The sequence below is a fragment of the Wolbachia endosymbiont of Kerria lacca genome (assembly GCF_051602725.1).
Taxonomy (GTDB): Bacteria; Pseudomonadota; Alphaproteobacteria; order Rickettsiales; family Anaplasmataceae; genus Wolbachia.
In genome coordinates, this window is record NZ_CP192272.1 from 115,344 (window position 1) to 173,014 (window position 57,671).

General features: G+C 33.8%; 53 protein-coding genes, 1 other RNA gene and 8 pseudogenes (1 of these 62 only partly in view). 45 read left to right on the forward strand and 17 right to left on the reverse strand.

Annotated elements, in window-relative coordinates; genetic code table 11:
• From ACQ4M0_RS00530 to ACQ4M0_RS00630, 21 genes and pseudogenes are all read left to right on the forward strand, one after another.
• Positions 1 to 589 carry the 3' portion of an HAD family hydrolase gene (locus ACQ4M0_RS00530; RefSeq protein WP_010401658.1) on the forward strand. It extends 53 nt beyond the left edge of the window, so the window shows 589 of its 642 coding nt (coding positions 54-642); the start codon falls outside the window, past its left edge; its stop codon occupies positions 587 to 589.
• Positions 589 to 1,062, forward strand: coding sequence for an RDD family protein (locus ACQ4M0_RS00535; RefSeq protein WP_438456446.1), 474 nt, complete (start codon positions 589 to 591; stop codon positions 1,060 to 1,062). The genes ACQ4M0_RS00530 and ACQ4M0_RS00535 overlap by 1 nt, the downstream gene beginning before the upstream one ends.
• 53 nt (positions 1,063 to 1,115) lie before the next feature.
• Complete coding sequence (gene bfr, locus ACQ4M0_RS00540; protein ID WP_438456447.1) at positions 1,116 to 1,592, forward strand: bacterioferritin; 477 nt, start codon at positions 1,116 to 1,118, stop codon at positions 1,590 to 1,592.
• A gap of 1 nt (position 1,593) precedes the next feature.
• Entirely contained in the window at positions 1,594 to 2,205 is a 612-nt protein-coding gene (locus ACQ4M0_RS00545; RefSeq protein ID WP_052264983.1) for an SURF1 family protein, read from the forward strand.
• A 9-nt stretch (positions 2,206 to 2,214) separates the two neighbouring features.
• Positions 2,215 to 3,213 (forward strand): recombinase zinc beta ribbon domain-containing protein, encoded by a 999-nt coding sequence (locus ACQ4M0_RS00550; protein WP_438456448.1) that lies wholly within the window; start codon positions 2,215 to 2,217, stop codon positions 3,211 to 3,213.
• 142 nt (positions 3,214 to 3,355) lie between these two features.
• Positions 3,356 to 4,312: an IS5 family transposase gene (locus ACQ4M0_RS00555; protein WP_213863789.1), complete on the forward strand. Its 957-nt coding sequence runs from the start codon at positions 3,356 to 3,358 to the stop codon at positions 4,310 to 4,312.
• Between the two features lie 119 nt (positions 4,313 to 4,431).
• Positions 4,432 to 4,565 (forward strand): annotated as a pseudogene (locus ACQ4M0_RS00560) (WPE palindromic element domain-containing protein); the annotation flags it as partial.
• 66 nt (positions 4,566 to 4,631) lie between these two features.
• Positions 4,632 to 5,906 (forward strand): phosphopyruvate hydratase, encoded by a 1,275-nt coding sequence (gene eno, locus ACQ4M0_RS00565; protein WP_052264984.1) that lies wholly within the window; start codon positions 4,632 to 4,634, stop codon positions 5,904 to 5,906.
• Positions 5,894 to 6,907, forward strand: a complete 1,014-nt coding sequence (gene cgtA / locus ACQ4M0_RS00570) for an Obg family GTPase CgtA (RefSeq protein WP_213863730.1) — start codon at positions 5,894 to 5,896, stop codon at positions 6,905 to 6,907. Before eno ends, cgtA begins: the two co-directional genes overlap by 13 nt.
• 148 nt (positions 6,908 to 7,055) lie before the next feature.
• Positions 7,056 to 7,508 carry an ankyrin repeat domain-containing protein gene (locus ACQ4M0_RS00575; protein WP_438456449.1) on the forward strand — a complete coding sequence of 151 codons (453 nt, stop codon included), beginning with the start codon at positions 7,056 to 7,058 and terminating at the stop codon, positions 7,506 to 7,508.
• A gap of 481 nt (positions 7,509 to 7,989) precedes the next feature.
• Positions 7,990 to 8,321, forward strand: a transfer-messenger RNA (tmRNA) gene (ssrA, locus tag ACQ4M0_RS00580).
• Positions 8,322 to 8,337: 16 nt separating this feature from the next.
• The gene (locus tag ACQ4M0_RS00585) at positions 8,338 to 8,766 is read left to right on the forward strand and encodes a ClpXP protease specificity-enhancing factor SspB (RefSeq protein WP_213863728.1); all 429 of its coding nucleotides are present in this window, start codon (positions 8,338 to 8,340) and stop codon (positions 8,764 to 8,766) included.
• Positions 8,767 to 9,029: 263 nt separating this feature from the next.
• The gene (locus ACQ4M0_RS00590; protein WP_213863789.1) at positions 9,030 to 9,986 is read left to right on the forward strand and encodes an IS5 family transposase; all 957 of its coding nucleotides are present in this window, start codon (positions 9,030 to 9,032) and stop codon (positions 9,984 to 9,986) included.
• Between the two features lie 368 nt (positions 9,987 to 10,354).
• The gene (locus ACQ4M0_RS00595; protein ID WP_012481756.1) at positions 10,355 to 10,633 is read left to right on the forward strand and encodes a YggT family protein; all 279 of its coding nucleotides are present in this window, start codon (positions 10,355 to 10,357) and stop codon (positions 10,631 to 10,633) included.
• Positions 10,634 to 12,745: a DNA translocase FtsK gene (locus ACQ4M0_RS00600; RefSeq protein ID WP_012481755.1), complete on the forward strand. Its 2,112-nt coding sequence runs from the start codon at positions 10,634 to 10,636 to the stop codon at positions 12,743 to 12,745.
• Between the two features lie 181 nt (positions 12,746 to 12,926).
• On the forward strand, positions 12,927 to 13,484 hold the full coding sequence (locus ACQ4M0_RS00605) for a hypothetical protein (RefSeq protein WP_007302667.1): 558 nt from the start codon (positions 12,927 to 12,929) through the stop codon (positions 13,482 to 13,484).
• Positions 13,485 to 13,660: 176 nt separating this feature from the next.
• The gene (locus ACQ4M0_RS00610) at positions 13,661 to 14,290 is read left to right on the forward strand and encodes a TRP75-related protein (protein WP_012481754.1); all 630 of its coding nucleotides are present in this window, start codon (positions 13,661 to 13,663) and stop codon (positions 14,288 to 14,290) included.
• A 16-nt stretch (positions 14,291 to 14,306) separates the two neighbouring features.
• Positions 14,307 to 15,587, forward strand: a complete 1,281-nt coding sequence (ispG, locus tag ACQ4M0_RS00615; RefSeq protein ID WP_438456450.1) for a flavodoxin-dependent (E)-4-hydroxy-3-methylbut-2-enyl-diphosphate synthase — start codon at positions 14,307 to 14,309, stop codon at positions 15,585 to 15,587.
• Between the two features lie 359 nt (positions 15,588 to 15,946).
• Positions 15,947 to 16,522 (forward strand): DnaJ domain-containing protein, encoded by a 576-nt coding sequence (locus ACQ4M0_RS00620; RefSeq protein ID WP_438456659.1) that lies wholly within the window; start codon positions 15,947 to 15,949, stop codon positions 16,520 to 16,522.
• A gap of 7 nt (positions 16,523 to 16,529) precedes the next feature.
• The gene (locus tag ACQ4M0_RS00625; protein WP_438456451.1) at positions 16,530 to 17,090 is read left to right on the forward strand and encodes an ankyrin repeat domain-containing protein; all 561 of its coding nucleotides are present in this window, start codon (positions 16,530 to 16,532) and stop codon (positions 17,088 to 17,090) included.
• Positions 17,091 to 17,194: 104 nt separating this feature from the next.
• Positions 17,195 to 17,529, forward strand: a pseudogene (locus ACQ4M0_RS00630) (IS5-like element ISWpi1 family transposase); the annotation flags it as partial.
• Here the strand turns inward: ACQ4M0_RS00630 and ACQ4M0_RS00635 are convergent.
• Positions 17,519 to 17,896: a TraR/DksA family transcriptional regulator gene (locus ACQ4M0_RS00635; RefSeq protein WP_007302671.1), complete on the reverse strand. Its 378-nt coding sequence runs from the start codon at positions 17,894 to 17,896 to the stop codon at positions 17,519 to 17,521. The pseudogene ACQ4M0_RS00630 and the gene ACQ4M0_RS00635 sit on opposite strands and share 11 nt — an antisense overlap.
• A gap of 108 nt (positions 17,897 to 18,004) precedes the next feature.
• On the opposite strand from ACQ4M0_RS00635, the gene ACQ4M0_RS00640 reads away from it, so the two are divergent.
• The gene (locus ACQ4M0_RS00640) at positions 18,005 to 18,652 is read left to right on the forward strand and encodes a heme exporter protein CcmB (RefSeq protein WP_007302672.1); all 648 of its coding nucleotides are present in this window, start codon (positions 18,005 to 18,007) and stop codon (positions 18,650 to 18,652) included.
• Positions 18,653 to 18,730: 78 nt separating this feature from the next.
• A pseudogene (locus ACQ4M0_RS00645) lies at positions 18,731 to 19,559 on the forward strand (IS630 family transposase).
• 182 nt (positions 19,560 to 19,741) lie between these two features.
• Here the strand turns inward: ACQ4M0_RS00645 and ACQ4M0_RS00650 are convergent.
• Entirely contained in the window at positions 19,742 to 20,452 is a 711-nt protein-coding gene (locus ACQ4M0_RS00650) for a class II aldolase/adducin family protein (RefSeq protein WP_007302673.1), read from the reverse strand.
• Between the two features lie 235 nt (positions 20,453 to 20,687).
• On the opposite strand from ACQ4M0_RS00650, the gene ACQ4M0_RS00655 reads away from it, so the two are divergent.
• On the forward strand, positions 20,688 to 21,272 hold the full coding sequence (locus tag ACQ4M0_RS00655) for an AAA family ATPase (RefSeq protein ID WP_019236376.1): 585 nt from the start codon (positions 20,688 to 20,690) through the stop codon (positions 21,270 to 21,272).
• Here the strand turns inward: ACQ4M0_RS00655 and tsaB are convergent.
• The 3 genes from tsaB to ubiG form a co-directional block, all read right to left on the reverse strand.
• Positions 21,242 to 21,847 (reverse strand): tRNA (adenosine(37)-N6)-threonylcarbamoyltransferase complex dimerization subunit type 1 TsaB, encoded by a 606-nt coding sequence (tsaB, locus tag ACQ4M0_RS00660; RefSeq protein WP_007302675.1) that lies wholly within the window; start codon positions 21,845 to 21,847, stop codon positions 21,242 to 21,244. The genes ACQ4M0_RS00655 and tsaB overlap by 31 nt on opposite strands.
• Positions 21,847 to 22,977, reverse strand: a complete 1,131-nt coding sequence (locus tag ACQ4M0_RS00665; RefSeq protein ID WP_007302676.1) for a cation:dicarboxylate symporter family transporter — start codon at positions 22,975 to 22,977, stop codon at positions 21,847 to 21,849. Before ACQ4M0_RS00665 ends, tsaB begins: the two co-directional genes overlap by 1 nt.
• A gap of 107 nt (positions 22,978 to 23,084) precedes the next feature.
• Positions 23,085 to 24,251: a bifunctional 2-polyprenyl-6-hydroxyphenol methylase/3-demethylubiquinol 3-O-methyltransferase UbiG gene (gene ubiG / locus ACQ4M0_RS00670; RefSeq protein WP_438456452.1), complete on the reverse strand. Its 1,167-nt coding sequence runs from the start codon at positions 24,249 to 24,251 to the stop codon at positions 23,085 to 23,087.
• Positions 24,252 to 24,396: 145 nt separating this feature from the next.
• Here ubiG and dnaG point away from each other — a divergent pair, with 145 nt between their 5' ends.
• The 3 genes and pseudogenes from dnaG to ACQ4M0_RS00685 form a co-directional block, all read left to right on the forward strand.
• Entirely contained in the window at positions 24,397 to 26,130 is a 1,734-nt protein-coding gene (gene dnaG / locus ACQ4M0_RS00675; protein WP_438456453.1) for a DNA primase, read from the forward strand.
• 98 nt (positions 26,131 to 26,228) lie between these two features.
• Entirely contained in the window at positions 26,229 to 27,527 is a 1,299-nt protein-coding gene (locus ACQ4M0_RS00680; protein WP_007302679.1) for a Na+/H+ antiporter NhaC family protein, read from the forward strand.
• A gap of 143 nt (positions 27,528 to 27,670) precedes the next feature.
• A pseudogene (locus ACQ4M0_RS00685) lies at positions 27,671 to 27,952 on the forward strand (DnaJ domain-containing protein); the annotation flags it as partial.
• A gap of 199 nt (positions 27,953 to 28,151) precedes the next feature.
• On the opposite strand, the gene ACQ4M0_RS00690 reads toward ACQ4M0_RS00685, so the two are convergent.
• Positions 28,152 to 29,270, reverse strand: a complete 1,119-nt coding sequence (locus ACQ4M0_RS00690) for an IS481 family transposase (protein WP_438456454.1) — start codon at positions 29,268 to 29,270, stop codon at positions 28,152 to 28,154.
• A gap of 46 nt (positions 29,271 to 29,316) precedes the next feature.
• Here ACQ4M0_RS00690 and ACQ4M0_RS00695 point away from each other — a divergent pair, with 46 nt between their 5' ends.
• From ACQ4M0_RS00695 to ACQ4M0_RS00710, 4 genes are all read left to right on the forward strand, one after another.
• Positions 29,317 to 30,624, forward strand: coding sequence for a TomO hydrophobic C-terminal domain-containing protein (locus tag ACQ4M0_RS00695; protein ID WP_438456455.1), 1,308 nt, complete (start codon positions 29,317 to 29,319; stop codon positions 30,622 to 30,624).
• Between the two features lie 237 nt (positions 30,625 to 30,861).
• Entirely contained in the window at positions 30,862 to 31,209 is a 348-nt protein-coding gene (locus tag ACQ4M0_RS00700) for a ferredoxin family 2Fe-2S iron-sulfur cluster binding protein (protein WP_006013713.1), read from the forward strand.
• 7 nt (positions 31,210 to 31,216) lie between these two features.
• Complete coding sequence (locus ACQ4M0_RS00705) at positions 31,217 to 32,230, forward strand: hypothetical protein (protein ID WP_007302682.1); 1,014 nt, start codon at positions 31,217 to 31,219, stop codon at positions 32,228 to 32,230.
• Complete coding sequence (locus tag ACQ4M0_RS00710) at positions 32,214 to 32,615, forward strand: cytochrome c-type biogenesis protein (RefSeq protein WP_213863726.1); 402 nt, start codon at positions 32,214 to 32,216, stop codon at positions 32,613 to 32,615. Before ACQ4M0_RS00705 ends, ACQ4M0_RS00710 begins: the two co-directional genes overlap by 17 nt.
• Before the next feature lie 59 nt (positions 32,616 to 32,674).
• On the opposite strand, the gene ACQ4M0_RS00715 is transcribed toward ACQ4M0_RS00710, so the two are convergent.
• Entirely contained in the window at positions 32,675 to 35,944 is a 3,270-nt protein-coding gene (locus tag ACQ4M0_RS00715) for a UvrD-helicase domain-containing protein (protein WP_438456456.1), read from the reverse strand.
• A gap of 74 nt (positions 35,945 to 36,018) precedes the next feature.
• Between ACQ4M0_RS00715 and ACQ4M0_RS00720 the strand changes: the two genes are divergently transcribed.
• The 6 genes and pseudogenes from ACQ4M0_RS00720 (at position 36,019) to ACQ4M0_RS00745 (ending at position 40,439) form a co-directional block, all read left to right on the forward strand.
• Complete coding sequence (locus ACQ4M0_RS00720; RefSeq protein WP_007302685.1) at positions 36,019 to 36,885, forward strand: 4-(cytidine 5'-diphospho)-2-C-methyl-D-erythritol kinase; 867 nt, start codon at positions 36,019 to 36,021, stop codon at positions 36,883 to 36,885.
• Positions 36,886 to 36,888: 3 nt separating this feature from the next.
• On the forward strand, positions 36,889 to 37,236 hold the full coding sequence (locus tag ACQ4M0_RS00725) for an Mth938-like domain-containing protein (RefSeq protein ID WP_007302686.1): 348 nt from the start codon (positions 36,889 to 36,891) through the stop codon (positions 37,234 to 37,236).
• Entirely contained in the window at positions 37,230 to 38,039 is an 810-nt protein-coding gene (locus ACQ4M0_RS00730; RefSeq protein WP_015588476.1) for a metal ABC transporter permease, read from the forward strand. The genes ACQ4M0_RS00725 and ACQ4M0_RS00730 overlap by 7 nt, the downstream gene beginning before the upstream one ends.
• Before the next feature lie 114 nt (positions 38,040 to 38,153).
• Entirely contained in the window at positions 38,154 to 38,336 is a 183-nt protein-coding gene (locus ACQ4M0_RS00735; protein ID WP_007302688.1) for a hypothetical protein, read from the forward strand.
• A gap of 5 nt (positions 38,337 to 38,341) precedes the next feature.
• A complete protein-coding gene (gene holA / locus ACQ4M0_RS00740; RefSeq protein ID WP_438456457.1) occupies positions 38,342 to 39,361 on the forward strand; it encodes a DNA polymerase III subunit delta in 1,020 nt (339 codons plus the stop codon).
• Positions 39,362 to 39,503: 142 nt separating this feature from the next.
• Positions 39,504 to 40,439, forward strand: a pseudogene (locus ACQ4M0_RS00745) (IS5 family transposase).
• 170 nt (positions 40,440 to 40,609) lie between these two features.
• Here the strand turns inward: ACQ4M0_RS00745 and ACQ4M0_RS00750 are convergent.
• Positions 40,610 to 41,095, reverse strand: a pseudogene (locus ACQ4M0_RS00750) (transposase); the annotation flags it as partial.
• A gap of 100 nt (positions 41,096 to 41,195) precedes the next feature.
• On the opposite strand from ACQ4M0_RS00750, the gene ACQ4M0_RS00755 reads away from it, so the two are divergent.
• The gene (locus ACQ4M0_RS00755) at positions 41,196 to 41,945 is read left to right on the forward strand and encodes an IS5 family transposase (RefSeq protein WP_438456254.1); all 750 of its coding nucleotides are present in this window, start codon (positions 41,196 to 41,198) and stop codon (positions 41,943 to 41,945) included.
• Positions 41,946 to 41,963: 18 nt separating this feature from the next.
• Here ACQ4M0_RS00755 and ACQ4M0_RS00760 read toward each other — a convergent pair.
• The 3 genes and pseudogenes from ACQ4M0_RS00760 to gltX all read right to left on the reverse strand — a co-directional run.
• Positions 41,964 to 42,437 (reverse strand): annotated as a pseudogene (locus ACQ4M0_RS00760) (transposase); the annotation flags it as partial.
• A 16-nt stretch (positions 42,438 to 42,453) separates the two neighbouring features.
• Positions 42,454 to 42,603, reverse strand: a complete 150-nt coding sequence (locus tag ACQ4M0_RS00765; protein ID WP_438456458.1) for a hypothetical protein — start codon at positions 42,601 to 42,603, stop codon at positions 42,454 to 42,456.
• Positions 42,604 to 42,639: 36 nt separating this feature from the next.
• A complete protein-coding gene (gene gltX / locus ACQ4M0_RS00770; protein WP_438456459.1) occupies positions 42,640 to 43,974 on the reverse strand; it encodes a glutamate--tRNA ligase in 1,335 nt (444 codons plus the stop codon).
• 222 nt (positions 43,975 to 44,196) lie between these two features.
• On the opposite strand from gltX, the gene typA reads away from it, so the two are divergent.
• Positions 44,197 to 46,026, forward strand: a complete 1,830-nt coding sequence (gene typA, locus ACQ4M0_RS00775; protein WP_007302691.1) for a translational GTPase TypA — start codon at positions 44,197 to 44,199, stop codon at positions 46,024 to 46,026.
• Positions 46,027 to 46,359: 333 nt separating this feature from the next.
• On the forward strand, positions 46,360 to 47,586 hold the full coding sequence (locus ACQ4M0_RS00780) for a CCA tRNA nucleotidyltransferase (RefSeq protein WP_438456460.1): 1,227 nt from the start codon (positions 46,360 to 46,362) through the stop codon (positions 47,584 to 47,586).
• Here ACQ4M0_RS00780 and ACQ4M0_RS00785 read toward each other — a convergent pair.
• The 5 genes from ACQ4M0_RS00785 to ACQ4M0_RS00805 form a co-directional block, all read right to left on the reverse strand.
• The gene (locus ACQ4M0_RS00785; RefSeq protein ID WP_438456461.1) at positions 47,579 to 49,873 is read right to left on the reverse strand and encodes a hypothetical protein; all 2,295 of its coding nucleotides are present in this window, start codon (positions 49,871 to 49,873) and stop codon (positions 47,579 to 47,581) included. The two genes, ACQ4M0_RS00780 and ACQ4M0_RS00785, sit on opposite strands and share 8 nt — an antisense overlap.
• Positions 49,874 to 49,974: 101 nt before the next feature.
• Positions 49,975 to 50,508: an HK97 family phage prohead protease gene (locus ACQ4M0_RS00790; protein ID WP_438456462.1), complete on the reverse strand. Its 534-nt coding sequence runs from the start codon at positions 50,506 to 50,508 to the stop codon at positions 49,975 to 49,977.
• Positions 50,509 to 50,859: 351 nt separating this feature from the next.
• Positions 50,860 to 50,988 carry a hypothetical protein gene (locus ACQ4M0_RS00795; protein WP_019078577.1) on the reverse strand — a complete coding sequence of 43 codons (129 nt, stop codon included), beginning with the start codon at positions 50,986 to 50,988 and terminating at the stop codon, positions 50,860 to 50,862.
• A 264-nt stretch (positions 50,989 to 51,252) separates the two neighbouring features.
• Positions 51,253 to 52,122 carry a hypothetical protein gene (locus ACQ4M0_RS00800; RefSeq protein WP_438456463.1) on the reverse strand — a complete coding sequence of 290 codons (870 nt, stop codon included), beginning with the start codon at positions 52,120 to 52,122 and terminating at the stop codon, positions 51,253 to 51,255.
• A 251-nt stretch (positions 52,123 to 52,373) separates the two neighbouring features.
• Entirely contained in the window at positions 52,374 to 52,733 is a 360-nt protein-coding gene (locus tag ACQ4M0_RS00805) for a hypothetical protein (protein WP_019236364.1), read from the reverse strand.
• Between the two features lie 151 nt (positions 52,734 to 52,884).
• On the opposite strand from ACQ4M0_RS00805, the gene gap reads away from it, so the two are divergent.
• The 4 genes and pseudogenes from gap to ACQ4M0_RS00825 all read left to right on the forward strand — a co-directional run.
• A complete protein-coding gene (gene gap, locus ACQ4M0_RS00810) occupies positions 52,885 to 53,856 on the forward strand; it encodes a type I glyceraldehyde-3-phosphate dehydrogenase (protein ID WP_438456464.1) in 972 nt (323 codons plus the stop codon).
• A gap of 3 nt (positions 53,857 to 53,859) precedes the next feature.
• Positions 53,860 to 54,618 carry a twin-arginine translocase subunit TatC gene (gene tatC / locus ACQ4M0_RS00815; protein WP_007302699.1) on the forward strand — a complete coding sequence of 253 codons (759 nt, stop codon included), beginning with the start codon at positions 53,860 to 53,862 and terminating at the stop codon, positions 54,616 to 54,618.
• A 134-nt stretch (positions 54,619 to 54,752) separates the two neighbouring features.
• The gene (locus tag ACQ4M0_RS00820; protein ID WP_438456465.1) at positions 54,753 to 55,559 is read left to right on the forward strand and encodes an AAA family ATPase; all 807 of its coding nucleotides are present in this window, start codon (positions 54,753 to 54,755) and stop codon (positions 55,557 to 55,559) included.
• Positions 55,560 to 55,746: 187 nt separating this feature from the next.
• Positions 55,747 to 55,899: pseudogene (locus ACQ4M0_RS00825) on the forward strand (IS630-like element ISWpi11 family transposase); the annotation flags it as partial.
• Positions 55,900 to 56,085: 186 nt separating this feature from the next.
• Here the strand turns inward: ACQ4M0_RS00825 and ACQ4M0_RS00830 are convergent.
• Complete coding sequence (locus ACQ4M0_RS00830) at positions 56,086 to 56,226, reverse strand: hypothetical protein (protein ID WP_264336140.1); 141 nt, start codon at positions 56,224 to 56,226, stop codon at positions 56,086 to 56,088.
• A 235-nt stretch (positions 56,227 to 56,461) separates the two neighbouring features.
• Here ACQ4M0_RS00830 and ACQ4M0_RS00835 point away from each other — a divergent pair, with 235 nt between their 5' ends.
• Positions 56,462 to 57,646 (forward strand): hypothetical protein, encoded by a 1,185-nt coding sequence (locus ACQ4M0_RS00835; RefSeq protein ID WP_438456466.1) that lies wholly within the window; start codon positions 56,462 to 56,464, stop codon positions 57,644 to 57,646.
• Positions 57,647 to 57,671 lie beyond the last annotated feature (25 nt).

Sequence of the window (57,671 nt, forward strand, 5' to 3'; positions counted from 1 at the left end):
TACTCAAGATAATATTTCTAATGCCATTAAGCATACTTTAGATTTGATGGGATCTGGCAGTAAGGTTGTTGATAGAAATTCTCATGAATCAAGAAAGAGCTACATGGTCAATTTGTTTGGTGATCAGTGGAAAAAAGCGAATCAGATATATCAAAAATACCTAGATAATGCATTGTTACAAAATATTACTCTGAATGAAGGAGTAGAGAAAATGCTGCAGACACTGAAAAGCCACAATATTTACCTAGCGATAGTTAGCAATAAGAAAAATACTAATTTACGTCAAGAAGTTGCCTACTTTAAACTAGATTCTTACTTTGAAAGAATAGTTGGATCATGTGATACTGCAGAAGATAAACCATCTGCAACTCCACTGCTATTTGCACTAGAGGAGAGTACGCTACCTGTAAATAGAGAAAATGTGTTTTTTGTTGGTGACAGCATCACAGATATTCTATGTGCACAAAATGCAAATTGCTTACCTATTGTATACGGACAATCAATAAGAGGTTATGAAGATTTGTTATATTTTCAACATTTTAATAAACTTACAGAATTCATAGTAAAGTATTTGAAAGATAGGTGGTAATGACAGAGATCGCTAGTGTACACAGGCGCTTTTGCGCATATTTAATAGATGTAGCAATTTTATTAATTCCAACCTTACTAATTGTGTTGTCATTAGGGGATTTTCCATTAATGTTACACCTGTCATACATGTGTATAAATTGTGGATACTTTACATATTTTATATCTTCAACAGCTCAAGCAACTCCTGGTCAACAGTTAATGAATATATATACTATCACTTTAGATAGTTCTAAAATAGGTTTGAGCTTAGCATTTGATCGCACTATCTCTCAGTTTTTCCTTCCTATGCTAAATAATTCAATTATCACCTTTATCAAACTTTTTCAAACATCAGTAAATGCTTTAAGTATACTAGAAGTGATTATAGTGATGCTTACCTTCAGTTGGTATTTAGTTGCTTGCTTCTCTCAGAGGAAACAGGCATTTCATGATGTGCTATTTGATACGATTGTTGTGAGAAAAATGAATTGATGTTGCCTTGATTGTTATGTAGATTACATTGGTATATTAGCTAAAGAAAGGTTATGAATAAAGAAATAGTAGAACATTTAAATAAATTACTTACAAATGAGCTGACTTCTGTACGCCAGTATCTTTTGCATTCTGCGATTCTTAAAAATAGCGGAATTAATAAACTTGCAGAAAAGATGAAAAACGAGCTTAATGAAGAACTTGAGCATGCAAATAGGTTGGCAGAAAGAATTTTACTGCTTAAGGGCATGCCAAATTTTCAAGATACAAATAAAATCTCAAAGTATGAAGGAAAGTTCACAAAAGATACAATGCAGAAAATCTTAGAAGATAATTCTAACTTAGAAGAAGAAGGTATCAAGGGCATCAAAGAGGCAATTTCCGTTGCTGAAAAAGAAAAGGATTTCGTGAGTGTAATGTTATTAGAAGGACTACTGAAAAATGAGGAAGAGCACTTACATTGGATCAAAGAACAGATTGACCTTATTGAGCTTATGGGTACTGAAAATTACTTGAGAACACAAATATAGAGTGTTAAGAAAAACAGTATTTATTTTCATTATACCTTTTTTACTTCTTTTTTCACTCGGGTTATGGCAGTTATTTAGATTGAGCTGGAAGAATAATATTATCAAAAATATGGATCTTCCAGTTATTCATCTACTGCCTAGTGATAATCTTTCAAAGTTTAACTACAGAAACGTTAAAATCGACGGAATTTTAAGTGATATAGAACTATATGTTTTCGCAGGTCAACGTGGCTATCATGTGCTGTCTCCTATGTTGCTTATCAATGGACATTACATGTTAATAAATAAAGGAATAGTCAGAGAAAAAAAAGAAGAAAAAGCAAAAATTGAAAAAGTAGCTGCTGATGGCGTTTTGTATTGTGATGGTAGCAAAAATTGGTTTATCAAAAATGATATTGCTTCAAATACATGGTTTACCTTAAGTACAGAAGAAATCTCCAATGATCTAGGTATTAAGCTAGAGAAATGTATATTGTGGCAAGACAATTTTGGTGGCAAATTGACTATACAGCCAATAAAGCATCTTGAATACGCAATTACTTGGTTTGCACTTTCCTTGATTTGGCTCATTATGTGCGTATTTTACTATAGGCAAAATATATATAAGTCGTAGAGATACAGTGTGGAAAAAGAAAAGCTACAAATAGAAAAAATGCAACAAAGTGGAAGAAAATACTTATTACAAGGGTTAGTGATATGTCAGTGTTGCAAATCCGTTTATTATGGAATGAGTAATGCTAAGGGAGGAAGAAGTTACTATCGTTGTCCTGGAAAACATTTTGGTGAATGTAACAGCAAATCAATACGCGCAGATATACTAGAAGGGGTAGTATGGGAAGAAGTGAAGATGTTAAGAGGGCATATAACGAAGGAAAAGTGTGATTTATCAGAGGTAGATTGGGAGACTAAATTTAATATAATTAGAAAGTTAGTTCAGCGTATTGAAATTGATGATGATAATGTACATATGGTGTTTCGATTAAAAGAACTCGCTCTCGAAAGACAAAAAGAAGATATTCAACCTTGTACCAGAATTATAAAGAATGTAGTGCTATCAAATGCAATAGGAATGCATAAAGTTAGCAATGCCCTGGCTGCAATATCAGTTGCAGTGAAACTTGGAATTAGTGATGAAGAGATTAAAAAAGGTCTTTTGGAATTTAAAGGAGTAGCAAGGAGATTTTCTTTAATTGCCGATATTAAAGGTGTTAAGTTAATTGAGGACTATGCTCATCATCCAAATGAAATACAGGCAACCCTGTCAGCAGCACGTTTGACCACTAAAGGAAAGGTAACAGGAATTATCGAGCCGCTTCGTTTTGCTCGTATTCGTAATTTTTTTGATGAGTTCGTACGAATTTTCATGATGTTTGATTATGTAATTCTCACTCCTGTCCATCCTCCAGAAGATAAGCCTATTCCTGGCTGTGGAATTGATGATATACAAAAAACCTTGATCAGTAATGGGTTTAATGATGTGAAGATTATGAATGATGCTTTACTCATTTCACATTTTATTAGTAATTCGACAAGTTCAGGAGATGTAGTATTATTTATTGGTGCTGGTAGTAATATAGCTAAACTAGCGAAAGAAACTGCAAAGCTGCTGCTAGTAAAATAAACTTAAGCATTGGTGATTTATATGATAAAATTGTGTAGTAAAACTGGATCCCAGTGGGCTTTGTTGCACCACTCAAGGAAAGAACAGGCAGTTACTGATGGAATTTGTTATAAAATAGATATTTAGCCGACAAAGGAAAAATATGCCAATAAGAATGAAAGTCAGTAACTGCAATGAATATAACAAATTTCTTCAAGAAAGGGGAAATGTTTTTCATTATATCAACGATGCCATTGAAAATTGGTACGAAAATAGTCCAAAAGTAGCAGGTGGCAACAATGTCTACAGCGACAAAGTAGTGATTCTAATTCACATAATAACCTATCTATTCAGGATTGGTCTTAGGCAAACAGTGGGATTTATAGAGAAATATCTTGAGCAAATAGGGAAAATTTTGCAAATTATCAGCTATTCGCAGGCTTCAAGAAGGTTTAAAAAGCTTAATATCAAAATCAACGACTGCAGAGTTGATAAGAACGATATGGAAGATATTGAAATTGCTATAGATAGTACAGGTATCAGCATCTACAATAATATTCCAGGCCATAGTAAGGCAAATGGTACAGATAGAAAGTATCGCCGCTATGAGCAAACAAGAAAGCTACATGTAATGCTAGAGATAGGTAGTAAAAAAGTTATAGCTGCAAAATACAGTAGTGGAGTTTATTCCGACCACTATGGAGCCTGTGATCTTATTGAAAGAGTGGATACCAAGTATAACATAAGCACGATATATGCAGATAGGGCATATAATCGAAAGAAGTTATACAAACTGTGCGATGAGCTTGACATAAAGACAAGGATTCCTCCGCAAAATAATGCAGTAGAGCATCCAAAGTTGGATTATATGAATGAGAGAAATTCTACAATCAAGCTCATAAAGTCATATGATGAAGATGGTATGAAGAGGTGGAAAAAAGAGATAAATTATTGGAAGAGATCTTATATAGAAAGTTTTTTCTCGCGACTGAAGCAAATATTTGGATTTAGTTTTAGGAATAAATCTGAGATTAATCGTGAGAAGGAACTGCTACTCAAGTGTTATTTGCTTAACAAATTTACTGAAATAGGCATGGCTAAGTTTGATATAGCTTCATGAATTTATTATACATTACCCACTATCCGAAGAGCTGTGCAACAAAGCCATCCCAGTGTCTAGGCAAACAACTGTACAGACATTGCGATATGGGGATAGCTTCCATTAAGAATGGTGTCATCCCAGTGCCCAGACACTGGGATCCAGAAGACTTAACTTTAAATAAGTGGCTGTATAATCAAAACTGGATTCCAGTGTCAAGCACTGACCATCCGCTACTCAAATTACCTGTATATTGCAATGTTCGTACACTGAAATGTTACAGCGCTGGGGTGACATTTCCCGAACGTGAACACAATTGTGAATCTAGTGGAGGTTTAGCATGATGAAAAAGACGATCAGCAGTGTATTTGCAAGAGAAATTTTAGATAGCAGGGGTTACCCAACAATTGAGGTAGAAATAGAACTATGTGATGGAGCAACAGGTAGAGCCGCTGTCCCTTCTGGGGCTTCGACCGGTAAACTAGAAGCATTGGAGCTGAGAGATCAAGATGAAAAAAGGTATTGTGGTAAAGGAGTGCTGAAAGCTGTTCAATCTGTGAGTGGAGTGATAGCAAATAAAATCATTGGCATGGATGCAGCAAACCAGAGTGCAATTGATAAAGTTTTAATTGAACTAGATGGAACAAAAAATAAATCTAAACTTGGAGCAAATGCAACTTTGGGTGTGTCTCTTGCTGTTGCAAAAGCAGCAGCAAACAGCTTTAAAATGCCGTTATATAAGTATTTGGGAGTAGGGGAAGAGCAGATGCCAGTTCCGCTAATTAACGTCATTAATGGTGGAGTACATGCAGATAATAAACTCGATTTTCAAGAATTTATGATTCTTCCGGTTGGTGCTGAAACTTTCAGTGAAGCAATCAGAATATCTGCAGAGGTATTTCATAACTTGCGCAGCATTCTTAAGAAAAAAGGTTATAGCACAAACGTAGGAGATGAAGGTGGTTTTGCACCAAACATTGGAAGCACTGAAGAAGCTCTTAATTTGATAATTCAGGCTGTTGAATCTGCCGGTTATTCGATGAAAAATCACTTTGCACTGGGTCTTGATGTTGCTGCATCTACTTTTTATGAAGATGGAGTTTATAAATTTGAAAACAGAGAACTCACTTCAGAGGAATTGGTTCAGTATTATTTTGACCTTGTAGGCAAATATCCAATAATTTCTATAGAAGATGCAATGAATGAAGACGACTATGAAGGTTGGAAATTACTTACTGTAAAACTTGGGAATAAAGTTCAATTGGTTGGAGATGATTTATTTGTTACAAATTGTGAACTAATAAGTAAAGGAATAGAGGAAAAAATGGCAAATTCTGTACTAATTAAACCAAATCAAATAGGAACGCTTACGGAAACTTTTGCTGCTATTGAAATGGCAAAATCAAATGGCTATAGGGCTATTATTTCGCATCGCTCAGGTGAAACAGAAGATACAACGATATCCCACATAGCGGTTGCATCGAATTGTGGACAAATCAAGACTGGCTCGCTGTCGCGTTCTGATAGGCTTGCAAAGTATAATGAATTAATGAGAATAGAAAGTTCATTAGGAGAAAATGCTAAATATTATTGTGGGTTAGCATGGACTTCATAGACGAAGTTAAATTATATTTAAAAGCAGGTGATGGTGGCGATGGCTGCGCAAGTTTTCGTCGAGAAAAATTCGTTGAATTTGGTGGCCCAAACGGTGGTAATGGGGGCAAGGGAGGAGACATAATTTTCATCAGTGATGCAAATCTCAACACTTTGCTTAATTTTCGTTGTCGAAGACATATTAAAGCAAGTAGTGGAAAAAGTGGTACGAGTAGAGATAGATCTGGCACGGCAGGAAAAGATATTATACTTAAAGTTCCAGTTGGTACACAAATAATCGATGAAGAAAGTGAGGAAGTGATAGTAGATCTTGATAAACCCGACATGGAATTTCAAGTAGTACAAGGTGGAAAAGGTGGACTTGGAAATACTAACTTTAAATCTTCCACCAATAGGGCACCAAGGCATTTTACTCATGGTCAGCCTGGTGAGGAAAGAAACATAGTATTGAAGCTAAAAGTTTTATCTGATGTTGGCATTATTGGTATGCCAAATGTAGGTAAATCTAAATTTTTAACCCGCTGCTCGAATTCTGATACGAAAGTAGGCGATTATGAATTTACTACTATAAGACCACATTTAGGTGTAGCAAAAGTGGATTATAGCGAAATTGTAATAGCAGATATTCCTGGAATAATCGCTGATGCTCATCTTGGAGTTGGGCTCGGACACAAATTTTTAAAGCACATAGAAAGGTGCAAAATTTTACTGCATTTAATTGATGTAACTCACGATGAAATTATTTCAGCTTATAATTGTACGCATAATGAACTGAAGCTTTACAATAGCGATCTTGTTGAAAAAGAGGAAATTGTAGTGTTAAATAAATGTGACTTATTGGAAGAAACAGAAATTCTTGAGAAGAAGAATCATTTAGCCAATTATCTTGATAGAGAAGTACTGTGCTTATCAATCGACGATGATTTACAGCCCATCTTAAGATTATTAAATGAAAAAGTGAAAATTAAGGAAATTAATGTATATGATCCTTTTAAGACATAGATTCAGTATACAGATGGCTAATCTAATAATTGCAGTTTTAAATTATATTAATACCTATAGCATAGTAGTCATTACATAGAATGTTTTCGTCCTCATATCTTGCTTTAATGCTATAATTGGTATTTATTCTTAAAAATCGGAGAACATTATGAGTAACACGTCGATATTACAAAAAATACTATATAGGATTGATAATGATGACAAAATAAGTGTATCTAACATAATTGAAAAATTAAAAAGTGAGCTGCAGCAGCATGTTAATATGTACAATGCATGGGAAGAAAGTGGATTTGACATAAATGCTAATTCATTTGATGGAAGTAACTTACTATGTTTAGCATCTGGAAGTGGCTGTGTAAAAGTAGTAGAGTTTCTTATAGAGAAGGATGCAAATGTTAATATACAAGATAATGAAGGAAAGACTCCTTTGGATTATGCTATTTCTAGTGGAAGGGAAGAAGTAATAGAAATTCTTACAGGAAAAATTCTTTTATCTGATGAAGGACTGACATCACAGATGTCATCAGAACAAGAAGTAGAGATTGATTCACAAGATCAATACGAAACTCTTCCTTCATATCCGTTTTTTTCTAACAAGTAGAAAGTTAGAAAGTACACTGAATTGATTTAATTCTTGAGGAGAAAAACTAATTTATAGTCTAGTTACACAGGCAATTTTCCACATTTGTCTGCATTTTTTGTTCCACAACTTATCTTTTTTTCGGCTTGTGCCATTTCTCACACTGTCTCTTGCTTTCTTGAACTCAGAAATTCAATAGCTACAAAAGCATTTGAGTAGTTTTTTGTTAAGAATTAGGCATAGAATCCCCCATATTTATTAATAAAGAACAGAAAAAATGTAACGCACATGCGACAGAGATTAAGCATATGTGTGCACCCATTTGCGCTGAAGAAGATACGCTACATTCTTTACTTAGTTTGATTATTTGATAGAAAAGTCTGCAGACGAAGATAGATTTTGAGCTCTAAAAATACCTCTACTTTGATTATACTAAGATTAGATAAATAGGCGAAGTAATTTTTATATTAGTTTTTTAGTTGCCAATCAATTTGGAGTTCAATAACTTGACATTTATTCAATACTACTGTATAATAAACATGTGTATTTTTATACACTATGGCAATAAAATTACCTTGTAATAGGTGTATTGGACCCGAGGGCAGTACTCGGCGCCTCCACCATATTTTTGATACGGGGGCGAATAAGGATCGACATGCATAGTAAAGATGGTACCTTTGCTCGGTTAGATACCACCGCTAAGAGTTCATAATTTAGATGCAAACGATAACTTTGCTGCCGAAGACAATGTTGCATTAGCTGCTTAATTTAGGCACTATAACTTCATTGCTATAAGCACGGTTTAGGGAACGCCGGGTAACAGAAGTTCCCCCAAACATGTAAGGGTTATATGGATAAAACAGATTATCAGAAGTCGCTTAGTTATGCTAAATTTCAAGTTATCAAAAAGGCTTTGAATACTATATTAGATAATGTTTTTACTCCTCACTTAGAAATAGTATTTTTTACGCGCTTTAATGGTGTTGTCATACCAGACTACTTGAAAGAATCATACCCTACTCAAATGCTTATTATATTACAGCATCAATTTTTTGGTCTAAAAGTTCTTGAAGATAAGTTTAGCGTCAGTTTGAGCTTTCGTGGAAAACAAGAACAAGTCACTGTACCGTTTTTTGCTATTAGTGAGTTTCATGATAAAATTTCAGGAGATATTTTAGTATTTAGCGTTGATTCTGATAAAGAATACGAAAGTGAAAAATGTGCTGAAAAATCATCAAATGGTAGTATTATATCTATAGATCAACTTTACGATAAGTAGTTGCTTAATTTTATAAATAAAAAATATTGTATCTGTTCAGGATATCGACAAGACCATAGAGTAAAAGTGAGTTTATAACAAATGGTATCATTTGAGTAGCTGACATTAGCTTTCACATAAAAAACGTTATAAAGCGCTTTCATGTTTACCAACTTAGTGCCAATCTGGATCCCAGTGGGCTTTGTTGCACCACTCAAGGAAAGAACAGGCAGTTACTGATGGAATTTGTTATAAAATAGATATTTAGCCGACAAAGGAAAAATATGCCAATAAGAATGAAAGTCAGTAACTGCAATGAATATAACAAATTTCTTCAAGAAAGGGGAAATGTTTTTCATTATATCAACGATGCCATTGAAAATTGGTACGAAAATAGTCCAAAAGTAGCAGGTGGCAACAATGTCTACAGCGACAAAGTAGTGATTCTAATTCACATAATAACCTATCTATTCAGGATTGGTCTTAGGCAAACAGTGGGATTTATAGAGAAATATCTTGAGCAAATAGGGAAAATTTTGCAAATTATCAGCTATTCGCAGGCTTCAAGAAGGTTTAAAAAGCTTAATATCAAAATCAACGACTGCAGAGTTGATAAGAACGATATGGAAGATATTGAAATTGCTATAGATAGTACAGGTATCAGCATCTACAATAATATTCCAGGCCATAGTAAGGCAAATGGTACAGATAGAAAGTATCGCCGCTATGAGCAAACAAGAAAGCTACATGTAATGCTAGAGATAGGTAGTAAAAAAGTTATAGCTGCAAAATACAGTAGTGGAGTTTATTCCGACCACTATGGAGCCTGTGATCTTATTGAAAGAGTGGATACCAAGTATAACATAAGCACGATATATGCAGATAGGGCATATAATCGAAAGAAGTTATACAAACTGTGCGATGAGCTTGACATAAAGACAAGGATTCCTCCGCAAAATAATGCAGTAGAGCATCCAAAGTTGGATTATATGAATGAGAGAAATTCTACAATCAAGCTCATAAAGTCATATGATGAAGATGGTATGAAGAGGTGGAAAAAAGAGATAAATTATTGGAAGAGATCTTATATAGAAAGTTTTTTCTCGCGACTGAAGCAAATATTTGGATTTAGTTTTAGGAATAAATCTGAGATTAATCGTGAGAAGGAACTGCTACTCAAGTGTTATTTGCTTAACAAATTTACTGAAATAGGCATGGCTAAGTTTGATATAGCTTCATGAATTTATTATACATTACCCACTATCCGAAGAGCTGTGCAACAAAGCCATCCCAGTGTCTGGGCACTGGGATGACAACAAAGGGGCTACTTGAACAGAGGCTATTTAGGTAACAAGAGGTGACAAGAAAAGAAGCGCTGGTTTCATACGTACCTGAACACTTATCCTGCATGTAATAAACATGATCAAAAAGCTATTCATACAGTACACATCTCTCCGTTAATTTATCAATAAGTTTTTTATCCACGTGGAATCAAAGGGTATAATATCTTATAGCTTATTGTTTACACCTATTTCAGCATAAAAATTATTGTGGGGCTTGATTTTATACATATCACTACACATAATAGGTTTTAGTGTAAATTAGTAATATGCATCCAATCATATACTTACTTAACCTGTTACTTGATCTTTACAGCTTCGTTCTAATATGCTCAATTGCTCTCGATTTGTTGATTAAATTGAATGTAGTTAACATGTATAATGAGATTGTAAGCAGCATAATGCAAACTTTAAACAGACTCACTTATCCTCCACTAAAGGTTATCAGAAGGTATATACAACCATTCAATGGATTAGATTTATCCGTGATGATATTGATAATAGCAATTCACTTTGTAAAATATACAATTACTTATTACTTTAAGTAGATGTTAAAAAAACAGCTAAAATCAGCGATATACTTGTCACTATTAATGTATATATATATATCGGTTTTTAGCTATAATTATAAAGATCCATCCTTAAATACAGCTACAAATCAGGAAGTAACAAATTTGGGCGGAGTAGTAGGTTCATATTTAGCTGATATATTGGTTCAATTTCTTGGACTCGCTAGTATTACAATAGCTACAACCATAGTTTACTTTTTAATTTTCAGAGCATCATTGCTGAAAATTATCTACCTAACGTTAATCAATGTAGCAATATATGCTATATTGTCGCAACTTTCGCTTGGCATTACTGCTAGATACATGCACGGTGGAATAGTCGGTAATGCTCTAATTGACCACTGCCCGTTTTACATATTCACAGTAGTAGCATCAATAGGTATTGTAGGATTGATTGGTTGGAAGAGAACGGTTTATTCTTTGCTTTTCCTATGTAAAAAAATATTTTCCCTTTTTACAAAGGTTCTGTTTTTCAGGTTACGTAAAACTACTGATTATTCAATAGCACCATTAGTAGTAGAGGAAAAATATATAACCACTAAACAACAACCGAAAGAAAGAAAGAAAAAAGCTGCCGAAGAAATTGTTAAACCACCTTCTAGCGAGTTTGAGTTTCCAAGCATTCACTTACTTTCCAAAGCAGAAGAATCTTTGCAGAGAAAACAGTTGAATGCATTAGAGAGCAATAAGAATTTATCTCTGCTCGAACAGGTTCTGAGTGATTTTGGCGTGCAAGGAAAAATTATAAGTGTATGTTATGGACCGGTTGTGACTTTATACAAACTTGAACCACAAGCAGGTACAAAATCTGCAAGAGTGATTGGTCTTGCAGATGATATTGCACGTTCAATGAGTGCACTTTCTGCACGTATTTCAATAATTCGTGGACAAAATGCCATGGGGATAGAATTGCCAAACAAGGAGCGAGAGATTGTAATGCTGCGTGATTTACTTGAATCGCCAGAATACCAAAATGCAAACTTAAATCTTCCAATTGCGCTTGGCAAGGAAATAAGCGGAAAACCAGTTATTGCAGATCTGACTAAAATGCCCCACTTGCTTGTTGCCGGAACTACAGGGTCAGGTAAGTCGGTTGCAATTAACACGATGATTCTGTCGCTTGTTTATCGACTAAGTCCTGATGAATGCAAGATGATAATGATCGACCCCAAAATGCTCGAGCTTTCAATATATGATGCAATACCGCATCTAATAACGCCAGTGGTAACAGAGCCAAAAAAAGCTGTTATTGCTCTTAAGTGGATAGTGAAAGAGATGGAAAATCGCTATCGCATGATGTCATATTTAAATGTGCGCAATGTAATAAACTATAATCAAAAAATTACAGAAGCGATGAATAGCGGAATAGAGTTGGAGCGCGTTGTACAGATTGGCTTTAACTCAACAACGGGTAAACCTTTATTTGAAAAAATACCACTTAAAATGGAGACATTTCCGTATATTGTGGTGATCGTAGATGAAATGGCAGATTTAATGCTTGTTGCTGGCAAAGATATAGAATGCTCTATTCAACGTTTAGCTCAGATGGCTCGTGCTGCAGGAATACACATCATAATGGCAACACAACGCCCATCTGTAGATGTGATAACAGGTGTGATAAAAGCAAACTTTCCAACGAGAATTAGTTTTGCTGTTACTTCTAAGATAGATAGCCGTACAATACTTGGTGAACAAGGGGCCGAACAGTTACTCGGTATGGGTGATATGCTTTATATGGCCTCTGGTGGTAAGATTATTCGAGTGCACGGTCCATTTGTAAGTGATGATGAGGTGCAAAATATAGTTGATCATCTGAAAACGCAAGGTGAGCCAAACTACATGGAGGAAATCACTCAAGAAGATGAAAATTCTTTCGCGGAATCAGAAGGTGAAACAGAAGATGAAGAGAACGATCTATACAAGCAAGCAGTGGCCATCATTCAGAGAGATCAAAAGGTTTCAACTAGTTACATTCAAAGGCAACTTAGAATAGGCTATAACAGAGCTGCAAATATTGTTGAAAGAATGGAGAAAGAAGGTATTGTCAGTGCTCCGAGTTACTCAGGAAAGAGAGAGATATTGGTAGAATAACCCTTAACTTAAACCAAAGAAAGTTATTTTAAGATCAATAGATCTCTTGCATAACTGGAATTCAAAAGTTCCAGCGCATGACCAGATATTTCTTATTGGATCCCAGTTGTATAGTGTTTAATACTAAATTAACTACTAAAAACGTACAATAGTAATATATTAATTAGCTAGGGGGTTAAAAATGGGTATAACCAAATTTGTATTCGGTTTTGATAAATCGGATGTAACAGCATTGCAGGAAAGTCAAAATATTGATGCTAAAAAGTTTCAAGAAGTATTTAGCGCATTAAAAGAATGGCAAGAAGCTCAAAAGATAGATGCTAAACAGTTTGAAGAGGTATTTAGTGCATTAAAAGAGTGGCAAGAAGCTCAAAAGATAGATGTTGAGCAGTTTGAAAAAGTTTTTGGTGCATTAGAAGACAAGATTGGTACTGAGCAGTTTCAAGCTATGCAAGAGCACTTAAGCGGCTTGCAAGAAAAATTTACAGGCTTAGAAGAAAAAGTAGAAACATTTGCAGACATGGTAGGGGGACAAGAACAAGCAATACTAACTTGTGCCATAGTCAGTGCTGTTGCTGCAATAGCTGTAACTAGTTTTGTTGCATTCTGTATCTATCAGGGAGTTAAGCTTGATAAAGAGAAGAAAAACGACTTGTCTCAAGATATGCCAAGCGGAAAGTTTAATAATGTAAATGATACCGAAAAACTGAAGAATAACTTACAGCAAGGAAGAGTGTAATGCTCTTCTTGAAAGGGTGTTACGTAAAATTTGTAACACCTTAAATTTCCTTTAGATTATGTAGGTTTTGGTAGTAAATTTTTTAGAAAGATGTTTGTATTATAAAGTTGGTAGAGATTCTGATTTACTTGAAGTTTGTTAATTGGTATCTTTTAAAGCACAATATTCACTATAGTATGCTTAAGATCTTTTCTAAAGTTTTATTTATATTAATACTTTTGGTTTCTAGTTTCTTTACTGTACATAATGTTGAAGCGAAGTCTAAGGTAAAGTTCAGTAAGAGGTACATACCTCCTGGTAACCCTGGTGGTGCAAACTTTCATGCAGACGAGGATTTTGCTGAGTCATATAAACTGTATGAGAAGCGTAGGGAGCTCCTCAAGAAAAAAAAGTTACAAGATCTAGCTATGAATAAAGAAGATCTAATCAAAAAATTAAAAGAAAAAAAAATTGCTAGCCTTGATAACGAGCCAAACAACGTGGGAGCTTGCATAGTTGAAGATGGGGAGGATGCTATGATCAATCAGCATGGTATTAATCTTGCACGTTTAAAGGGTGCTGTATTTATAGATCAAGAGCCAGTTTCTCAGTATGAAAGTAAGCAGCATAAAAAAAGTGAACAACAAAAAGGGAAAAAAGTTACTTCAACACGAGAAAAAAAAGTTTCCCCTATAAATGTTACTATAAAAGAAACTCCATCAAGAAGAACGTGCTCTCATGATTCTATTACTGATCTAAATAGAACACCACAGCATAGTTTAAATGGTTCAAGTTCATTTGGCAGTGTAGTTGACACAGTAAAATAGTGTCACGATTAATAATATGCTAGATAGAGACCTGACATTGAGTGATGATGCATATGAGTCATCGCCGGTTTCCAGGCATAAAACTCATACTGTAAAAGTTGGACAAATGAAGATAGGTGGAAATAATCCTATAGTTGTTCAATCCATGGCACTTGGTGCACATATAGATTCTGACAACATAAAAAGCAGTGCTCAGAAATATGCAAAAGAAGTAATAGAACTAGCGCATGCAGGTTCAGAATTGGTGCGAATTGCTTTGAACTCAGAGGAAGTAGCAAAAGCAATACCTTATATAGTAGAGGAAATAAATAAAGAAGGCTTTGATGGTAAGATATTAGTAGGCTGTGGACAATATGAGCTCTACAGGCTGATTCAGGATTATCCAGACAACATTAAAATTCTGGGTAAAATTAGGATAAATCCAGGTAATATAGGCTTTGGTGATAAACGTGATGAAAAATTCGAAAAAATTATAGAGTATGCAATAACGCATGATCTTCCTGTCAGAATTGGAGTAAATTGGGGTAGTCTTGATAAGTACCTTTCACAAAAATTAATGGATGAAAACTCCTTATCTAGTAATCCAAAAACTTCTGATGTTATATTACGTAAGACGCTTGTAATGTCTGCTCTTGGTAGTGCAAAAAAAGCTGAAAAGATTGGCCTTAATGCAGAGAAAATAATCATTTCATGTAAAGTCAGTAGAGTGCAAGATTTAATTTTAGTTTATACGGCACTTGCACAATCTTCCAATTATGCGCTGCATTTGGGTTTAACCGAAGCTGGTATGGGTAACAAAGGCGTAGTAAATACCACAGCAGGGCTTACTTATTTATTGCAAAATGGTATTGGAGACACTATCCGGGCTTCTTTAACTCAGCGCCCTGGTGAATCACGCACTAATGAGGTGGTAGTATGTCAGGAAATACTGCAGTCTATAGGTTTGCGCTACTTTAACCCTCAGGTGAGTTCATGTCCTGGTTGTGGACGCACAAGTAGCGATCGTTTTCGTATATTAACTGAGGAAGTAAATGGCTACATAAAAACTCATATGCCGGTATGGAAGAAAAAGAATCCTGGTGTAGAGTATATGAACGTTGCTGTTATGGGATGCATAGTAAATGGTCCTGGAGAGAGCAAACATGCAAATCTGGGGATCAGCCTGCCTGGGTATGGAGAAAAACCTGTTTCAGCAGTCTACAAAGACGGCAAATATTTCAAAACTTTACAAGGTGATAATATTTTTGAAGAATTTAAGGAAATTATTAGTGATTATGTGGAGAAGCATTACACATAAGCCTTTCACAAGTTTGTACTTAGACTACATTCTGTAAATTAAATGCAAAAATGGTATCTATTGAGTGGATGTCAAATTAGACAATAAAGAACGCCAATTTAAAAACTAGATAGTATCTGACAGGGTTCCTTTTGCCTTTTTTCTATTTGAGAAATTTTTTAATATTGAGATTGACTCTAAGTAGTATAGAGATGTTATTCCAGTATCAAGGACTGAAGTTTCCTGATCTACAATATTTGTACAGTTATGAAATAGACGTAATTTGACATAAAAAGCTTTACTTTTTGAAATTTTGGGTTACGTTTAATTTAACATATTTCAGTGGGGAATTTATTGTAGGTAGAAAGGAAGCTTTAAAAATATTAGGTTTTCAATCAAGCGATGCGCCCAGTGAACAAGAAATTAAATCAGCGTATAGAAAATTAGCCTTGAAATATCATCCTGATAAACATTCAGGTAAAAATGAGGTTGTGAAGAAACAAAATGAAGAAAAATTTAAGCAGCTAGGTTCTGCATATGAATTTCTTACTAAGGAAAGCATAGAAGAGGTTACAAATCTAACTGACGAAAATTTAAATGAAATTAATTCGCCTGGAGATTTGAGGTTTTACTTAAGTAGGGCTCTATATAATCAGGATATAAAGTTTCTTGAAAAGCTTTTTTCCAAATTCAAAAGCAGTAAAGATGGAAGATTTGGTGATTACATCAATGAAAAACTTATTTATATTTACTTTCCATTATCTATTGCTTTAATGCAAGCTAAAGATTCAAGAAATTATAGTATTTTGAAACTTCTTTTAGAAAATGGTGCTGATCCTAATATAAAGCTATTACATAATGAAGCTTCGTTATACTATTGTAGGGTTATCGATGACAGCAGAATTGTAGAGTTATTGTTACAATATGGTGCTGATCCTAATATGTTAGAATGGTAAAAATCCGTTGTTTAAAGCGTTTTTGTGTGATGATGATCATACTATGGAAATACTTTTGAAATATGGTGCTAATCCTAATATGTTAGATAAAAATGGTCGAGTTCCATTATATCAAGCAATCAATTGTGACAACGATAAACGCGAAAAATATGTAGAGTTGCTTCTAAAGTATGGTGCTGATCCTAATCAGAAGGTTAATGGCTCCAGAGTTATAGAGTGTGCTCCATATTTCACTAATAATGGTGTAATGAATTTGATTAAAACGCTTACTCTGCCATACGGTAACAATGATAAAGTTAAAAGGTTGATGGCTGAGTACGGTGGAGTTGATAGACGTTATCTACGTGATCAAACGATACTGACTTGTTGTTGCTTAATAGTCGCTTCTGCTACTTTTTTTAGTATAGCTTCTCCTGTGCGCTATGTACCGACAGCAATATTTGCACTTGCTGCATGTTTTTTTATTAAAAATGCTGTACATGCTGCATTTTTTGCAAAAGAACCTTCTACTGAGTTTACCGAAGCTAGAGCTTGTCCAGAGATTAGTAAAAGAGGCTATAATATCTAAAGTTTTAGTACTGGGTAAAGACGAGAAAAAAGCACCCAGCAGACCTAAGTCAAAGGGAATGGACAAGAATAGAAAGCTATTCCAGAGTATCATACAGGAAAGTAAGAAAAAAATATACTATAGTTAAAAAAATGTGATGGGATACCAAGGAGAAAATTTAAAAATCATATAAAGGAAGAATATGGTATGGATATTGAGATTGTCAAAAGGCCTTCATGTAGGTTCTAAGTCAACAAAGACACACCGCCTTAGCTACTACCAATGAGGGGTTTAAAGTACAGCCAAGAAGGTGGGTTGTAGAAAGGACTTTTGCTTTAGGAATAGAAGACTATCGAAAGAATAAGATTTACTCACTGAAAATTTCATATATCTGGCTATGAGTAGAGTTATGTTAAGGAGAGAAATATGCTTGAATTCGCGAACAAGTTCTAATCATTAATGTTATACACGTTCTTTTCTTTTTCTATTCTCTCTTGTTCTTCAATACAATACATAGCAAGCGGATTAGCTTTAAGTCTTTCGACTCCTATTTCTTCTCCCGTTCCATCGCAGTAACCATAAATGCCTAATTTTATTTTTTCCAACGCCTCCTTAATTTTTTCTTTTCTATCTTTTCGGCGCTTAATTAATTCTCCATTTTCACTATCAGAATAAATACTACTATCTTCTAGATCTTGTTTCTCCAGTTCAGAGAGTATTGATTGTAACTTTAAGCTAAAGTATTCCAGTTGTTTTACGTTCATATATTCTTCATTTTCTGAAGGAACGTAATCTTCCGGTAACTTTATTTTTATTAATTTTTCCATAGCATTATCAATAAAATATATTAAAACTTATATAACTTGTAAACACAAAAAATTATACTACCCTCAAAGTAAACACTATAATTTATAATAAACATTTAAAATCCTGGTATGATTAGTTTGGTAAAAAAATTAGTAATAAATGATAATAATCTTACTTATATAGTATGTATTTTTATTATAATGTTAAGTTTATCTTCATATACACTTGAAAACAACAGTAAACAAGAAGTCATATTAACATTAACATGGATATGTGCTACATTTGTTTTGCAGATCTCTACAAATAATTTATTTACATCTGATTATCATGATGGAATATTAGAGCAAATCTTTTTACAGCCACTCTCTTCTAGGCTGATAGTTGCTTATAAAATCTTCGCTCACTGGTTGTTATTTGGGTTACCGATTTCAGTGATTTCTTTCATGTTCAGCTTTGCAATTCTAGGCAATAATATTGAACATTCAATAGCAGTTGGAGTGTCTTTATTATTTAATACGCTGATAATCATTAATATTTCAGCTACTGGAAATGCATTGATGATTGGTCGAAATAACTTAGCATCAGGAGTGTCGCAAATTCTTGTTTTGCCAATGATAATGCCAACTTTTGTATATTTCAAATTGCTAACTCAATTTGAAAATTTATCCTTGAATATTTATACACTACTAATCACCATCTTAGTTTTTGTCATTTTAATTGTTAACAGCACTATAACTACTCACATAGCATTAAAATTTGCTGTGGAGCAGGATTGAAAAAACTTACTAGTTATAGCCCTTCTCATAATAGTCCAAAAAGAGTAAGATATGGATTGATAGTAGTGGAAGGTGAGGATGCCAGTAGCAAATAGTTATGACTTAAGAAAAAAGGTAATGGAAGCATTGGATGAAGGAGAGAGTGGAGAAACTGTTGCCAAGAGATTTAAGATCGGAAAAACAACTTTATATGAGTGGAAGAAAAGACGTGAGAAAACGGGAGATTTTCAATCAAAAAAGCTTGGAAGCGTGGCATAAAATTACCGACTGGAATGCATTTGCCGAATTTGCAAATGAGCAAGGTGGCAAAACTCAGTCAGAGATGCTGGGGCAATATTAGTAGACAAACAATTCATCGAGCACTTAAAAATATAGGATTCACAAGAAAAAAAAGACCTACGGATATAAAGAAAGAAATGAAGAAAAGCGAGCTCAATTTTCAAAAGTTATAGCAACAAAAGAACCTAAAGAATTAGTGTATATAGATGAGTCTGGCATTGATAACACTGAACCTATGGGTATTGCCAGAAAGGACAGCGGTTTTATGCCCTAAAATCTGGAAAGAAAACTCAACGAATTAGCATGGTTGCAGCCTTAAGTGGAAGAAAAATAATTGCTCCGTTAACCTTTAAAGGCCACTGCAATATGGATATCTTTAATAAATGGTTTGAGCAGTTTCTGACACCGATTTTGGAACCTGGACAAACTGTTATCCTTGATAATGCTACTTTTCATAAGTCTAATAAGATTTGCTAAAGGAGTTGGTGCAGAAATTTTATATCTTCCTCCATATTCTCCAGATTTCAACAAAATTGAGCATTATTGGTTTGCTATAAAAAACAGAACCAGAAAAAACATTCCTTTATTCAAATCTTTTCGTCATGCTGTCGATTCTTCTTTCTTATGACCTTTTTGGACTATTATGGGAAGGGCTATATTTACTTGTATCTGCTTAGTTAAGGGTGTTAACTTAAGTAGAGATGGAGACATTAGACTTCTTGCATGAATTACAGCGTGTGAAACCATTATTGGATTTCAGACTGGCTGGTTATGCAAGAAATCTAATATCTATCGAAGAGTCAGAAACTTTTATAACTTACCTTTAATCAACCTAACCCATGCGTGCCAATCTCTCTCACCAAGATTGCTTTCGAAAGACAGAAGATCCTTTACGGCTTTTGAGCAAATTTCTTCACTTGGAATTGACAACTCCCTATTCATTGCTAGCATCAGGCATTGAGTTTTACAAGCTTGTTCTAAGTGATACGTATAAAACATTGCTTCTTGTATAGTCTGACCACATGTTATAGATCCATGATTGCGCATTAACATCACAAAATTTTCTTTCAAATCAGCTATTAATCTTTTTCCTTCTGTATCATCAAGTGCCAGGGAATTATAATCATGGTAAGATACCTTATTATAAAAGTGCAGCGCCCACTGACTTATTGGGAGTAATCCATCCTTGAGAGAAGAAACTGCTACAATAGAAGGTGTATGTAGATGAAAAATTGCTTGAATATCTTTCCTTGCTTGATAAATGAAGCCATGGATTACATAGCCAGTTTTATTATATTGATATTCTTTGCCTTCAATTATATTCCCATCAAACGATACTTTCATCAATGAACTTTCATCTACTTCATAAAAACGTATACCAAACGGATAAACATAAAATGACTTTTTATCTTCAGAACGTACAGAGAGATGAGTATACGTATGATCATCTAATTTAAGATAAGATAAAATTTGATAGGCGTTAACTAGGTCTCTTTTCAACTCACTATTTGTTAATAACATAGCTCTTGACTAAAATTTTCTAAAGATTTATACGTAAAAAAAAGTTTATTACAAACTAAAAGGTGAACCTACGTTAAAATACTAAGCACTTTTACTTGCCTTAGGTGATTAGAGTTTACATTTCTAGATTACATAGTATTTTAACTATAAAAGCGACTTTTTATGTAATGTTTCATATGTTTTAAAGCCTTGTTTTTATGTTATTATAATTGTAGGTTTTAATATTAAAAATAATATGATAAACGTTGAGATAAAAAAACAGCTAACAAAATTTTTCATATATATCACTGGTCTTCCAGGAAGTGGTAAACTTTCTACAGCAATAGTATTATCTAGTATGATAAATGCAGTAATTGTAAGTGGACTTGAATATAATCAAACTTCCAAAGAAGCTCGAGATAGAATATATAACACTACACATGTTATGTTTCAGGCAATAGAAGCCTATCCTATTGACTCAAAAAATTATATATTTGTTGATGAATTAATTAAAAATAATGATTACAACATAAGAATATATAACTCAGTAGTAGAACTTAGTAAAAAAATGAGCACAAAAATCCTCCCTATAGTACTTAGGTGCAATCCATTGATATTACAAGAGCGTACTATATCAAAAAAGCAAAGAAAAAATAGGAAGGTTACTAATATAAATAGTATTAAATTTAGGGAGGAAGATTTATTTGTACCACAAAATGCTATAGAGGTAGAAAATTCAAATATGAGTATAAAAGAAGTAGCAGAAGAAATAGTAAGTCAGATGTACAAACTTGGCCAAATTAATAGTGTTTACGCAATAGGCAACGATTTCATATACTGAGGCTCATTTAAATATAGAGCCTCAACTCCATTTAATTTTTGTTTATTTTTTAGTCTATAACGGACTAATAGCCCTGCATGGCTAGCATCCAACTTTGGTAAACTGCAATCCATATATGTAATGCAGTGCGTTTCAGGCTGGAGTTCACTTACTACAGCAGGATTTGATAGCGGTAACAAATTGAAATCAAATAACTGCGTATAAAACTTTTGATCATCTTCGATTATAGCTTTAATATTTTTTTTGCTATTTGTACAAAGTAGCGATATTGCATATGCTTGAGCTTCCAGGGCACTAACCCCATATAACGGCTTATTTGTAGCAAGATTTATACCTTGTGCAGTTGATATACCAACTCTGATTCCAGTAAAACTTCCTGGTCCAACTATCACTGCTAAATGGTCTATTTTATCGTAGCTGTAATTATGCTTATCAAACAAAGTATTCAGTATTTGAAAAAATGATTCTGCATGACTATTGTTTGCAGAATTGCGTTCTACAAAACAATTACCATCGTAATCAATTACTGCTATTGAACTACCAGCACCTACAGTATTAATTGCTAGAATGGACATCACTTAAGCTTATCATAGAGCTTTGTAAACATCATAGTGAACGCACCGTTACCCATAACATTTGCTGAAGTTATTATTGGGTCAAACACTATATACAATGCTGTAATTAATGAAAGCATCTCTGGGGAGAATTTAAGATACTTCTCAAGAACGGGCAACATTACCATAATCCCTCCCGCTGGAACTGCAACAATAGCAAATTTAAATAACAGAAAGTAGAGAAGGAAAGTCACATAGTCTGTTGCAGACAATGCACCACCAAAAGTCATTATCATTGATAGTATTATAATAAAAAAGCAATCACCTACTAAATGAAAGCTAGCGGTTATTGGCACAACAGACGATGCTATATCATGCTGCTTTACATTTTTTTTGCTTCCTTCAAGAGTAAGCGGCATAGCTGCATTACTAGACATTGTGCTCATTGCAGTAATAAATGCTGGTATCATATTACCTATACTAGCTATCCAGCTTGTGATCTTGAACGAATTTGCTGCTCCATATAAGAGAAAAACATAAAGGTAGGTTGCAGATGATATAATAATAAAAATTATTGAGTAATCCTTAAATATTATGGGTAAAACCTGATCATGTTCCATTTTTAAAGCAAGACCAAGTACAAACATTGGAATAATTGGCGTCAAAAATGTCTTCAAAATAAAGAGAGTTAAATCTAACATTTTGTTCGAGAGCTCTTTGCTTTTTTTTGGTAATATTGTGGACACTAATATGCTTAACACAAATCCACAAGCAAGGGCATAAAAATTAGAAAGCAATGCAGGTATCCTAAATGACCATAAAGGAACAATTGTTTCTTCATATGTTATATCTTGTATTGAATAAGTGTTTTGTGTGATGAAATGCCCAACAGAATAAGCTATTAAACTTGAAGCTAGATTCGACAAGAAAATCGTTATAATAAGTAACAATATAAACTTTATAGCCGACTGCTTAAGATTGTTAACACTACTAAAGATTAATGCAAAAACAATAAAAGGCATTATAAATAGTAAGATCTCTTTTATACTAAGGCTTATTGAATACAAGAAGGTTTTCACTTCCATTGGAACTAGATGACCAAAGAATACAACCGAAGTGATAACAGCAAGTAAGGTTAGTAATTGTAACATATTCTAATATAGCGATACCCTATGGAAATACATATGATAAATTAGCTGCTAAGTAAAGTAAAACTGCCTAGAATATTTGCATTACCTTCTAGTACTTGAATGAGATTTCAAATTACAACGTTTCCACAAAGTATATAATTAACATCCACACCTTTGGTCAAGTTCCATTCACGCTTTATTACATTATATTCCATACCAGTCATATCTTGTAGTGTTACATTGTTCTCTCTTAGATGATTTGCAATTTCTGATGGCTTGAGAAATTTATTCCAATTATGTGTGCCTTTTGGCAGCCAGTTTAATATGTACTCTGCGCCGACTATTGCAAGACAGAAGGATTTAATAGTTCTATTTATCGTCGATATAAAAATTAGCCCTTCTGGCTTCAACAGCTCTATTGCTTTTTTCATGAAAAACTCTAAATTATCGACATGTTCAACCACTTCCATCAACAAAACCACGTCATACTTCTTGTCATTGCTTAGCTCTTCAATGCTAGTGTGTGTGTATTCTATATTTAACCCTACTTTCTTCGCATGCAACTGTGCCACTTTTATGTTTTCCTCACATACATCTATTCCTGCAACGCTAATACCAATACGCGCCATTGACTCTGACAAAATGCCACCACCACAACCAACATCGAGCAATGATAGTTCTTTTAAATCGCATTTTTTTAATTCTTTTATTTTCTCAACGATGTATGATACTCTCACAGGATTCATCATGTGCAATGGATTGAATTTGCCATTCTCATTCCACCATTCACCTGCTATTTTAGCGAATTTTGATATTTCATCTTCGTTATAAGTTTTTGTGGTTTTTTTCTTGCTAATATTGCTAAGTTTATCAAGGCGTTCTTTATGTCTACTTTCTTTTGAAAATTCTGTTTCGAGGAATTGTTTGACTATGTCTTTTGCTAATCCACTCGCAGTAAACCCTGCACCAAGACAAAGTATATTCGCGTTGCCATGCTCGCGAGCTAATTTTGCGATCTCAACACTATTACATAAAGCAGCGTAGATTCCTTCAAAACGATTTGCCACAGTACTCATGCCCAAACCTGTACCGCAAATTAATATTCCATAATTTGCTTTTTTGTTTGTTATATCTTCTACAACTTCAGCAGCATAGTCAGGGTAGTCTACACTCTTTTGTTCAGCAGTGCAGCCACGGTCTATCACTGTATAATCTAAAGTTTCCAAGTAAGCCTTTATTTCTGATTTTAGTTCATAACCTGCGTGGTCTGAAGCAACTGATATCACATCTGACATATAAGAAATTGCAACTTAAGGGTATTTATATGGGTAATTTATTTTGAGCTTTTTGTCAAGCTCTCCTGATCTTTCTGAATAAATTTCGAGTCAGATATGCATAAATTCTATATAATTTTTATCCTACCACTACTCATTCGGTAAAATGGATCATATAGATATTATAAAGTCAAAATTATTGTTGTCCGACATAGTAGGAAAAAAAGTTAGGTTAATAAAAAGAGGAGATAGTTTTGTTGGACTCTGCCCATTTCATAACGAAAAAACTCCATCTTTTTCGGTCAGCAATGTTAAGGGCTTATATTACTGTTTCGGTTGCTCAGCTCATGGTGATGCGTTTGAATTTATTTCACAAACTGAGGGCTTAAGTTTTAAGGAAGCGTTGGAAAATTTGGCATCTGTTGCAGGTGTTGAGTTACCCAAAAACCTCAGCTTTGCTAAAGAAAATGACAAACTGTTTTCAGCACTGAATTTAGCTGCAAGTTGGTTCGCGCAGAAAAATCGAGGTGTTATGGCTTATTTAAGGCAGCGCAAGATCTCACCTGAAATCATAGATAAATTTAGAATAGGTTATGCGCCAAGCTCTGGTTTAAAAGAATATTTGAACTCCTCTGGTATTAAAGACGAGATTTTGATTGATGTTGGCTTAATAAATAAGAATTCTCGTGATTATTTCTATGATCGGCTGATATTTCCTATACACAACATCACGGGCAAAGTTATTGGTTTTGGTGGACGTTCGCTGAACTCTGAGCAACAGCCGAAGTATTTAAACAGCCCAGAAAGTCAGCTCTTTAAGAAAAGAGAAAATTTATATGGATTAAACTTTGCTTTGAGTGAAATACGCAAAAAACAGCATCTATTTGTTGTTGAAGGATATATGGATGTAATAGCACTACATCAGGCGGGAATTAGCAATACAGTTGCCCCGCTTGGCACTGCGATTTCTGCAGAGCAGATAAAAAATCTATGGAGATTTGCTAAAGAAATCTCCATCTGTATGGATGGCGATAGTGCCGGACGTCGTGCCGCCACCCGAGTTGCGGAATTTGCTCTTCCGATACTCAAGCCTGGGTATACATTGAAGTTTGTAACTTTGCCAAGCAACAAGGACCCATACGATATATGCAATGAACTAGAATATAAGACGGAAGATGTACTATCCGCTTTTAACCGCTCAACAGAACTGCACTCTGAATATTTATGGCATCACATAATTGGTAGCAATTTGCAAAATTATGAAAAATTTGCTCCGGAAAAATATTCAATTCTTGAGCACAAGTTCATGAAATATGTCAATGCTATCGGTAACAGCAGTATTAGAAGGTATTATAGAGATTATTTTTACAATAAGGTCAGTGAATTAAGAAGAAACTTTAAAAAGCTGATTTTTAATAGCAAAGCAACAAAAGGTGAGTATCTTTACAATAAATCTCCAGAGCTAATTGAAGCAGAGCAAAATCAGGCCATAATTTTGCGTATAGCCGTAGAATTTCCTGAAATCTTGAACCGTCCTATATTTTTTGAGCAATTTTCTCATTTCGAATTTACTAATGAGATGAAAAAATTACAACAGTGCGTAATTAATATAGTAACTAATGAGAGCAACTTTAATAAAGAAATTCTGCTACAGGAGTCTAGTGTTATAAAGTTTATATTTGAAAAAACTAGCGTACTAAATAGTCAATTAAGTGAGAAGAGATCGGCAGAAACTGTCTGGAATAACATAGTATTACGGAAAGAATTAAATGTATTACAAGAAGAAAAAATTAAAGCAAGGCTGGGCGGTAATTTTGACTTAGAGGAAAGGCTAATAGAACAAATAAAGCAAATAGAGGATAGTATACAAGAAATGCAAATGGAATTTATTCAAAAGTAGATGGCTTAAGATGTTCAAAATTATTAGAAAAACACTGTATTAGTATTTGCTTAAAATAGCTTATTCTAGTATATTTCTGGTTTGTTCAACTACGATAAGTGTTTTCATTTCTTCCTCTTATTATCTTTCTAGCCTTATACCTTGGAAGTGGTATTTATTTTTCTTTTATCGGACTTGGTAATCCTCTTCATCAAATTTCACCGTTAGTTTGCTTATTACCAGCATTATTTTTTGCTGTTCTATTCAATAAAAACAAAATTCAACATAGTATTGATACTCTTATAAAAGGTATGGGTAATAAAACTACTCTTACCGTATGTTTGATTTTTCTATTTGCTGGAGCATTTTCTACTGTTACTGAATCGCTTGGTAGTATAAATGTTATTACTAACTTAACTATTCGATTTCTTCCAGCAAGATTATTACTTCCTGGAATGTTTTTACTTTCTACTTTTATTTCAAGTGCAATCGGCACATCAATCGGAGTTATTGCACTTATAACACCAATAGCTGTTAATTTAGCACAAAATGGAGCTTTTGATTGTGCAGTGGGTGTTGGAGCTGTGATAGGTGGGTCTATGTTTGGCAGCAACCTTTCAATGATATCTGACACTACTATTGCTGCTACTTCTTCACAAGGAGCTTCAGTAAAGGATAAAATAAAACTCACTTTCAAGACAGGATCTGTTACAGGTCTTATAATACTTATTTATCTAGTAATAATTTCAAATAGTACAGAAGTTGTTTCTATCTCAAGTCTGAATTATTTATCCATAGTCAAAATTATCCCTTATATATCTTTAATAATTATGGGTTTATTTGAAATAAACACTCTAGTAACATTAGCTATTAATATGGTTATTGCTGGGATATTAGGAATAGCTTTTTTTGATTATTCTCTTATTGAATATTCTCGTGACATATATAGGGGTTTTTATAAGATGAATGAAGTAATGATATTTATTCTCTTCAGTAGTGGATTAAGCCACTTAATGTACGAATACAGTCAGAAAAAGATAGATATATTCACCGATAAGGTGAATATGACAAAAACTCAAGCTGAATTTATGATTGCGGGAATATCATCTCTGTTTACTATTTTAGTTTCCAGCAATGTTGTTGCTATTTTATTAACTAGTAATATTGCGAAAAGACTTGCACAAAGATATAACATTGCACCACACCGTAGTGCGTATTTATTAGAAATATTTACTTCTATCACAAAAAGTATCTTACCTTATGGTTCTCACGTATTACTAGCAAGCAGCATTGCCTCTCTGTCACCTATCATCGTACTAACAAAAGTATATTATTGTTTTGTTTTTGCAGCAGTTGCAATAAGTGAAATAGTGATTAATGGCAGACGTCATGCGGTTGTAGCTCCTCAATTACCATAAACAACTCTTTAAATTTTCACTCAATTTGTTGATAAATTAACAAATATTATAATCTTTGCTAAAATACTTATATAGTACCAATTCTTTTAAAGACATAGTATTACTAATGTTATAAAAAATGTATCAAAATAGTGGAGAAAAAAATGCCTGATTATTATGAAATATTAGGAGTAAAAAGAGATGCTACTCATGGTGAGATAAAAAAAGCATATCGCAAATTAGCATTGAAGCTTCATCCAGATAAATTGCTTGAGGAAGTGAAAGAGCTAGATAGGCTAGAAGGAAAGAAGAAGGACGGAAGGCTACTATCACAGTCGGAAGAAGATCAACGGGCTCAACTTGAAGAGAAATTGACAAAGTTCAAGGAAATATCAGTAGCACGCAAAGTGTTATCTGACCCAACAAAAAAAAGCCAGTACGATAGAGGAAAGTATGAGTATGGGGATTGTAGTGATGAACTGGAGTTGTTGCGGGAAGAGATGAGTAAACTTAAACAAGAAGAGAAAAGAGAAAAATTTTTTAATGAAATATATATTATGTATTGTTCGAAAAGTCAAAAATTAATCGAAGAGAAAATAGAAAGGCTAAAGAAGAGTTTAAAAGAAATAGGCAAGATGGGCAAAGCTAGTGTACTAGACACAACTTAATCTGACAGCAACGAATTAACTGACAGAAGAATTGAAAACTAATATCAGTCTCTTGTTTAACGTTACTAATATTTTTCTGAAAAGCAATGTGTTTGCTATCAAGAAAAGTCTGCATAGGCGTTTTACCATAGCAATATTTACCTGAGTGAGGCCTGGTCTCATTGTAAGAGCGTAACCAATGATCAACATCTATCTGCAAATCTTCTAAAGAACTGTAGATTTTCTTTCTAAAGATAATATTGTAACACTCATCTTGCATAGTTTTATGAAACCTTTCGCATATGCCATTAGTTTGTGGTGAATTGGCTTTAGTTCTTGAATGATCAATATTTTCAATTCCCAAATAAAGCTGATAAGCGTGATTTTCTGGTTTACCACAATATTCTGTACCTCTATCAGTCAAAATGCGCAATAATGGCACGTTTTGTACATCAAAAAATGGTATTACTCTATCATTCAGCAAGTCGGCAGCGGTAATAGCAGTTTTATCTGTATAAAGCTTAGCAAAAGCCACTCTCGAATATGTATCAATAAAAGTCTGCTGGTAAATGCGCCCAACGCCCTTGATATTGCCTACGTAATAAGTATCTTGAGACCCTAAATAACCTGAATGTTCTGTTTCAATTTCACCGTGAGCTTCTCTTTGCTCTTTAACTTTTTCCAATGCTGCAAGTTGCTCTTCAGTTAAAATTATGCCGTCTTGTGCAACCTTTGCTTCAAGGGCTTTAAGTCTTTTTTTGAACGTTTCAATGTCATTTCTTAGCCATACAGATCTTACGCCACCTTCGGAAATTATTACACCCCTTTTTCTCAGCTCATTTGCAGCTCTTTGTTGTCCATATGCTGGAAATTCTGTAGCTATGCCAATTATTGCCCTTTCTATATCTTCGGAAACTCTGTTTGCTAATAGGGGTTTTTTCTTACTTATTTCATGTAATGCTCCTTCTCCCCCACTTTCATATAACTCCTTAAATCGATAAAATGTATCACGCGAATAACCCATCACCTTACACGCTTGTGATACGTTACCTAATTGCTTTGCTAGTTCTAATAACCCTAACTTTGGTTTTAGTATTTTTGTTTGTATCGTACTCATATCTAACACTCCTTTCTTTTATTATTTTATAACTTACTTTTTTAAAGTGTCAGATCAAGTCTTGTTTAATACAGCTAAAGAGACTGAAGAACCAACTGAATCCGAATATGTAAGAACTATTCTGGGATTGTTGTTACATATCCAGTCAAATAAGTATGAAGAGTGTGATGATATAATAAAGAAAGTTACAATTGATGCTGGTGACATTACATTTCTAGTGCAAATTGCTATTATGTACGATCGTGTGGCATTTTTCAAGCTCTTTGAAGGAAGGATAGAAATATCACGAAATGAAATCTTAAGCTATGCTTATGAATACCAATCTGAAGAGTTTTTGGATTATTTTTTTAATAAGTACTTAGATAAATTAGATATCAACTATAAAGATAAAGAAGGAAATACAGCTTTACATCATACATTAAAATGGTTGGATTTGGGTAAATCGAAATACCAAGGTTTTGTCAAGTCACTTCTTAGTAAAGGTGCAAGGCTTGATGTTAAAAATAGCAAAGATGAAACTCCATTTGATCTCTTGGTCAATTATGCTACATACTTCTCTCGTAAGGAAAAAGTAGTAGAAAAATTAAATAATCTTTCGGTGGTGCTTAGTGGTTGTAAAACCGATGAGCTAAAGAAGCTAGAAGGTACTTCTGCGTTGAATGAACTAGTAGATACTATTGTTAGATATAAGCATAAAAAAGCTCTAGATCTTCTAGTTGAAAATAACATAAAGATTTCAAGTACTATTTTAGAAGGTATTGTTAAACACAATTGGAAAAAAGAGATTTTTGATTGCTTTTTACATAGAAAGAAATATAATTTTCAGGATGAAAATGGGAATACACCTCTACATCATGCTTTAAGAAACTTACAGCCCTATACGTCAATGCTTCGCAAAGTTGAATCACTTGTGAGTGCAGGTGCGAGATTTGATGTTAACAATGACCAAGGTGAAACTCCGTTTGATCTCTTGGTTGAATATGTTGAGAAGGGGTTTTATGGTCAAGCGTCAAGGTTAAGTTATGCTTGGAAGTTGTTTAACAAATGTGAAAATAAAGATGTACTAAGAGAGCTAAAATATAAAGATGGTACTACTGCATTAGATAAACTAAATGAGCTTCGTATTAAGTGTCGTAATACTTCTATCATAGTTGCTTCTACGTTAGCAGTAGTAGGAGTTGCTTTAGAAGTAGCTATTGCAGTTTACTCAGGAATGTTAGCGTTAGGGATAGGAATTGGAGTTTGTTGTCTTGTTGTTGCTGCAATCATATACCATTGTAATAGTCCTGCAAATTTATTGAAAGATAGCAATGCTGAAGTTGCAATTAATCAAATGGCATTAGTAAAATTATAACTTAAGATCAGAAGAAATGGCAGATCAAGTTTAATAATGTTAATTCAGTAATATATTTAGTAAAATCTAAAACTAAGAAAATTCTATACTTGCAACTCTGTGAGATGCTGGTGGTATCTATCTTACTTTCTTGATAGGAATATAGATGACAAGAGATAGGCAATGGAATTACAAAGAGTTTGCAAATATTAGTTATTATTTGTAGAATATAGAGAAATTAGTAGAGATTTTAATAGTATGCCATCCGTTACTTTTATTTTACCTGATGGAAGTAAGAAAAGTTATGAAGCTGCAGAGGGAGAAACTCTTCTTAATTTAGCCCATAGAAGTGATCCAGATCTGCTTGAAGGTGCATGTGAAGGTTCTCTTGCTTGCTCTACATGCCATGTGATTGTTGATCCAAAATTTTATGATGTTGTAGAAACACATAATCCTATATCTGATGAGGAAAATGACATGCTGGATCTAGCTTTCGGTTTAACAGAGACATCGAGGCTTGGATGCCAAATAAAAATCACAAAAGATATTGACGGTTTGTGCGTAACCGTGCCCAGAGGTACAAGAAATATATCATTAGATAAATAAGAGGATAATGCGTAAAATTTTTATCTATATTCTCATCTCCTTACCTTTGTTTATTCCTCTAGCGTATAGTGGTTTTTGGTATTTTTCTGCATTTAAGGTAAAAAGTCTTTTAACTGATTACATTAATGACGAAAAAGTTGATATTTCACATGATTTTAAGGGATTTCCTTTTAACCTAGTTTTTCGTGTAACGAATCCAAAATTTTCTAATGAGCAATTAACTGTTTCATCTGAAGCTTTAATGATAAAAAACAGATTATTTGATAAGTCAGTATATATCTATATACCAAGCAATAAAGTAAACATTGCTGTCCGTAGTGATGAGAAAAAGAATATAAAGTGTCACACACACGTGAGTAGCCACTTTGTTGTTAAACTAAATGATTTACTATCTTCATTAAAATTCAACAGAAATAGCACTGTAATAGACTATATAGATACATTTCGTTACGAAGATTATGGATTAAAATGTGATGTTTTAGAAAATCAGCAAAGTGTTATAACTGAAGTGAATGATAAAAGTAATTACATTCAATTTCACTTTGATAAAGAACTGAATGAAAATACTAAACTAGAATTTGATTTTTATACTTACCGTTATAAACATACTGCAAGTCCTGAAAATTACCTTAGTGTCGACGCTAAATTAGATTATGAATTTGTAAACCATATTTCAGCTTCTAAGATTAATTTCAACATAGAAAAATTTTTGATTGAGAGTAATAACTTTTCTATTGCTGCGAATGGTGGAGTAAGTAATTACAATTTAGTTACATCTTCATTTGAAGATAAAATCAATGTAGCCATATCAAATTATAAAGAATTAATTTCGTTTGTGACTAATGATTCAAAGACTGCAGATAAATTGGAAAAATCAATATCTTCCTTATCAGAAAAAATCACTAATAACGACATTCAATTTTCAATAAAGTACGACAATAATGTAGGTTCAGGCTTTATTGGAAAATTATCCACTACTGATTTTATCACTCAATTCACCAAGAATGAGAATAGTAATTAGCTTACTTTTTACATTGATATTCCATTTAAGCATAAATGCTTTTACTTTGGATGATAAACTAAGAGACGAAAGCATGGAAGAGCGAGCAAGTAGCTTATTTGCAGTAATAAAGTGTCCAGTATGCTCTGGTGAATTATTATCCGAATCTGAGTCTCAAGTTGCATATGGTATGCGTAAGACAATTCGCAAGAAGATCAGTGATGGATATACTAACGAGCAAATAGTTTCAGAGTTAAAAAATTCTTATGGAGATTCAATTATCATTGTACCACCTGTAAAATCTAGTACCTACATTTTATGGTTTACTCCTTTTATAATTCTTCTTATTGGATGTTTTCTAGTACGAAAATCAGTTCAGAAAATAGATAAAGTAGTAAAAAGATAACTATAGAGTAAAAGTGAGTTTACAACAAATGCAAGTAGCTACTATACGAACATTTGAGTTTAGATCAAAGATTGTAAGGTTAAATCTTCCATCCAAATAACCACGCACTCTACCTGCTTATCTGGGTAGACTTCTTGCACTAAGGTTTTATAGATCAACATTTGCTTTTTTATTTCATTTGATGAGGAAATAGAAACGTTATGGTGTGATTTATAGTCAATTATGATTGCTTTGTCTTCTGTTATGCACAGTCTGTCTAGCCGCACTAATACTGGTTTTCCGTCAATTGTTCCACTAAGTGGAATTTCTGATTTGCCCTCCAAGTCGAACAGGTAATCATATTTTTCATTAAAGGTTAATATTTTGCTGTAAATTTCATCCTTATCTTCACTAGTGTTTATGCTATCAAGATATTTCCTAACCCAATTTTTTCTCCTGTCTTTCTCTATCTTGGGCATATATTGCAATATACTGTGAATTATTAAGCCTCTTGCATAGCTGTCTGTCGTCCCAATGCTCCTTTTTGTCATTCCAGCATTCTCATCTGTCATCCCAGTGCTTGACACTGGCTTTTTTTCTCCAGGTTCCAGCGTTACGTGCTGCAATGACATTGATAGGTTTGATGGAGGTGAAATCACTGGAACATCAAAATAATCACGTTTTTTATAAATAGAAGGGTAGTTTGCATTCATGCATAGCACTTCAACTTTTTCTTTAAATATCGGCTGTAAGTATAGTTTTTTCCTCTCATATAATGCTCCATATTGAATAACTAGATCATACCAAGAGCCCTTTTGCACTGGCTCTTTGCCTAAAATGTATAACTCATCTTCAGCACGCGTAAGTGCCACGTACAGCAAACGCAAATATTCGTTATAATCCTCTAGTTTTTTCTCTCTTTTTACTTGATTACAATAAGCATTACTATTTTTGCCACACCAAAATGGTGCTTCCGTTGCATCAAACAAAATATTTTCGCTGTTTCTTGGTACCGTATTTGTGTCAACTAAAAACACTATTGGAGCTTGTAGACCTTTTGATTTATGAATTGTCATTATTCGTACAGCATTGAGTTTTGATTGCATATCGTTTTTAATCTCAGGATTATTTTCTTTGATCCACTGAACAAATGCTTGAAGAGATGGGTGCTCAAATTGCAATACGAGGTTCATAAATTCGTCTAGAATCTCGAAGCACTCAAGACCTAGCCTTGCAGCAAATTTCTTCCTGCCTGTGCGCAATATATGAGTGAATAGTGTAAGGGGGGATTTTGTCTGAGATAAATTAATTAGATAGTTTAATTCATTAGAGATAATCTCCTGATAATCTTGAAGTTTTTCCCACAACGACTGTTCTTTACGATTGTATGCAATATTGAATAAATCATCCTCAGTGAAGTTAAATAGCGGTGATTTTAAAACATTTGCAAGAGCAAGATCATTTGCCTGGAGGAGCAAAAATTCAGCTAAAGCTATTAAGTCCTGCACAGCTATGTAATCCATAATTCTAAAATAATCTCGGCCTATAACTGGTACATTTACTTTTTTTAGTTCACTTATTATGTAATCAACTAACACATTTCGCTGCCGTACCAAAATCATAATATCCCTTGGTTCTATATGACGATCTTTGGCGACTAAAATCCGCCCTTCGTTTAACCAATTGTGAATTCTTTGGGCTATTGCCTGAGCAAGTAATCGATCCTTTACTACATAATCTTTCCTCTGTGTTAAATGAATTTGTAAGGCTTGCTGCTCTTCCTCTTCATATCCTGGCAGTAACGGCCAAATTTCAATGTATCCTTGATCGTTTTCTCTATATGGAATATGTTTTATCTTGTTATCATTGAAAGATATTTCTTCACGAAAATTGTTAAATATTCTGTCTACAAGCATCAAAACTTCTGGAGTTGAGCGAAATGACTTTTCAAGTTGACATGATACCCAATCTCTGCCACCGGTTTTCGTGTGAAAATATTGCTGCATGTAATTAAATAGATGGGGATTTGCTCCTTGAAATCTGTAAATGGATTGTTTTACATCCCCAACAACGAATAAAGTTCTCTTTTCGTCACCACCGGTAAAAAATTCATTCCAGAGATTTGTTATAATTTTCCATTGACTGATACTATTGTCTTGCGCCTCATCAACAAGAATGTGGTCTATTTTTTGATCTAGATTAAACAATATCCAATCTTTATAGCCTGGATTGCTAAGGAGATTTGTTGCTAAATTGATGATATCATCATAATCAAGCAGTGCATTCTTTGATTTTTCACTATTATATAGATCAACATATACTTTAAATATACTAAGTAAACTACTGGTTCTTCCGAATATTTGATAAGAATTTATGTCCTTTACATGGGTAAACAATGCATTTTGAATGCTTTCTATCATTTGCTCTACGTCTTCAAATTTTTCCAAAGCACCCTTTGTTATAATGGATGATATGCTCTTTTTTTCGTACGATTCTGATTTGAGAAATACTTTAGCTAAGTTCTCTATCTTGTTGTCATCCAAGTAGCTGACACTGGGATCCATATTTCTTTTTTTCTGGATCCCAGTGTCAGCTACTTGGATGACAACATTTGGTACGGACGATTTTCTGCTATTACACCAATCATAAAGTATCGCACTGTAACTCTGATCTCTTTTGCTGCCCTCACTTAATATTTTAGCTAATCTTTTTATCTGCTCAATCGTTTCACTCTGTAAATCGTGAATCTTATCTGGGGCACTTAGTTTATCTTTGATATACCCTAAATTATTTTCTAGAGCTGATCTCTTTATACATAAGGTATAGAGCAAATCACTCAGCTTGTTTTCATCAAATTCAGCTGCAATGATATTTATATCGTCCTGCACAGTTTCATTATGAAGCGTTTTTTCAAATATGATGGAATGCAATTCTTTACATTCGCTCAACGTACAATTTGGAGCGATACCAGCTTCTGTAGGAAAGCTGGAGATTAATTTGTAACAAAAGGCGTGTATAGTTTGAATATTAAGACCAAGATTTTCCAGTTCAGAAAAAAGCCTTCTTGCTCTTGTTAAATAATCTTTATTTTCTCTGGTTACACACTGGGCTAATTGTTCTAAATCTGCGACCAATATACCCTCTGGATATATTGCCCACTTACTAAGTGTACTGTAAATGCGATCCTCCATTTCATTTGCTGCAGCATTGGTGAATGTTAAGCAGAGAATATTTCTCTTATTCTCTAATAGAAGTCTTAATACTCTGTCTATTAAGATCTTTGTTTTACCTGTACCAGCTGATGCACTTACCCATACAGAGAAGTTAGGATTTATGGCATTTGATCTCATTAGGAGTGTATAAAGTTTGACTGAAGTGGCATTTCAAGTATAGTAAATAAGATAGTGTTAGTGAAGATATACAGATGGAAAGTTTTTGTGTAAAGGCTCCTGCAAAGATCAATCTTTTTTTACATATTATAAATAGAGAAGAAAGAGGGTATCATTTAATTGAAAGTTTGGTTGTCTTTGCTAAACTTTCTAATTTTTTAGAGATAAAAGTAGGAGAAAAAAACTTTAGATATGATAACTCTACAGTTGAATTTGTAAATTCTGAGTTTAGAATAAATTATCGATATAATACTATAACGAGAGCAGTGAGTCTACTGCTTAGGCATGCTCCTGTACGCACTAAAGTCACTGTGAAGGTTGTAAAAAATGTACCAATTGCTGCGGGATTTGGTAGTGGTTCCTCAGATGCTGGAGCTGTGATACGCATGCTGGGAGAGCTTTGGAACATTGATAGGCAATTTTTAAATGATATAGCTTTAAGCGTTGGTGCTGATGTACCTGCAAGTATAGATAGTAAGCCAGTTTTTGTCAGAGGTGTTGGTGAGGAATTATGCCCCATTAAACAATGCTCTTTACCCACAAGTCTGGTACTTGTGAAACCGAAAAAAAAGTTTTTGAATACATCAGAAGTATTTTCCAAGTATAAAGAGGATTTCTCTCAGCCAATTAAGTGGAGTGATAACACTGAGGAGAATTTGTTAGAGCTTCTTAAAGAGACAAAAAATGACCTGCAAGAAGCAGCAATAAGTCTTGTACCTGAAATTCAGAATGTAATATCAACACTAGAGTCACAAGAAGGCTCTATACTTTCTCGTATGTCAGGTAGTGGTGTAGGGTGTTTTGGAATGTTTGATAGTGAAGAAAGTGCAAAAGCTGCAGCGGCAAATATCAAAAAGGAATATCCAGAATGGTGGGTGTGCGACACGGAATTAATGGTTTGATTTATGCCCTTAATTTCCAAGAAGAAAAATCTTATAGATGGTTACAGGGAAGAAAGATTTTGGGTAAATAATCAAGAATATCATGGCTCAATTATAATTTTTCCTGAAAAGGTGATTGAATTGAAAGAAAGTGATATAAATAACAAGGAGTATTTTAAATCTTTTTTAACAGAGGAAATAGAGATTTTGATAATAGGTACTGGTAAGATACGCGATTGTTCAATGAAGTCTTATCTTATGGAGCAAAAGAATTTAAATTTTGAATTTATGACGACGGGTTCTGCATGCAGAACCCATAACGTTTTAATATCTGAAGATAGATTTGTTGTCAGTTATCTGATAGCATGTTAGAGATATTTACACAGAGTTTTTTTATAAACAGTCTAATTGCGGTAATTATGATTAGCCTAGTCACAGGAGCTCTAGGGTCATTTATGATATGGCAAAGGTTATCGTATTTGGGTGATAGTTTGTCCCATTCTTCATTGCTTGGTATTGCACTTGCTTTGATCTTTAATATCAGCCCATCGGTAAGTATAATGCTCATTGCAATTATGTTTGCTATACTACTTTCTCTTAATTTTAATAAATTATACTCTGCTGATACGATATTGAACATAGTTACCAATGTAGTTTTATCATCGAGTTTAATACTTATGTCTTTTCTTCCATCAGGTAATAATAGTATTATTAGCTCACTTTTTGGTGACATATTAATGATTGACCAAAGTAATATAATATCAATTTTTCTAACCTCCGTAATAGTTACTTTGATATTAATATTTAGATGGCGCTATTGGCTGATGATTTCGATTAATCAAGATTTGGCAACAGTTGAGAAAGTAAATGTTAATTTTGTTAGGCTAGAATTTTTGATTATACTCGCTATCTTTATTGCAATTTCTGCTCAATTAATAGGAATATTACTCATTGCTGCATTTTTGTTAATACCTGCTGCATCAGCAAGACTCATTTCAAAAACTCCAATGCAAATGATTATTGTTGCAACAGTTTTTTCTGTGATTTCTGGAGTATCAGGTTTGATATTATCTGCAAGTTTTGACTTATTAACTGGACCTGCAATTATACTTATCGCAGCTGTGTATTTAATCATTGCTTATTTTATAAGATTGGTGTTAAGTAGATCGACTTAATTTTGGTCTCGGAAGTTCATAATTCATTAACAAATGAGTGTAACTATCTGAGCGTAAAGTAGTTTTTGCTACGTTGTTTTTATGTGCTAATTGTTAATTTGTGGAGTGAAAGATATGGCCGAAGGATTTTTTTCTAGATATATAGGACAGCCTATAAAAAATTTTTATAATTATGTTACGGGAAAGAAAGAAGTGTCTGATGATATGCAGAATACAGCAAATCAAGAAAGCTCAGAATTGTTGGAAACTGATGTGCAATCAAATGATGTACCACCAAATAGTGATAATATAATATAGATGGCATGAGAATCACGCCATCTAAAGTTAAAAAATTCCTTGAGAAACCCGATACTTTAAGTGGTGTATTAATTCATGGGAGTGACAATAGTAAGGTCGATATTTTTGTACAGGAAATAGTTGCCAACTTGAATGAGTATTCAGTTCAGGTGATGGATTTTGCAGTAGTGAATAAGTCGCCTGGCTTGTTATTTTCCGAGTTGGCAAACATTTCGATGTTTACTAAAAAAAGGTTAGTTAAGCTGATAAATGTCAGTGGAAGTATATCTAAAGAGTTAAGAAACATATTGGATCATAATATAGGCGATCATTATATAGTAATGATAGCAAATGATCTTCCATATAGTTCTACAACTAAAAGTTATATGGAAAGCTCAAAAATTTTCGGTGTCATTACCTGCTATAAGGACAGCGGTAGTAATCTTTGTGATATTATATCAAGTTACTTGAAACAAAATGATATAGAGTGCACAAGTGAGATAATCTACCACTTGCAGTCTTATTTTAATCATAGCAAACTGCCTATATATTCAGAGCTTGAAAAATTAGTTTTATATCTAGGAAAAAGAAAAGATCTTAAACTTGCTGATATAGATCTATGCTTTTCAACCTCCGGCAATGATTATGTTACACTTGATAATCTGTGCTCTGCAATAGTGAGTAAAGACATGGGACAATTCATCAAAATTTCCGATGTATTGATATTACAAGAGAATTTTTCACCGATAGCATTAATCCGTATTATATCAAATTATTTTCTACGGCTAGAAAGCGTTTTGCTGTTAATACAAAATGGAATGAATGAACAAGCTGCAATTGACCAGCTGAGTCCTCCATTGTTCTTCAAACAATTGCAGAGTTTTAAATCTCATTTGAAAAGTTTGCAACTTTCAGAACTTAAGAAGATCTTAGAAAATTTGATGAGCTTGGAAGTGACTTGTAAAAGAACTGACTTGGACCATAAAATGATCTTTCAGCATGAGATTAACTATTGGTGTTATTCGTTCAGCAGAGTAGTAAAATAAGGTAGACGAGAAAAAACAACTAAATGTTGTCATGAAAGTAGCTGACACTGGGATGGCTTTGTTGCATCACTCAAGTAAAAAGAGCTAGCAGTTACTGACAAAATTCACTATAAGACAAGCATTTAACCTACGAAAGAAAAATATGTCACAAAAAATGAGAGTCAGTAACTGCCATGAATATAACAAATTTCTCCAAGAGAGGGGAAATATTTTTCATTTTATTAATGAAGCAATTGAGAATTGGTACGAAAAAGGTCCAAAAATGGCTGGTGGCAACTATATTTATAGCGATAAAGTTGTGATTTTAGTGCATATAGTCGCTAATCTCTTTAGAATTGGCTTAAGACAAACGGTAGGGTTTATAGAAGGGTATTTGCAGCAAATAGGAAAAAATTTGCAGATTATCAGCTATTCACAAGCTTCAAGGAGGTTTAGAAAACTCAATATTAAGATCAGTGACTGTAGAGTTAACAAAAATGATACGGAAGGTATTGAAATTGCCATAGATAGTACAAGTATCAGATAATACCCCTGGTCACAGTAAGGAAAATAGCGAAGTATCGCAGTTATAAACAGGTAAGAAAGCTGCATGTAATGCTGGAGATAGGTAGCAAAAAAGTCATAGCTGCAAAATATAGTAGAGGAGTTTATTCTGATCATTACGGAACCTGTGATCTTATTGAAAGAGTTGAAGCTCAATATAAGCACACTGTATGGAGATAGGGCATATAACCGAAAGAAATTATATAAATTGTGCAATGAACTTGGGATAAAGACAAAAATTCCTCTGCAAAATAATGCAGTAGAGCATCCAAAGTTAGACTATATGGCAGAGAGAAATGCTGCAATTAGACTAATAAAGTCATATGATAAAGATAATATAAAGATGTGGAAAAGGCAAATAAACTACGGAAAAAGATCTTATATAGAAAGTTTTTTCTCGCGACTGAAGCAAATATTTGGATTTAGTTTTAGGAATAAATCTGAGATTAATCGTGAGAAGGAACTGCTACTCAAGTGTTATTTGCTTAACAAATTTACTGAAATAGGCATGGCTAAATTTGAAATAGTTACATGAATTTGTCGTAAATCACCACTACATGAAGTGTTATGCAACAAAGCCCACTGGGATCCAGAAATATGGGATATGTATAGAAGTTATTTTAAAATACAACGTTTTGGCGAGATTATGGATTCCAGTGGGCTTTGTTGCACAGCTCTTCGGATAGTGGGTAATGTATAATAAATTCATGAAGCTATATCAAACTTAGCCATGCCTATTTCAGTAAATTTGTTAAGCAAATAACACTTGAGTAGCAGTTCCTTCTCACGATTAATCTCAGATTTATTCCTAAAACTAAATCCAAATATTTGCTTCAGTCGCGAGAAAAAACTTTCTATATAAGATCTCTTCCAATAATTTATCTCTTTTTTCCACCTCTTCATACCATCTTCATCATATGACTTTATGAGCTTGATTGTAGAATTTCTCTCATTCATATAATCCAACTTTGGATGCTCTACTGCATTATTTTGCGGAGGAATCCTTGTCTTTATGTCAAGCTCATCGCACAGTTTGTATAACTTCTTTCGATTATATGCCCTATCTGCATATATCGTGCTTATGTTATACTTGGTATCCACTCTTTCAATAAGATCACAGGCTCCATAGTGGTCGGAATAAACTCCACTACTGTATTTTGCAGCTATAACTTTTTTACTACCTATCTCTAGGCTCTGTGAACAAAATTTTTCTGCGAGAAAAAAGTAGAGAAGAAGTAGGAGAGAAGAGGAAAAAGAGGTAGTTTAACTGTGAATAACAGAGAAACTACCAATGGTATATTACATACAAGAAACAAAATGGAAACAAATTTTTGAATTCTTAAAAGGAATCAAAGGAATACACAGCAAAAATGAAAAAAGGTTGAGAATATTTGTGGAAGCAGTTTGGTACATAGTTCGCAGTGGTTGTCAGTGGAGACTTTTGGCAGAGATTTACGGCAATTACAGGAGCATACATAGAAGGTTTAAAAAGTGGTGTGAAAAGGGAATTTGGAAAAGGCTGTACAAATATACACAAGATCCAGATTTAGAAGTGCACATGATAGATGGAACGATTATTCGTGCTCACGCTTGTTCGGCTGGATATAAGAAAAACTCCGGAGGTCAAGAGGCTTTAGGACGCAGTAGAGGTGGCTTTTCTACAAAAATTCATGCACTTGTCGATGCGCTGGGAAATCCTTTGAAATTTATGCTTACTCCTGGACAAAGAAACGACATTACACAAGCTGAAGCTTTAACAGAAAATATCTCAAACTCGACTATAGTGGCAGATAAAGGCTATGACAGTAATACTTTTATTACCAATCTTAAAAGTAAAGGTTGCAAAGTTGTGATTCCACCAAAACGAAACCGAAAAATGCAGAGAGAGTATGACAAACATGTCTATAAAGAGCGCCATCTGATTGAGTGTTTCTTTGGTAAAATAAAGCATTTTAGGCGCATCTTCTCTCGCTTTGACAAGACTGCTGTAGTATTTATGGGATTTTTAAATTTTGTTGGAGCACTTATATGGCTGGTCTAAAATTTTGTTCACAGAGCCTAGCATTACATGTAGCTTTCTTGTTTGCTCATAGCGGCGATACTTTCTATCTGTACCATTTGCCTTACTATGGCCTGGAATATTATTGTAGATGCTGATACCTGTACTATCTATAGCAATTTCAATATCTTCCATATCGTTCTTATCAACTCTGCAGTCGTTGATTTTGATATTAAGCTTTTTAAACCTTCTTGAAGCCTGCGAATAGCTGATAATTTGCAAAATTTTCCCTATTTGCTCAAGATATTTCTCTATAAATCCCACTGTTTGCCTAAGACCAATCCTGAATAGATAGGTTATTATGTGAATTAGAATCACTACTTTGTCGCTGTAGACATTGTTGCCACCTGCTACTTTTGGACTATTTTCGTACCAATTTTCAATGGCATCGTTGATATAATGAAAAACATTTCCCCTTTCTTGAAGAAATTTGTTATATTCATTGCAGTTACTGACTTTCATTCTTATTGGCATATTTTTCCTTTGTCGGCTAAATATCTATTTTATAACAAATTCCATCAGTAACTGCCTGTTCTTTCCTTGAGTGGTGCAACAAAGCCATTCCAGTGTTAGCTACTTGAATGACAGGAGCAGAAACTGGAATGACAAGAAATCTAATATTTTCACATTTCCTGAACAATGCTTATTGGTGTCATTCAAAATACATTCGGTGCATTTAAACCTTTTGTATAATTCTTTGGCTTTCTTCTAACCTTGCAATAATGCTCTCTCTACCGATAAAAATTAATAATTTAGCGAGTTCTGGACCTGTTTCTGTTCCTGTTAAAGCGAGGCGCAACTGCATAAATAGATCTTTTGCCTTTATATCAATTGTCTGTCGAATATTTTTAACCCACTCTGATAATGTGTTTTCATTACAATCACCTTGAGGTAATGTGCTTAGCGCTATTTTTATAAACTCTTTATTAAGAACCACAGGTTCTATACCAAATTTGCATATTTTCCACCATTTGGCCACTTCAGAAAACTTTTCTATATTACTCCTTATAAAATACCAAAACTCTGAGCCAATTTGACTTAAACGATCTTGCACCATTTCAAATGGCATTTGTTGTAGCACTTTGCTATTTAGCTTATACATTTCACTCAAGCTGAATTGTAAAGATGCTGAACTAAATTTTTTGATATCAAATGAGTCAATTAAAGACTGCATATCAATATAAGCTTCTATCGGATCAGATGTTCCAAGCTTTGCTAAATAGCTAGTTAGCGCCATTGATTCAATCTCATCTTCTCTTATGGACTTAATATCCAGCCCGCCTTTCCGTTTCGATATTTTGCTATCATCAAAGTGTAGTAAGGGAAGGTGGGCAAAGATAGGAATTTTCGCTTTTAATGCTTGAATCATTTGAATCTGAACTACGGTATTAGTTACATGATCTTCCCCACGTACAACATGGGTTACATTAAAGTCAATGTCATCAATAACAGAAGGTAGCATGTACGTATAAATTCCATCTTCTCTTTTTACTACAGGATCGCTGATATGAATTGTTGCAATATTTATTTCGCCTTTAACTTCATCATTCCATTTTACAGTTTTATTTCTATCCAATTTAAATCTGAAATGTGGTTTTCGTCCTTCTTGCTCATAACGAATTTTCTCTTGCTCAGTTAAAAGCAACGCACCTTTATCGTAAACAGGGGGAAGACCTTGTTTTAATTGCAATTTTCGTTTAGTGTCTAATTCTTCTCTTGTTTCATAACATGCATAAATATGACCTTCTTTCATTAACTGTAAGAACACCTCGTTATAGCGCTCAAAACGCTCTGATTGCTTAAAACTTGAATTCCAATTTATGCCAATCCATTTTAGGTCTTCTATGATATTATCTACATATTTGATATCTGAACGCTCAAGATCAGTATCATCAAAACGTAGTAAAAATTTTCCATTTTGATTACGTGTGTACATCCAACAAATGAGTGCAGTGCGTATGTTTCCTACATGTAGGTAGCCAGTTGGGCTTGGAGCGAATCTTGTTAGCATTTAAATGATTACTTTAGTTTATTTTAATTTTATATAAATGTACTGCTAAAGCAAGATTCTTCTTTGTCTTGGTGTTAGTTGCTACAAAGTACAGCGAACATGAAACCTTTTTGTTAGAGTTCCATGATCTGCCTAAAATACTCTGAAAGCACGGCTTTAGTTATTTACTCTAAATATATTATACGTATACTTGTTATTAAATTAAATTTGAAATGATAAGAAATGAGTGAATTTAAATCAATCCGCAATATTGCAATAATTGCACACGTTGACCACGGAAAAACTACTTTACTTGATAACATGTTAAAACAAAGTGGCACGTTTCGTGAGAATCAAGAAGTTCAAGAACGAGTGATGGATAGTGGTGATCAAGAACGTGAACGTGGGATTACAATACTTGCAAAATGTACGTCAATAATGTGGGGTGATGAGAAAATCAATATCATTGATACACCAGGACATGCGGATTTTGGTGGAGAAGTGGAAAGGGTGCTCTGCATGGCAGATGGTGTATTACTACTGGTTGATGCTGCAGAAGGTCCAATGCCACAGACTAAGTTTGTGTTGTCAAAAGCACTAAAGGCAAATTTAAAACCGATTGTGATAATCAATAAGGTTGATCGACCAGACAGCAGAATTGATGAAGTACTAAATGAAATATATGAGTTATTTTTTAACCTTGATGCAACCAACGAGCAACTAGATTTTCCAGTACTCTATGCTTCAGGTAGAAATGGTTGGTGTGCTAAGGAGCTATCTGATGAAAGAAAAGATTTAAGCCCATTATTTTCAACGGTGATAGATTACATAAAACCTTCCGTTTATGATCAAAATGCACCTTTTGCTATGCTAGTTACTTTACTTGAATCTGATAAATTTCTTGGCAGAATATTGACAGGAAAGATTTACCAAGGAATCGCGCAAGTTAACTCAGATCTTAAGGTAATTGATCTTGATGGTCAAGTGGTTGAGCGAGGGAGATTAACTAAGTTACTCTCATTTTCTGGCTTAAAACGCGTTCCAGTAGAGCAAGCTGTAGCTGGTGATATCATTGCCATTGCAGGACTTGAGAAAGCTTCAGTTTCAGACACTATAGCAGCACCAGAAGTTACAACTGCGATCAGCTCAACTCCAGTTGACCCGCCAACAATGGCGATTACTATAAGCGTGAATGACTCACCTTTTGCTGGGCAAGAGGGAACAAAACTTACCTCAACTGTTATAAAAGATCGTTTATATGCAGAAGCAGAAACAAACGTTGCAATTACTGTAACTTTGGCTCCAAGTGGTGAAGCATTTGAAGTAGGTGGACGTGGTGAGTTGCAGCTTGGGGTACTGATTGAAAATATGAGAAGGGAAGGTTTTGAACTTTCAGTTTCACGGCCTCGAGTGCTGTTTAAAGAAGAAGATGGCAAAAAACTTGAACCTATAGAGGAAGTAGTAATTGATGTAGATGATGAGTATAGTGGAATCATCATGGAAAAACTTAGCTTTCGAAAAGGTGAAGTAACTGACATGAGACCTTCTGGTAGTGGCAGAACTAGGTTGACATTTTTAGTGCCATCAAGGGGATTAATTGGCTATCAAGGAGAATTTTTAACTGATTCTCGCGGCACTGGTATAATCAACCGTTTATTTCACAGTTATGCTCCACATAAAGGTTCAATTTCCGGAAGGCGTAATGGGGTTTTAATTTCAACAGACAAAGGCGAAGCAGTAGCGTATGCAATTTTCAATCTGCAAGATAGGGGAATTATGTTTGTTAAGCCACAAGATAAGGTATATTGTGGTATGATTGTCGGTCAGCATAGTCGTGACAATGATTTAGAAATAAATGTACTTAAAGGTAAGCAATTAACAAACGTAAGAGCTTCAGGTAGCGATGAAGCTATAAAGCTTACTCCACCAAAAATAATGACACTGGAGGATATGATAGCATATATAGACGATGATGAATTGGTAGAAGTAACTCCAAAATCTATACGTTTGCGTAAGAAGTTCCTCGATCCAAATGAACGTAAACGTGCAGGAAGGGCGAAGAATAAAGAGTAATCAACGTTCCTGATAAAAATCTGGATGAGCTACTCGGATAACACCATCATAAAGGGAACCAGTGTCAGTTACTTGAGCAGGTATTGGGATGACAAGAGAAGGCTACAAAGGTGTCATGCAAGTGGCTCATCCAGCTTTTTTATAATCATCGAAAACATTGTATTTTAACATTACTTTTATACTTATAAGTTTCTAGGCACTGGATTTGTTGTAGACTTACTCTATCACTTTACCCTCTTATTTTACCACTCTCCTGCCTATATATTTTTATATGAGGATTTTTGCAAAAGTTTCGCATTTTTTGTAACATGATTTTCAGTATGTGTAACCTAAATGCAAATTGATCACGAAACTAGTGTAATTATTGAGGCCATAGAGAAATTTGGTGGTGAGGCAAGGCTTGTTGGTGGATGTGTTAGAGATTCAATTTTACAGCGTGACATTCACGACATCGATCTTGCTACTAATCTGCTGCCTAATCAAGCAGTTAAAGCGTTAAAAATCCGTAATATAAAAACTATTCCAACTGGCTTAAAACATGGAACTATTACTGCGATTTTAAATAAAAGATCCTTTGAGATTACAACGCTAAGGCATGATGTAAAGTGTGACGGTAGACATGCGAAGGTAGAATTTACTAATGATTGGCAAGCTGATGCTTCAAGGCGCGACTTTACGTTTAATGCTCTTTATGCAGACAAATATGGCCATATATACGACTACTTTGGTGGCATTCAGGACTTAAAAGCACGAAAGTTAAACTTTATAGGTAACGCTGAAGATAGAATTAAGGAAGACTATCTACGTATTTTAAGAGCGTTTCGTTTTCACGCTAAAATATGCATAGGAGATTTAAGTGATGAAATATTGGATGTGTGCAAAAAGCATTCACACATGATTCAAAACCTCTCTGGAGAGAGAATAAGAGAAGAAATATTTAAGTTGTTGGAATGCAATGATCCTGCTCCAACACTTAAGAGCATGCAAAAATCTGATGTTTTACAAAAAATCATTCCAAAAGAAGTAAAATGTGAAATTTTATCTTCACCACTTCTTATCAACACTAAACCTCTTACAAAACCCTCAGCGTATGTCCATACGCCTTTCCTAGATCCCACAATCGATGCACTAACAAAATTAGCTTTGCTTCTTAGGACTGCCGAAGATAGAGTTAGTCTTGGAGAAGAAGTGAGCAAGTTTTTACGTCTTTCAAATAAGCAAAAGAAAAAGCTATTATTTTTATTATCAAACAATATTAAAACAGAGCTTTCAGAAAAAGAGCAAAAGAAATACATATCTTTATTTGGTAAGGAATTATATTGTGACTTAATGAAGATTTGTGGTATTGAGTCTGGAATAAATGTTGATGAGTATATTTCATTTGCTAAGATGTTTAACATTCCAAAATTTCCTTTATCTGGTGATGATTTAATAACTATAGGTCATCAACCAGGGAAAAGTTTAGGTAGAAACTTGGAATTGCTACGACAACATTGGGAAGACAGCTCCTACACTTTAACAAAGGAGGAGCTGATACTTTATGCTAAAAGTTTTATCTAGACTTTGCTTCTTGCTTCACACTTACCGGAGTGCTATTAGTGTGACTCATGGAAGGATTAGGTGTTAATTTGTATTTTTCTTTAGCTTTTTTTGTTAATTGGTATTCATTGTTTTCTTCTGAAGTTTGAACGCACATTTTCTGATCTGGAGATAAAAATTTATCTCGTATGCTTGATGCTAGTTGTAATCCTTGAATCTTATCTGAAAAACATTTCATTTCAGCTTCCGTTAACTTCTGCACAACAAATTTTTTGACTGAGTCATTATTGCTATCATTTCTGTTAGCCAAAAAATCTGTGAAAGAATTTAGTATTGATTTACTATCTTCTTCATTTAAATATAACCCTTTTGCACACTCTTCAACAAAAAATACCTGTTCGATAGAATGTTTTTTACCAACTTCTATAACAACTTTGTTAACTTGAGTTTCTATGATCGCTCTTCCAGATTTAATCAAATTCTCTTCCAACAGTGCAAGTAACTTATCACTTTCAAATTTACCATCACCTTGATTTGATAGAGACTTTATAGTTTCCTCAAGCACGTTATGGCAAAAGTGTTCTCCTTTAAATTCAGGAAAACTTTTTTTCAATTTTTCATTTTGATCAGATAAAAATTTATCGAGATTCTTATTCCCACGAAGCTTAGAGAAACCATTTGAAAATTTTGACTTAATAGAACCAGAAGTAGAGAAAATACTCTTTGTATCTGCTTTAGTTTTTTTATTAATATCTTCTGGCTTTTTACTAGAGTCTTTTTGCTTGTTTTGTAACTTTTGTTGTTCTTGATTATTTGACAATTGCTGTTGCTCCAACTGCTTTGGCGTGCTTGATAAGCTTCTCTTTAATTGATCTATTTCAGCTAACAGACCTTTATTTTCTTCCTGTAGTTTTGTAATATCAATTTTCGATCGATTTTCTGCTTGCTTATGTTCCTCTTGTAACTGCTTAATCTGCTTCTCTTGCTTTGCAAGTTCTTCTTTTAACATTTCTGTCAGATTCGAATGAGTTTCCTTTAAGCTATCATCTATTCCCGCTGATTCCCACTCTTTACTTTTTTCTAATGCCTGTACTTGTTCTTGTAGACTAGTAATCTTACTTTCTAATTCTTTTTTCTCTGTTTCAGTAGCATTTAGTTTACTAATTGAATCACTTTTGTCTTTCTCTAATTGTTGTTTAAGATTCTCTACTTCAGCATCTTTTTCCTTAGCTTGTTCTTTCAATTCATTAATTTCACTTTCTAAATCTTGTTTCTTTTTTTCAATGGTATTTAGATTAGTCTTTTCTTGCTCTAATTGTTGCTGAGCACTTTCCAATTTTTTTTCTAAATTTAGTATTTTTTCCTCAGCTTGTGTGAATTCTGCTTGTTTCTCCTTAAGTTGATTTTCTAATTGCTTTATTTTAGTATCAGACTTGTTGTTTAACTTACTAAATTTACTCTTAAGTTCTGTGTTTTGCGCTCTTAGGCTTTCATTATCTTTCTTCACAGTTTCATTTATATCTTTATTTTCACGAAATGAATTTATCAAATCGTCTTGCTCTTTTATTTTTTGGTCTTTTGTAAATATAGTTTGCTGTTGTGCATTATTTTTATTCTCCATTTCCTTTTTCTCTTGTTCTAATCTTTCATTTAATTGCGTTAAACTACCTATTTTCCCATCTTTTTCTTCTACCCTTACTGAGAGCATTTCTATTTTATTTGCAAATTCTTTGCTGCACTCAATTAATTCTTTCTGCAAATGTAATATCTCCTCAGACTTTTCCTTGAACTGTGCTAAAAATTCTTCTCCTCTTTTTTGTGCAATTTTTACCAATTCACTATAGTTCTTTTTAAGTCCTGCAAGTTTAGACTTTAACTCTTCATTTTCTAATTCTAAGTCTTCAATCTGCTGTGCTTGTGCTGCAAAAAATTTAGCAAATATTTCTTTTTCCTCTCCTAATGATTTTACTTGTTCTTTAAGTTTAGTAATTTCTTTCTCTTTTTTAGTTAATTCCTGATTTAAATTTAACTGATTTTCCTCCTTCTTACTACCTTCTTTCAACTTTTCTTTTAATCTCTCATTTTCATCCTTCAATTCCTTTTCTCTGTTAGAATTTAAAAGATCATCAGTCTGAACCACATTATCTGCAATATTGTAATGTAGGATACTCTTTGCCCATTGATTCCACTTTTCTGGCAACATTCGTCCAATTGTTTTTAGATATAGCCAAGCAAGCACAGTGGATAAGCTATATTTTTTTTCCTTTTGTTTAGGTTCGTAATTAACCTTATTGTTAGCATTTAGCATAAAATTACCTAATTTTTAAAGTATTGAAGTTATATATATTAATATAATTATTAAATAAATAATAACATAAATGTTAAATTGTGTGAAAATTTTTATAGATTTTAAGTAGAAATACACATGTTCGTAAGCACAGAATTTGCTTTTTCTATTGCTCTTGCTAACATTTCTTGTTCATTGTGCTGATTTTTCACGTTGATTACCTGAGCTGCCAAATTTGCAGGGAAAGTGACCAAACTAACTTCCCATAGCTCCACTTGTTTTAACACTCGAGCTCCGCTTTCATGATCAACATCATACTCTATTGGTATATAGCCAATCGAAAGCCCGTTAATAGTTCCAGTTTTGAGCATTAAATATGCTTCCTCTGCTTTTTGAATACCAAAAAGCAAATGTGCAGTTATATATAGACCAATATCATTTTTGCAAATATCCGTAATATTACCTATAGGCTCGCTCGGATTGTGCTGCCAAAGAAGTTTTATCTGACTTTTATTTAAGTTATTCTTAAATGCTCCTGGTAATATCAGATCATTTTGCTTATCAACTATATTAAAAACGCTCGCATAGCCAGAAAATACTCCGTTTTCTTCTATGCTTTTTATTGATAATGGTGAATAGAGAAATTTCTTATTCATAAGTCCTCCTTGTAAATTATGGTATTGGGTTTGCCAGCGCTCTGAGCCAGCTTAAAATGTTGTATAGATTGTTTTCCTATATCTCAGGATGAGTATAAGGCACTACAATATAATTCTATTGTATGCAGTGCTTTGAAAATGTGGAAGTACTTTTTTAGTTATAAAATTTGTCATTTTATATACATAAGGGTAGGGTTTGTTGCACATTGGGTTGTTCAACAGCAGCGTTTTCCAGATTTGTAGAAACAGCTTCGTTTGTAGCTTTTCCTAGAAGGAAGCCAAATCCCAATGAAACAGCGGCTATAAAACCATTCATTAATGACTCTGTCCATCTCGTATTCTTGATAGATTTTAGAATATATCATTATTGGCTTCATTCGGGTTTAAATTTCTTCCCAACTCTTCTGATGTTTTCTCCCCAGCATCTTGGGATTTTGTTGATGAACTTTTCTGTAAGTTTTCTAATTCTTGTGCGTCCATCAACACCTCACTATTAAAGCTTAAGCATAAATTATACAGCACTATAATTGTTTAATCAAGGTAAATACTAGTATATTAAGTAAATATTTACTATATTAATATGATTGCTTAAATTCACAACTAATTGTTTGGGGGAATAAAAAGATTGTGTTTTGTAGGTGATTTTCGTAGCGGAAGGTATTACCCCAGTTTTACAACACCCGGGGTAACGATAAAGAAGGAAGTAGGGAAAGTTATTTATAATAGTTTGAAGCTATTACAAGTTTATATGCTCTGTCCTTGAATATTTGTTTGTTCAATAGTAGTACTTTCCAAATTTGTGGAGATAGTAGCAAACATCCTTCTCGCTAAAGCCGTTGACAATGCAGCACCAATTCCAGCTCCAGTTGCAGCTATAAAACCAGGGCCTAATAATTCCATATTTGTTTCAGTGCTGCTGCTAGTTATATTGTTAATTAACATCATCGCGCCTGCTCCTAAAGCTGCTACTAACCCAATCCTTGACGGTTTACTTGTTGCATCAAGAGAATATTGTACTACTTCTCTAAGCTCTGAATTACTGTTTTTTAACGCTACTGCTATTGATGCTGGTAACATGGCCATTATTGGCATGGATAATAGTCCTCCAAGTGTTGCACCAATAATTTCACTCACTTTTGATTTTCCAAGATTAACTCCTAGATTAACTCCTAAGGCTGTTATACCTAATACTCCAATTGAGGTGATAATCCTTACATTTCTCTCTTCCATTTCTCTCACATGCGCCTCATATTGTATTGTAGCTTCTGCTACCGCTAACCCAATACTATTTGGTTGCTGTGGAATCTGATTTACTCGCCCTAACTCTTGTGAAGTTTTCCCTCCAATACTTTTGACGGCATCTTCTAAGTCTAATAACGATCTGTTATTTAACCTTACGTTATCTTGACTATCACAAAAGACAATGTAGTCTAAAATTGTCATTCTCAGATTATTCATTTCTATATCATCATTAATATGATCTTTTAATATACTTATAATCTCTAATGCTCGCTCCTTCATATCTCTTTCTTCTTCTGCACTAGCTGGTGCAAGTATGAGAAAAATTATTCCAAGAAAATCTTGTTGTAATTTTTTTAATTGTTCTAAGCTCATAATAATTAACATTAATATATATTATTAAATAATATAGTACTATAGTTACTTAATCAAGATTTATATTAATATATTAAAGTATAAAATACCAAAGAGTAATATCCTTAGCCGTAAAATACAAAAATAACTGATGGGTTCTTTATAATTAGAAATATTAAGGAATTTACTAAATAAAAAAGGTAAAATAAGCCCTAATTGTTATCTACTTTTCAGAGTCAGCTACTTAGCTAACTCTGAAGATTAGGAAAGAGCTATATGCTCTGTCCTTGAATATTTGTTTGTTCAATAGTAGTACTTTCCAAATTTTGTAAAGATTCAAATTCTTCTTGCATATCCAGTATGTCTTCTATTACTTGCTGATCTTCATCTCTTTCTTCTAATTGAAATGCTGCTGCTTCTTGAGGTGCTTCTAGCAGTTTTTTTAATATTTCTGTGCGCAGTTTCTCTGTTATTGATTTCCACTGTAGCATTACTAGCATTTCATTTTGCAGCACTGACATTTTCTGTAGTGTTTTCACTTTTTCTGACAGTCCTTTATTTTCTTTTTGCAATGCTTCTATTTTTCTTTGCTGATACTGATTATCTGAATTTGTCATTGGTAATCCATGCATAACCTACTCCAAGTTAAAATTTAGACATTATTAATTAAGTGATACAGTTTCTTTAGTCAATCAATATATTATAACATTAGGATTAACAACTAAAAGAATAGAATGAAATATCAGGCAATATTCCGTATAATTAAACTTTTAAGATGGAAAAATGACAATTCGTGTAGGAATTAATGGTCTTGGTAGAATAGGCAGAAGTGTATTGCGTGCTATTTTTGAAGTAGAAAACTATAGCGAGCAAATAGAAGTTGTGGCGGTAAATGGGTCGCTCAGTGCTGAGCAGCATGCACATTTGATTAAATATGACTCTGTTCATGGCAAATTTAACGGCGATATTGATTTTAACGAGTCTGAAAATTGGCTATCTATAAATGGCAGGAAATTTTCTTTATATAGAGAACGTAGCCCTGAAAATATTCCTTGGAATGTTGATGTAGTGCTTGAATGCACTGGTGCATTCAACAAGCGTGCGGAAGCAGCAAAGCATAATGCAGAGAGAGTAATTGTCTCTGCTCCAGTTTCAGATGCTGATGTAACTGTAGTTTACGGCGTAAATAACGATATGCTAAAAAAGGAGCATAAAGTGATCTCAGCAGGTTCTTGTACTACAAACTGTCTGGCTCCGATTGTACACGTTTTACACTCCAATTTAGGTATAAAAAGCGGTTTTATGACCACTATACATGCCTATACGAATGATCAAAATATTCTTGATGGCAACCATAGAGACTTACGTAGGGCAAGAGCTTGTGGCCTTTCTATGGTGCCAACTACAACTGGAGCAGCAAAAACAATTGGTTCTGTCATTCCTCAGTTAAAGGGTAAGCTAGATGGTACTGCTATTAGAGTTCCGGTTAGCAACGTTTCTATGGTTGATTTTAAATTTACGACTGATAAGAAGGTAACAGCTGGAGAAATAAATGAAATGTTTAAGAATTCAGCAAATCATGTGCTTTCCGTATGTAACGAGCCTTTAGTTTCAATAGACTTTGTCCATAACCCTTATAGTGCAATTGTGGATTTAGCTGGTACATATGTCACAGGTGGTATCTGTAGAGTTGCAGCGTGGTACGATAATGAATGGGCTTTTTCACTGAGAATGTTAGATATAGCTTTATTGTAAAGTATGAACGAAAACTCACAAAAATATGCTTCATTTTATGAGCACTTTGCGGAACTTAGAAAAAGGGTTATTTTTTGCTTTCTATTTTTTTGTGTTACCTTCGGGTTTTGTTACTACTTTAAAGAAAATATATACCGCTTTTTACTTGCACCTTTAATAGAAGTTACAAAAGATAGCAATGATTTTTCTCTAATCTATACAGACTTAACAGAAGCGTTTTTTGTATATCTCAGGGTTGCAATAATGAGTGCACTGTTGTTTTCTTTTCCTGTGTTTGCATGGCAATTCTATATGTTTCTAGCACCTGGCTTATATAAAAGAGAAAGGGCGGTGTTATTGCCATACTTAATTGCAACACCTGTTTTGTTTGTAACGGGAGCCGCTGTAGTTTACTACTACATATTTCCCTTAGCCTGGAAATTTTTTATTGCTTTTGAACATAGCGGTAAATCTTTCGGTATACCAATAGAGTTTATGCCATCAGTTAGTGAATATTTAGACCTTGTTCTTCAATTCGCGTTCGCTTTTGGTACTGCATTTCAAATTCCAGTCATACTAACCTTAATGGTGAGAGTAGGGCTAATCACTGCACAAAGTTTGTCAAATAAACGGAGAATTGCGATAGTGGTAATTTTCATTATTGCTGCAATCTTAACTCCACCTGATGTACTAAGCCAAGTAGGGCTTGCAATTCCAATGTTGGTATTATATGAGCTGTCTATTCTGATATGTAGATATATTGAGAAGAAAGCAAAGGATTGAATCAAGAATATTATTTATAAACAAAGAATGAGCACCAGAGCACTTTTTCTTGAACATTGAAGTGGGATTATGTAAACTGCCCTTGTTGATTTTTTAGTAGACGCCAAGTGAATTAAAATATTACGAGGTGTGTTATGATAATAGTTGTTGGTGGTCAAAAAGGTGGTACTGGTAAAACGACCATAGCCACAAATATAGCGGTGATGCGTGCTAGGGAAGGTAGAAATGTCCTTCTCTATGATCTTGACCCATTAATGCTAGCTACCTTGTGGGCATCCCTGCGAGACAAGGACAAAAGTTTACCGAAAATTAACAGTATTCACAAGGTGTTAGGCCAAATTAACATTGGTGTAGTAATCAGAAATGAGCTACAAGCTTTACAGTCCAAATATCAAGATATTATTGTTGACGCAAGAAGAGTAGATGAAACTTTAAGGGCTGCCTTATCATTAGCTAATCTAGCTATATTTCCGATTCTTCCATCTGCAGCTGATATGTTGACGTTTAACACTCTGAGCAACTTAGTTAACGGTGCTCAAAGTTGTAACAAAAACTTTCAAGCAAGAATCCTACTTAATCAAATAAATACTAATCCAGTTGTAACCAAAAAAGGAATTGAGAAATGTGATGCTTTTTTAAGCTGTTTTGACAACTTAACAAGGTTCGATAGTTTTTTGAGTCAGCGAATTGCAATTGAAGATGCCTATGGCGAAGGTATGGCAATTGTTGAATCAGCAGACTTAAAAGCAATTAGGGAAATTGAATCTGTTTATGAGGAAGCCTTATCTACTGTTAGAAAATCAGAGCCAGCACAGTCAGTGTTAAGGTTGCCACCTAGTTTACATCAAAAATTGAAGGAAATAGCCTTTATAACAAAAGATACAGTTTCTAACATTGGATTCAGGGCTTTAACGGAATACATTAAAACTTTAGAGAAATAAGAAACCAATCAAAATGAAGAAGAGAGGTTTGTTTCCTTGATTGTCTTTCAACTATTTTTCTGAAGTTGGAGGTTCGATAGGTTGCTGTGTAAAAGATTAGGAAGTAGTTTTGTTAGTGTTGAAAATTATAGCTCTTTTCCTAATAGTCGGAACATGATGGAATAGGTAAAGTAGTGAGGAGATGTGAATGCCAGCAGCATATAGTTATGATTTAAGGAAAAAAGCATTGGATGTAGGGGAAAGTAGAGCATTTGTAGCCAAGAGGTTTAAAGTTAACATTCTATGAATGGCAAAAAGGTGCAAGAAAATAGGCGATTTTAAATCAAAATGTAGATCCAATAGAGCGTGATTGATATCTTGCTAGTAATAGTGTAACAGCTTTTATTAAGATATTTTTTTGCCATACGGCAGCAATAACAAAATTAGAAAATTGATGGCTGAATATGTTGGCATTGATAAACAGTATATTATGCTTCAAGCAATATTTACTTTAGTAGCTTCTACAACTTTTTTTAGTATATTGGTGCTATGTACCAACAGCAGTATTTGCACTTGCTACGTGTTTCTTTGTTAAAAATGATGTACATGCTGCATTTTCTGCAAAAGAACTTTCTCCTGAGTTTGCCGAAATTATTACTGAAAAAGTAGTAAATAATGTTGAGCTCAATGCAGAAGACAACTCTCAATCGAGAAGCTACTTGTATGAGACTGTGTTATATAGCGAAACTAGATTTCACTTTTACACACCTAGATAAGGGGTAAAAGCAGATACTAGAATGACGAAATCGTTATTCTGCTACGCATTATCGCCGTATAACTATAGCTATATATGAACTAAAAAAGTAATATTCACTAGATCTTAATATTTTAGATCTATATTTCAATAAAATATTACAATTAGTATGAATGATCCATTTAAAAGTGAGGATTATAAAAAAAATCTCGATTCTCTGATCAAAGCTATAAAGCTAGGGAATTCAGAGAAACAATATGGTAAAACAGTAACAGATTTATCTCATGCTTTAGAGGGTTTTACAGATAAGGCAGAAGATGTAGCTAAACTTGTTATACGTGATGACTTGAATAATTGTGTAAAGAAGGCAAATAAAAAGCCATTAATTCTTAGGATATTCAATAGAATATTAGGAAGAGATGTTTCGATTAGGAATATAAGTAATTTTATAAAAGATAAATTGCCTCCTTCAACTGCTAGAACAGCAATCGAATATACAGATGTTATTCAAAAAATTTCAGATTTAGAGCGAATAGAAAGAAGTCAAGATAAATATAGGTCATATGGAATAAATTTAGAAAATAGACAGCAAAAGAAAAATCTCTTATATGAGCGAGAAGATTCAGGTTATGGAGGTTCATTAAACGAAGATCCTGAGTATGAAGAAATATCAAATTATCAAGAGGAAAAAAGTAAATCTTTAACAAAAGATTTACGTAATCTACAATCAATTAAAGAGGAGCCGATTTATGCAACAATTCCTAAAGAACATATAGAAGCAAAAAGAGAACATAGGAAGAAACAACAACTTCAATCTCTTGCACCACCAAAACCACCAAGAGTACCACCAGTACCAGAGAAAATGTTTACTGCCAATCAAAAAATTAGACAAGAACCGAAAAAAGATAAACCTGTAGTACCACCAAAGCCTAAAGATTTAGGCGAAAAAGTAAGCACAGAGCAAAAAATAGTAGTGGAAAAATCAGCTGAGAGTAACCCTACACTACCACTAAAATCTGAAAATCAAGATGGTAAAGAATCAGCAAAAAAAGCTGATGGACCAAAAGTACTAGTAGTTGCTATGAAAAAAGAAGTGACTCGCGAGAGTAGTAAAGTAAAGGCATTAAAAGAAAGATTTGAGCGAAATCAAGTAAAGAACGTGTTGCCTGCTGAAAACAAAACTGCTTCAGTAACACAAACGGATATCAGTGTGAAGAGAAAACAATCTCGTTCATTTCCAGTAGGGAATAAAAAATCTTCGATCAACCATCTTGCCAGCAAAAATTTACCTTCCACGAATGTAAGTGTAAAAGAAATGGTTAAAAAATTTGAAGGGAGAAAAGGTGAAAGATAGTAATATTTGGGTATTTCCCTACTCA

Coding starts and splice junctions, on each gene's coding strand:
- ACQ4M0_RS00730 (WP_015588476.1), top strand. CDS start 37,230: ATGTTAGAGATATTTACACAGAGTTTTTTTATAAACAGTCTAATTGCG.
- dnaG (WP_438456453.1), top strand. CDS start 24,397: ATGGATCATATAGATATTATAAAGTCAAAATTATTGTTGTCCGACATA.
- ACQ4M0_RS00650 (WP_007302673.1), bottom strand. CDS start 20,452: ATGTTATTAACAAATAGTGAGTTGAAAAGAGACCTAGTTAACGCCTAT.
- ACQ4M0_RS00720 (WP_007302685.1), top strand. CDS start 36,019: ATGGAAAGTTTTTGTGTAAAGGCTCCTGCAAAGATCAATCTTTTTTTA.
- gltX (WP_438456459.1), bottom strand. CDS start 43,974: ATGCTAACAAGATTCGCTCCAAGCCCAACTGGCTACCTACATGTAGGA.
- tsaB (WP_007302675.1), bottom strand. CDS start 21,847: ATGTCCATTCTAGCAATTAATACTGTAGGTGCTGGTAGTTCAATAGCA.
- ACQ4M0_RS00790 (WP_438456462.1), bottom strand. CDS start 50,508: ATGAATAAGAAATTTCTCTATTCACCATTATCAATAAAAAGCATAGAA.
- ACQ4M0_RS00755 (WP_438456254.1), top strand. CDS start 41,196: ATGGTATATTACATACAAGAAACAAAATGGAAACAAATTTTTGAATTC.
- ACQ4M0_RS00605 (WP_007302667.1), top strand. CDS start 12,927: ATGGGTATAACCAAATTTGTATTCGGTTTTGATAAATCGGATGTAACA.
- ubiG (WP_438456452.1), bottom strand. CDS start 24,251: ATGTCAGATGTGATATCAGTTGCTTCAGACCACGCAGGTTATGAACTA.
- ACQ4M0_RS00715 (WP_438456456.1), bottom strand. CDS start 35,944: ATGAGATCAAATGCCATAAATCCTAACTTCTCTGTATGGGTAAGTGCA.
- bfr (WP_438456447.1), top strand. CDS start 1,116: ATGAATAAAGAAATAGTAGAACATTTAAATAAATTACTTACAAATGAG.
- cgtA (WP_213863730.1), top strand. CDS start 5,894: ATGGACTTCATAGACGAAGTTAAATTATATTTAAAAGCAGGTGATGGT.
- ACQ4M0_RS00835 (WP_438456466.1), top strand. CDS start 56,462: ATGAATGATCCATTTAAAAGTGAGGATTATAAAAAAAATCTCGATTCT.
- ACQ4M0_RS00610 (WP_012481754.1), top strand. CDS start 13,661: ATGCTTAAGATCTTTTCTAAAGTTTTATTTATATTAATACTTTTGGTT.
- ACQ4M0_RS00590 (WP_213863789.1), top strand. CDS start 9,030: ATGCCAATAAGAATGAAAGTCAGTAACTGCAATGAATATAACAAATTT.
- tatC (WP_007302699.1), top strand. CDS start 53,860: ATGAACGAAAACTCACAAAAATATGCTTCATTTTATGAGCACTTTGCG.
- ACQ4M0_RS00655 (WP_019236376.1), top strand. CDS start 20,688: ATGATAAACGTTGAGATAAAAAAACAGCTAACAAAATTTTTCATATAT.
- ACQ4M0_RS00595 (WP_012481756.1), top strand. CDS start 10,355: ATGCATCCAATCATATACTTACTTAACCTGTTACTTGATCTTTACAGC.
- typA (WP_007302691.1), top strand. CDS start 44,197: ATGAGTGAATTTAAATCAATCCGCAATATTGCAATAATTGCACACGTT.
- ACQ4M0_RS00805 (WP_019236364.1), bottom strand. CDS start 52,733: ATGCATGGATTACCAATGACAAATTCAGATAATCAGTATCAGCAAAGA.
- ACQ4M0_RS00535 (WP_438456446.1), top strand. CDS start 589: ATGACAGAGATCGCTAGTGTACACAGGCGCTTTTGCGCATATTTAATA.
- ACQ4M0_RS00665 (WP_007302676.1), bottom strand. CDS start 22,977: ATGTTACAATTACTAACCTTACTTGCTGTTATCACTTCGGTTGTATTC.
- holA (WP_438456457.1), top strand. CDS start 38,342: ATGAGAATCACGCCATCTAAAGTTAAAAAATTCCTTGAGAAACCCGAT.
- gap (WP_438456464.1), top strand. CDS start 52,885: ATGACAATTCGTGTAGGAATTAATGGTCTTGGTAGAATAGGCAGAAGT.
- ACQ4M0_RS00725 (WP_007302686.1), top strand. CDS start 36,889: ATGCCCTTAATTTCCAAGAAGAAAAATCTTATAGATGGTTACAGGGAA.
- ACQ4M0_RS00705 (WP_007302682.1), top strand. CDS start 31,217: ATGCGTAAAATTTTTATCTATATTCTCATCTCCTTACCTTTGTTTATT.
- ACQ4M0_RS00700 (WP_006013713.1), top strand. CDS start 30,862: ATGCCATCCGTTACTTTTATTTTACCTGATGGAAGTAAGAAAAGTTAT.
- eno (WP_052264984.1), top strand. CDS start 4,632: ATGATGAAAAAGACGATCAGCAGTGTATTTGCAAGAGAAATTTTAGAT.
- ACQ4M0_RS00640 (WP_007302672.1), top strand. CDS start 18,005: ATGATTAGTTTGGTAAAAAAATTAGTAATAAATGATAATAATCTTACT.
- ispG (WP_438456450.1), top strand. CDS start 14,307: ATGCTAGATAGAGACCTGACATTGAGTGATGATGCATATGAGTCATCG.
- ACQ4M0_RS00800 (WP_438456463.1), bottom strand. CDS start 52,122: ATGAGCTTAGAACAATTAAAAAAATTACAACAAGATTTTCTTGGAATA.
- ACQ4M0_RS00785 (WP_438456461.1), bottom strand. CDS start 49,873: ATGCTAAATGCTAACAATAAGGTTAATTACGAACCTAAACAAAAGGAA.
- ACQ4M0_RS00710 (WP_213863726.1), top strand. CDS start 32,214: ATGAGAATAGTAATTAGCTTACTTTTTACATTGATATTCCATTTAAGC.
- ACQ4M0_RS00555 (WP_213863789.1), top strand. CDS start 3,356: ATGCCAATAAGAATGAAAGTCAGTAACTGCAATGAATATAACAAATTT.
- ACQ4M0_RS00735 (WP_007302688.1), top strand. CDS start 38,154: ATGGCCGAAGGATTTTTTTCTAGATATATAGGACAGCCTATAAAAAAT.
- ACQ4M0_RS00635 (WP_007302671.1), bottom strand. CDS start 17,896: ATGGAAAAATTAATAAAAATAAAGTTACCGGAAGATTACGTTCCTTCA.
- ACQ4M0_RS00780 (WP_438456460.1), top strand. CDS start 46,360: ATGCAAATTGATCACGAAACTAGTGTAATTATTGAGGCCATAGAGAAA.
- ACQ4M0_RS00600 (WP_012481755.1), top strand. CDS start 10,634: ATGTTAAAAAAACAGCTAAAATCAGCGATATACTTGTCACTATTAATG.
- ACQ4M0_RS00795 (WP_019078577.1), bottom strand. CDS start 50,988: ATGGACGCACAAGAATTAGAAAACTTACAGAAAAGTTCATCAACAAAA.
- ACQ4M0_RS00585 (WP_213863728.1), top strand. CDS start 8,338: ATGGATAAAACAGATTATCAGAAGTCGCTTAGTTATGCTAAATTTCAA.
- ACQ4M0_RS00820 (WP_438456465.1), top strand. CDS start 54,753: ATGATAATAGTTGTTGGTGGTCAAAAAGGTGGTACTGGTAAAACGACC.
- ACQ4M0_RS00575 (WP_438456449.1), top strand. CDS start 7,056: ATGAGTAACACGTCGATATTACAAAAAATACTATATAGGATTGATAAT.
- ACQ4M0_RS00690 (WP_438456454.1), bottom strand. CDS start 29,270: ATGAGTACGATACAAACAAAAATACTAAAACCAAAGTTAGGGTTATTA.